Annotated in this window: 48 protein-coding genes (1 of these 48 running past the window's edge); 23 read left to right on the top strand and 25 right to left on the bottom strand. The window is 26.3% G+C overall.

What is annotated here, in order from left to right:
- From UUR8_RS00280 to UUR8_RS00235, 11 genes are all read right to left on the bottom strand, one after another.
- Nucleotides 1-401: the start of a putative immunoglobulin-blocking virulence protein gene (locus tag UUR8_RS00280; RefSeq protein ID WP_004025851.1), read on the bottom strand. Its footprint begins 1,975 nt before the window's first position; 401 of the gene's 2,376 nt are visible here — the first part of the coding sequence; the start codon lies at nucleotides 399-401; the stop codon falls past the left edge of the window.
- A gap of 36 nt (nucleotides 402-437) precedes the next feature.
- Nucleotides 438-2,942 (bottom strand): Ig-specific serine endopeptidase MIP, encoded by a 2,505-nt coding sequence (gene mip, locus UUR8_RS00275; RefSeq protein ID WP_004026166.1) that lies wholly within the window; start codon nucleotides 2,940-2,942, stop codon nucleotides 438-440.
- 30 nt (nucleotides 2,943-2,972) lie between these two features.
- Nucleotides 2,973-5,321 carry a putative immunoglobulin-blocking virulence protein gene (locus tag UUR8_RS00270; protein WP_004026071.1) on the bottom strand — a complete coding sequence of 783 codons (2,349 nt, stop codon included), beginning with the start codon at nucleotides 5,319-5,321 and terminating at the stop codon, nucleotides 2,973-2,975.
- A 22-nt stretch (nucleotides 5,322-5,343) separates the two neighbouring features.
- On the bottom strand, nucleotides 5,344-7,863 hold the full coding sequence (gene mip, locus UUR8_RS00265; protein ID WP_004025974.1) for an Ig-specific serine endopeptidase MIP: 2,520 nt from the start codon (nucleotides 7,861-7,863) through the stop codon (nucleotides 5,344-5,346).
- 165 nt (nucleotides 7,864-8,028) lie between these two features.
- On the bottom strand, nucleotides 8,029-8,442 hold the full coding sequence (locus tag UUR8_RS00260; protein ID WP_004027515.1) for a PQ-loop repeat-containing protein: 414 nt from the start codon (nucleotides 8,440-8,442) through the stop codon (nucleotides 8,029-8,031).
- Nucleotides 8,442-8,804 (bottom strand): SemiSWEET family sugar transporter, encoded by a 363-nt coding sequence (locus tag UUR8_RS00255; protein ID WP_004025823.1) that lies wholly within the window; start codon nucleotides 8,802-8,804, stop codon nucleotides 8,442-8,444. Before UUR8_RS00255 ends, UUR8_RS00260 begins: the two co-directional genes overlap by 1 nt.
- Nucleotides 8,805-8,826: 22 nt before the next feature.
- A complete protein-coding gene (gene rsmG / locus UUR8_RS00250; RefSeq protein ID WP_004025991.1) occupies nucleotides 8,827-9,537 on the bottom strand; it encodes a 16S rRNA (guanine(527)-N(7))-methyltransferase RsmG in 711 nt (236 codons plus the stop codon).
- Nucleotides 9,530-11,374, bottom strand: coding sequence for a tRNA uridine-5-carboxymethylaminomethyl(34) synthesis enzyme MnmG (gene mnmG, locus UUR8_RS00245; protein ID WP_004025657.1), 1,845 nt, complete (start codon nucleotides 11,372-11,374; stop codon nucleotides 9,530-9,532). The genes rsmG and mnmG overlap by 8 nt, the downstream gene beginning before the upstream one ends.
- A gap of 75 nt (nucleotides 11,375-11,449) precedes the next feature.
- Nucleotides 11,450-12,250 carry an ATP-binding protein gene (locus UUR8_RS03915; protein WP_232500117.1) on the bottom strand — a complete coding sequence of 267 codons (801 nt, stop codon included), beginning with the start codon at nucleotides 12,248-12,250 and terminating at the stop codon, nucleotides 11,450-11,452.
- Nucleotides 12,192-12,842, bottom strand: coding sequence for an AlbA family DNA-binding domain-containing protein (locus UUR8_RS03910; protein WP_456300592.1), 651 nt, complete (start codon nucleotides 12,840-12,842; stop codon nucleotides 12,192-12,194). Before UUR8_RS03910 ends, UUR8_RS03915 begins: the two co-directional genes overlap by 59 nt.
- Before the next feature lie 93 nt (nucleotides 12,843-12,935).
- The gene (locus UUR8_RS00235) at nucleotides 12,936-14,012 is read right to left on the bottom strand and encodes a restriction endonuclease subunit S (protein ID WP_004025660.1); all 1,077 of its coding nucleotides are present in this window, start codon (nucleotides 14,010-14,012) and stop codon (nucleotides 12,936-12,938) included.
- Nucleotides 14,013-14,105: 93 nt separating this feature from the next.
- On the opposite strand from UUR8_RS00235, the gene UUR8_RS00230 reads away from it, so the two are divergent.
- From UUR8_RS00230 to UUR8_RS00210, 5 genes are all read left to right on the top strand, one after another.
- Nucleotides 14,106-15,245, top strand: coding sequence for a restriction endonuclease subunit S (locus UUR8_RS00230; RefSeq protein WP_004025984.1), 1,140 nt, complete (start codon nucleotides 14,106-14,108; stop codon nucleotides 15,243-15,245).
- A gap of 106 nt (nucleotides 15,246-15,351) precedes the next feature.
- Nucleotides 15,352-18,420 (top strand): type I restriction endonuclease subunit R, encoded by a 3,069-nt coding sequence (locus UUR8_RS00225; RefSeq protein ID WP_004025666.1) that lies wholly within the window; start codon nucleotides 15,352-15,354, stop codon nucleotides 18,418-18,420.
- A 3-nt stretch (nucleotides 18,421-18,423) separates the two neighbouring features.
- Nucleotides 18,424-19,956 (top strand): type I restriction-modification system subunit M, encoded by a 1,533-nt coding sequence (locus UUR8_RS00220; RefSeq protein WP_004025869.1) that lies wholly within the window; start codon nucleotides 18,424-18,426, stop codon nucleotides 19,954-19,956.
- 141 nt (nucleotides 19,957-20,097) lie between these two features.
- Nucleotides 20,098-20,571, top strand: coding sequence for a Panacea domain-containing protein (locus UUR8_RS00215; RefSeq protein ID WP_004025978.1), 474 nt, complete (start codon nucleotides 20,098-20,100; stop codon nucleotides 20,569-20,571).
- A gap of 7 nt (nucleotides 20,572-20,578) precedes the next feature.
- Nucleotides 20,579-21,121 (top strand): hypothetical protein, encoded by a 543-nt coding sequence (locus UUR8_RS00210; protein WP_004026073.1) that lies wholly within the window; start codon nucleotides 20,579-20,581, stop codon nucleotides 21,119-21,121.
- Between the two features lie 52 nt (nucleotides 21,122-21,173).
- Here the strand turns inward: UUR8_RS00210 and UUR8_RS00205 are convergent, their stop codons facing one another.
- From UUR8_RS00205 to UUR8_RS00190, 3 genes are all read right to left on the bottom strand, one after another.
- The gene (locus UUR8_RS00205) at nucleotides 21,174-22,109 is read right to left on the bottom strand and encodes a hypothetical protein (RefSeq protein ID WP_026057048.1); all 936 of its coding nucleotides are present in this window, start codon (nucleotides 22,107-22,109) and stop codon (nucleotides 21,174-21,176) included.
- Complete coding sequence (locus UUR8_RS00200; protein WP_372242277.1) at nucleotides 22,057-22,671, bottom strand: putative cysteine peptidase; 615 nt, start codon at nucleotides 22,669-22,671, stop codon at nucleotides 22,057-22,059. The genes UUR8_RS00205 and UUR8_RS00200 overlap by 53 nt, the downstream gene beginning before the upstream one ends.
- Before the next feature lie 674 nt (nucleotides 22,672-23,345).
- Entirely contained in the window at nucleotides 23,346-25,589 is a 2,244-nt protein-coding gene (locus UUR8_RS00190; RefSeq protein ID WP_004026210.1) for an MAG2960 family serine endopeptidase lipoprotein, read from the bottom strand.
- Nucleotides 25,590-25,696: 107 nt separating this feature from the next.
- Between UUR8_RS00190 and UUR8_RS00185 the strand changes: the two genes are divergently transcribed.
- The 18 genes from UUR8_RS00185 (at nucleotide 25,697) to UUR8_RS00100 (ending at nucleotide 48,547) form a co-directional block, all read left to right on the top strand.
- A complete protein-coding gene (locus tag UUR8_RS00185) occupies nucleotides 25,697-27,817 on the top strand; it encodes a Tex-like N-terminal domain-containing protein (protein WP_004026133.1) in 2,121 nt (706 codons plus the stop codon).
- Nucleotides 27,818-27,822: 5 nt separating this feature from the next.
- Nucleotides 27,823-28,569 (top strand): hypothetical protein, encoded by a 747-nt coding sequence (locus UUR8_RS00180; protein WP_004025647.1) that lies wholly within the window; start codon nucleotides 27,823-27,825, stop codon nucleotides 28,567-28,569.
- Between the two features lie 14 nt (nucleotides 28,570-28,583).
- Nucleotides 28,584-29,558 (top strand): hypothetical protein, encoded by a 975-nt coding sequence (locus UUR8_RS00175; protein ID WP_004025508.1) that lies wholly within the window; start codon nucleotides 28,584-28,586, stop codon nucleotides 29,556-29,558.
- Nucleotides 29,559-29,655: 97 nt separating this feature from the next.
- Nucleotides 29,656-30,711 carry a 30S ribosomal protein S2 gene (rpsB, locus tag UUR8_RS00170; protein ID WP_004025788.1) on the top strand — a complete coding sequence of 352 codons (1,056 nt, stop codon included), beginning with the start codon at nucleotides 29,656-29,658 and terminating at the stop codon, nucleotides 30,709-30,711.
- A gap of 172 nt (nucleotides 30,712-30,883) precedes the next feature.
- Nucleotides 30,884-31,987 (top strand): FecCD family ABC transporter permease, encoded by a 1,104-nt coding sequence (locus tag UUR8_RS00165; RefSeq protein ID WP_004026052.1) that lies wholly within the window; start codon nucleotides 30,884-30,886, stop codon nucleotides 31,985-31,987.
- Nucleotides 31,988-32,032: 45 nt separating this feature from the next.
- Nucleotides 32,033-33,433 (top strand): hypothetical protein, encoded by a 1,401-nt coding sequence (locus UUR8_RS00160; RefSeq protein WP_004026171.1) that lies wholly within the window; start codon nucleotides 32,033-32,035, stop codon nucleotides 33,431-33,433.
- A 100-nt stretch (nucleotides 33,434-33,533) separates the two neighbouring features.
- Nucleotides 33,534-34,475, top strand: a complete 942-nt coding sequence (locus UUR8_RS00155) for an iron ABC transporter permease (RefSeq protein WP_004025917.1) — start codon at nucleotides 33,534-33,536, stop codon at nucleotides 34,473-34,475.
- The gene (locus UUR8_RS00150) at nucleotides 34,476-35,498 is read left to right on the top strand and encodes an iron ABC transporter permease (protein WP_004026025.1); all 1,023 of its coding nucleotides are present in this window, start codon (nucleotides 34,476-34,478) and stop codon (nucleotides 35,496-35,498) included.
- Between the two features lie 104 nt (nucleotides 35,499-35,602).
- On the top strand, nucleotides 35,603-36,466 hold the full coding sequence (locus tag UUR8_RS00145; protein WP_004025756.1) for an alpha/beta fold hydrolase: 864 nt from the start codon (nucleotides 35,603-35,605) through the stop codon (nucleotides 36,464-36,466).
- Complete coding sequence (gene tmk, locus UUR8_RS00140) at nucleotides 36,447-37,139, top strand: dTMP kinase (protein WP_004026755.1); 693 nt, start codon at nucleotides 36,447-36,449, stop codon at nucleotides 37,137-37,139. Before UUR8_RS00145 ends, tmk begins: the two co-directional genes overlap by 20 nt.
- The gene (locus tag UUR8_RS00135; protein WP_004025506.1) at nucleotides 37,139-37,933 is read left to right on the top strand and encodes a DNA polymerase III subunit delta; all 795 of its coding nucleotides are present in this window, start codon (nucleotides 37,139-37,141) and stop codon (nucleotides 37,931-37,933) included. The genes tmk and UUR8_RS00135 overlap by 1 nt, the downstream gene beginning before the upstream one ends.
- Before the next feature lie 2 nt (nucleotides 37,934-37,935).
- The gene (gene mnmE / locus UUR8_RS00130) at nucleotides 37,936-39,252 is read left to right on the top strand and encodes a tRNA uridine-5-carboxymethylaminomethyl(34) synthesis GTPase MnmE (protein WP_004025607.1); all 1,317 of its coding nucleotides are present in this window, start codon (nucleotides 37,936-37,938) and stop codon (nucleotides 39,250-39,252) included.
- A 1-nt stretch (nucleotide 39,253) separates the two neighbouring features.
- Nucleotides 39,254-40,051 carry a TatD family hydrolase gene (locus UUR8_RS00125; protein WP_004026216.1) on the top strand — a complete coding sequence of 266 codons (798 nt, stop codon included), beginning with the start codon at nucleotides 39,254-39,256 and terminating at the stop codon, nucleotides 40,049-40,051.
- A 167-nt stretch (nucleotides 40,052-40,218) separates the two neighbouring features.
- A complete protein-coding gene (locus tag UUR8_RS00120; RefSeq protein ID WP_004025959.1) occupies nucleotides 40,219-41,799 on the top strand; it encodes a BMP family ABC transporter substrate-binding protein in 1,581 nt (526 codons plus the stop codon).
- 55 nt (nucleotides 41,800-41,854) lie between these two features.
- Entirely contained in the window at nucleotides 41,855-43,462 is a 1,608-nt protein-coding gene (locus tag UUR8_RS00115) for an ABC transporter ATP-binding protein (protein WP_004025989.1), read from the top strand.
- 2 nt (nucleotides 43,463-43,464) lie between these two features.
- On the top strand, nucleotides 43,465-45,675 hold the full coding sequence (locus tag UUR8_RS00110) for an ABC transporter permease (RefSeq protein WP_004025765.1): 2,211 nt from the start codon (nucleotides 43,465-43,467) through the stop codon (nucleotides 45,673-45,675).
- Nucleotides 45,675-46,604: an ABC transporter permease gene (locus UUR8_RS00105; protein ID WP_004025845.1), complete on the top strand. Its 930-nt coding sequence runs from the start codon at nucleotides 45,675-45,677 to the stop codon at nucleotides 46,602-46,604. The genes UUR8_RS00110 and UUR8_RS00105 overlap by 1 nt, the downstream gene beginning before the upstream one ends.
- 392 nt (nucleotides 46,605-46,996) lie before the next feature.
- Nucleotides 46,997-48,547 (top strand): BMP family ABC transporter substrate-binding protein, encoded by a 1,551-nt coding sequence (locus tag UUR8_RS00100; protein ID WP_004026003.1) that lies wholly within the window; start codon nucleotides 46,997-46,999, stop codon nucleotides 48,545-48,547.
- Nucleotides 48,548-48,771: 224 nt separating this feature from the next.
- Here the strand turns inward: UUR8_RS00100 and rplL are convergent, their stop codons facing one another.
- From rplL to UUR8_RS00045, 11 genes are all read right to left on the bottom strand, one after another.
- Nucleotides 48,772-49,137: a 50S ribosomal protein L7/L12 gene (gene rplL / locus UUR8_RS00095; protein ID WP_004025906.1), complete on the bottom strand. Its 366-nt coding sequence runs from the start codon at nucleotides 49,135-49,137 to the stop codon at nucleotides 48,772-48,774.
- Between the two features lie 24 nt (nucleotides 49,138-49,161).
- The gene (rplJ, locus tag UUR8_RS00090) at nucleotides 49,162-49,662 is read right to left on the bottom strand and encodes a 50S ribosomal protein L10 (RefSeq protein ID WP_004025606.1); all 501 of its coding nucleotides are present in this window, start codon (nucleotides 49,660-49,662) and stop codon (nucleotides 49,162-49,164) included.
- A 156-nt stretch (nucleotides 49,663-49,818) separates the two neighbouring features.
- Nucleotides 49,819-51,441 carry a magnesium transporter gene (gene mgtE / locus UUR8_RS00085; RefSeq protein ID WP_004026121.1) on the bottom strand — a complete coding sequence of 541 codons (1,623 nt, stop codon included), beginning with the start codon at nucleotides 51,439-51,441 and terminating at the stop codon, nucleotides 49,819-49,821.
- Nucleotides 51,442-51,586: 145 nt separating this feature from the next.
- A complete protein-coding gene (locus UUR8_RS00080; protein ID WP_004025777.1) occupies nucleotides 51,587-52,063 on the bottom strand; it encodes a PQ-loop repeat-containing protein in 477 nt (158 codons plus the stop codon).
- Between the two features lie 2 nt (nucleotides 52,064-52,065).
- Nucleotides 52,066-52,626, bottom strand: a complete 561-nt coding sequence (locus UUR8_RS00075; protein ID WP_004025526.1) for a PQ-loop domain-containing transporter — start codon at nucleotides 52,624-52,626, stop codon at nucleotides 52,066-52,068.
- A gap of 124 nt (nucleotides 52,627-52,750) precedes the next feature.
- Nucleotides 52,751-53,212 carry an RpiB/LacA/LacB family sugar-phosphate isomerase gene (locus UUR8_RS00070; protein ID WP_004025697.1) on the bottom strand — a complete coding sequence of 154 codons (462 nt, stop codon included), beginning with the start codon at nucleotides 53,210-53,212 and terminating at the stop codon, nucleotides 52,751-52,753.
- 4 nt (nucleotides 53,213-53,216) lie between these two features.
- Nucleotides 53,217-53,777 (bottom strand): L-threonylcarbamoyladenylate synthase, encoded by a 561-nt coding sequence (locus UUR8_RS00065; protein ID WP_004025805.1) that lies wholly within the window; start codon nucleotides 53,775-53,777, stop codon nucleotides 53,217-53,219.
- On the bottom strand, nucleotides 53,764-54,636 hold the full coding sequence (locus UUR8_RS00060) for a HemK/PrmC family methyltransferase (RefSeq protein ID WP_004025883.1): 873 nt from the start codon (nucleotides 54,634-54,636) through the stop codon (nucleotides 53,764-53,766). The genes UUR8_RS00065 and UUR8_RS00060 overlap by 14 nt, the downstream gene beginning before the upstream one ends.
- Nucleotides 54,636-55,715, bottom strand: coding sequence for a peptide chain release factor 1 (gene prfA, locus UUR8_RS00055; RefSeq protein ID WP_004026000.1), 1,080 nt, complete (start codon nucleotides 55,713-55,715; stop codon nucleotides 54,636-54,638). The genes UUR8_RS00060 and prfA overlap by 1 nt, the downstream gene beginning before the upstream one ends.
- Before the next feature lie 141 nt (nucleotides 55,716-55,856).
- The gene (gene rpmE, locus UUR8_RS00050) at nucleotides 55,857-56,144 is read right to left on the bottom strand and encodes a 50S ribosomal protein L31 (protein WP_004025943.1); all 288 of its coding nucleotides are present in this window, start codon (nucleotides 56,142-56,144) and stop codon (nucleotides 55,857-55,859) included.
- A gap of 137 nt (nucleotides 56,145-56,281) precedes the next feature.
- Nucleotides 56,282-57,655 (bottom strand): DnaA ATPase domain-containing protein, encoded by a 1,374-nt coding sequence (locus UUR8_RS00045; RefSeq protein WP_004026018.1) that lies wholly within the window; start codon nucleotides 57,653-57,655, stop codon nucleotides 56,282-56,284.
- Between the last annotated feature and the right edge of the window lie 16 nt (nucleotides 57,656-57,671).

The raw sequence follows: 57,671 nt of genomic DNA, 5'->3' as shown, positions 1-57,671 counted from the left end.
GGTTGAGGAATAGGCTGAGGTTTTGGTTTAGGAATTGGTTCTGGTTTAATTTCAGGCTTTTTAAGCTCTTCTGGTTTAATCTCTGGTTTTTTTAACTCTTCTTTTTTTGGAGGTGTTGGGATGGGATCTGGAAATGGTGTTGGTTGTGGTTCTGGTTTTGGCTGAGGTTTTGGTTTGGGAATTTCTTTTAAGTTATTATCTTTAATTGATGGTCTTGCTTTTTGGTAATCTAAATTGTCTTTATTAATAAAATTTTCTTTTTGATCAACAGAAGCAATACCAAAACTTGAGGGACTTTTTTGACTTGTACCATAAAAAATTCCTCCTAATAAGATTGAACTAACAGCAACTGCACCAATTGTAATCGTTAATAATTTTGTTTTACGTTTAATAAATTTCATATACCAACAATCCTTTCAATTAAAGATAATTTATTTTTAATTATTATTAAATTTGAATCCATCAGGAATCTTATCGAATCCATCAGGAAATAATGCTGTTTTAATATTGTTATTTTGATATATATCCTTCATCGCTTCTCGGTATGATTTCTTTTCGGTTTGATCTTTTCCACCGCCATAAATTAAATCATATTGTGGTAAATTATAATTTCCATATAATCCTTGATAATCATAACCTTCAGATCGAAAAGCAGCAGCTAGACCTGTTTTTGATGAATCATATTTAGCATGATAGATAGCAACCAATTCATTTTTTTGATTGCGTACACTTGTTCCAGAAGCACCACCTGCTGGTGCAAAATGTTTGGGTAAATACTCTAGTCCCATATTAATATATTTTTTATTATCACTAGATGTGTATAAATTATTCCCAATTTGGGGAACTGCAATAAATGCGTCAACTATTCCAGGTTTTTGAATAAAACTACGAAATCCAATTGCATAAGATAAATAATTACCTCGTTCAGTACGTTCTGGCGGAAAAGCAGGCTGTCCACCTTCTTGTTGAGTTAAATTATTAAAAAATCGGTAATCAGAATTTGTTCATAAACTAAAATTATCGCGAGTACGGTATTTTAATTGGTCATCATCAACATAAGCTTTAAAGAAGAAATCTTCTGTTGAATTAGGTCAACCTAATGCAAATAATTCATCGTATTTTTTAAATCATGTTTTAGCGTCTTCTTGTCTATATTTTAAAGGAACATCAATTTTAGAATAATCACTTAAATATGATTTAGATAAGAATTTAATCTGGTTATTTTCATTATTAGCATAATTACTTGTAATGACTTTAGCCAACTCTTGAGGATTGTAATTATTATATTTTGTTACTAACCCATTATTTTCACCTAAAAAATTTTTTCAAACATTAACTAATTCTAATTTTTCAAAATCTAATTCAAAAACAGCAAAATCTGTAAAATTACCAACATCTTTATATTTTTCTTTTTGTGAATTAATCAAATATTCAGCCGGTTTTGTTTTTAAAAAATCACGTCCATCAAAAATTTTTTTAAGTCCATGGTTTAAAAGATTTTTGCCATGTTCTTTACTTCGAAAACCAAAATTATAAATATTCTCATCTAAATTACTTAATCTAAAAGTAGTTTTAATTTGTGCAGAATCCATTAATCGCATTAAATTAATCGATGAAGTATTTTCATTTATCGCATCTGCAACATGTAAATTTGTAGCAAAATATCATTTTGTAGGATATTTATTATCACTTGTTTTTTGATAATCTAAAATTCATGTTGTACCTGCAGTTTTATTATAAGTATTGTTCTTGTGCGGATCGTTATTTAAAATTCCTAAACTAAATGTTTGCATTGCTTCTTGTCGATATTTTTCATTTGGCAATGTTCGTGGTAAACCACCAATTTGTCATTGGTTACGTCCAATTGCGTCAACTCATGACGGCCCTTTTGGTGTATCTTTACCTGCTAATGCTAAACCACTGATTTTGCCATCACTTTCATAAACAGGTAATGTAAAACCTTTATAAGCAGCAGATTCATAAGAATCTTGACCCACGTTTTTTGCTTTTTCATCAAAATGTTTAATATCACTAACAGTTGCATTTAAATCAGGGCGCAACTCTTTTCAATTTTTATCATTATTTTGGCGTTTTAAAATTTGAAGATATCCTTCATTATCAATTTCATAACGTTGCAATTGAGTTTTTGAAAAATAATCGTCTTGATTTTTAGGTTTTAAACGTTCTGTACCAATTCCAGGAATTGTTCCATTTTCATCAACACCATAGGGATTAGATTTAAAGCCAGAAACCTCTAAAAGTTTATAGTAAACTTGATTATTTTTTTTATCAGTTAACATTAATGATAATTTTAAAGTACCATTTTTATTTGCCGAACCAAAATCACCATCAGGATATAAAAAATTAATAATTTTAATATCTAATTCATTTTGATATTTGTGTTGTTGAATTTCAATACCTTGATAATAATTTTTATAAATTTGTGATGGTAATAATTGGTCATAATTTTGATTAGGAAAAGCTACTAGTTTAAAATCAAATGTATCTTTTAACCTAATATTATCAACAATTTTTCTAAAATCTTCATTTGCTTGACTTAAATCATTAACGATTTTATCTTTTTCAAAAATAGATTTAAAACCTTTGATTTTATAAGTATACTCTTGAATTTCATTTCCCCTTTTTAAAGTGTATTTAACAATTAATACACTTTGATCTTTAGGATTAACACAAAGATCTTTAATACTAAAAATGACATCACTTGGTAAATTTAGAGGTTTTTTAATTTCATCTTTTTGTACACTTGATGCTTGAGCATTAGCTTTATTATTAGAATACTCTAATTTTAAATTTGAAGCAATATTATCTAAAGATGATGATTTTTTAACTTTACTTTTATTTGTACATGAAGCAATAATAATAGGAGTTAAGATTGTAATTGGTAATATTAAAGCGAGAGTAATTAACTTATTTTTTTTCATATATTTTTATCCAAAATTTTTAAATAAAGATTAAATATCTATTAGTCCGGCATCAGTTGTTGATTCAATACTATATCCCGCATTTCTTAATTGATTTGCAAGTGCTGAGTTGGTATTATTTACAACAATTGTCCGTTGTAAACTTTCAGCAAAATTAAACATTGCTGATAAGTTACTAATTCCATTTGCTGACAATTCTTGATCACCATCAATTTGGATTTTAGTTGTACCAGAACCATTGCTAAAAGTAATTTTACTTTTTTCACCAGGTTCACCACTTACAATATGTTCGTTAAATCCGGCTTCATTTAAGTCTTCGATAGACATTTTATAAGTTGTGCTGTTATTGTAAAAATTAATTCTTCGTAATTTACGATCTTTATTATTTGATGTTTTTTGTTCATCTTTAAATATTAAACCTCGTAATGAGCGAATTTGAGGGACACGACTAAAATCTAAGCCTTGTGGATAACTGTTACCTGATTCTTTGTGATCAGGATCTAAACCAGGCCCAAAACTACCTTGAAAAATCGGTTCATTATTTCTCGTTCAATAAACCATTCGTAAACCGTCATTAATTTGTTTTAATTTTGATTTAATGTCAGATGCATTGTCATTATAATCACTTTCATCAAAAGCTAAAGTATCAAAAGTAATACGAGTAGCGATATCTGCACCTTGTTTATAATTAAATGAAACATTATAATCGTTTGAATTAATTCATTCAACATTTCGTAAGGCATTAGGATTAATTGATCAATCATCTAACAATGAATTTCCTAGTGTGAATAAACCTAATTCTTTAATTTTTTTATCCTTCAGTGCGATTAATGAAGAGGTATTATGCGAACCAGCGGAGAAAAATAATTCTAATAAAGGCAATTGATTTGGTAATGTTTTTAGAATATCAACAAATTTTTGACTTGAATCTGATTTCCCCATATTATGAATTCTATACCCTGTGATATTGATATTTTTTTCTTTTAAAGTTTGAATTAATTTTTTTGTTTTTTCATAACCTTGTGGATTATCAGCATCAATATCAACAACATATCCTTCATTTAAACGACCATCTTCAGTTTTTTCACGAGTTAATTTATTAACTGTAATTCCATCACCATCGCTAACGCCATATTGATGGAATTCTTGGGTTACATTTGTTTTCTTTCAACCAGGATAATTACCTTCAACTAAATTCCCAGGAGTACGTCCATATCAACTTTTATAACCAAAAACACGCCGATTTCAATTATCATTTTCCATTCGACTTGTTACCGAATTATAACCTTTGGCAGGTGAATATGCGTGAGAACTAATTTTTCCATCTTTATCAACATATGCATTATCAGGATCAGGAGTATAACCCTCTTTTAAATAAGCTTCTGATTCATTTGATAATTGTGTAAATTTTGTTAAATCTAGATGTTGATAAAGTCATGCATATTTATGGTCTTTTGAAACAAATTTAGACTTCATTTCAGGATATTCTTTTTTACCTTGTTCAGTTAAAAAATTAACAACATTTTCAGATTCAAATAATCTTGAAAAACGATATCAAACTTTTGCATAATAACCGCTTTTATCGTTTTTTACATATTTTTCTATTTCCTCTGGTTTAAGAGTTAATAAATCATTAATTAAATGTTTGTAATCTCAACGTCCTAAATTTCCTTGGACCAATTTACCTGTTGCTTTTCGCAATTCATCGGTAACCTTTACGTTTTTAATTTTACCAACACTATCATTAATGTATGGATTAGGGTTAACCAGATTATTTTGTTTATCATATTCAGCAATATCACGAGGGGGAGGGACTTCAACTTCAGCTTCCACTCTTACACCATTAATTTCTATAATTCGTGAATTACTATTGTTTGGAACTTGTTGTGGCTGTGGTTGCGGATCTGGTTCTGGTTTTGGTTCTTCTTTTGGAGGTGGTGGGCTGGGTGGTAATAATTCTTCTTTTGGTTTAGTTTCAACAGGAGGTGTTGGTTGAGGAATAGGCTGAGGTTTTGGTTCAGGTTTAATTTCAGGCTTTTTAGGTTCTTCTGGTTTAATCTCTGGTTTTTTTAGTTCTTCTTTTTTTGGAGGTGTTGGGATGGGATCTGGAAATGGCGTTGGTTGTGGTTTAGGTTTTGGCTGAGGTTTTGGTTTGGGAATTTCTTTTAAGTTATTATCTTTAATTGATGGTCTTGCTTTTTGGTAATCTAAATTGTCTTTATTAATAAAATTTTCTTTTTGATCAATAGAAGCAATACCAAAACTTGAGGGACTTTTTTGACTTGTACCATAAAAAATTCCTCCTAATAAGATTGAACTAACAGCAACTGCACCAATTGTAATCGTTAATAATTTTGTTTTACGTTTAATAAATTTCATTTTATTATTTAAAACCTAACCTTTATTTACTTTGATTGTTATTAAATTTAAACTTTTCATCATATTGGTCAAAGCCATTTGGAAACAATGCTGTTTTAATATTGTTATTTTGATATATATCCTTCATCGCTTCTCGGTATGATTTCTTTTCGGTTTGATCTTTTCCACCGCCATAAATTAAATCATATTGTGGTAAATTATAATTTCCATATAATCCTTGATAATCATAACCTTCAGATCGAAAAGCAGTTGCTAACCCGGTGCTAGCAAATTCATTACTTACATGATAAATTCCTACAATTTCATTGTTTTGGTTTCGCACACTTGAACCAGAAGCGCCTCCTGCTGGCGCATAATGTCTAGGCATATATTCCAAACCCATATTAATATATTTTTTGCCATCAAGAGATTTATATAAATCATTACCAGTATGAGGAGCAGAAATAAAAGCATCTAAAACACCAGGTTTATCGATAAAACTACGGTAACCAATCGCATAAGATAAGTAATTACCACGTTCAGTTCGTTCTGTTGGGAAAGCAGGTTGACCACCTTCTTGCTCTGTTAGTTTACCAAAAAAACGATAATCAGAATTTGTTCATAAACTGAAATTATCTGTTGTACGATATTTAGTTTGATCATCATCCACATAACGTTCAAAAAAACCATCTCTAGTTGAATTAGGTCATCCAAGAGCAAATAATTCATCGTATTTTTTAAATCATGTTTTAGCGTCTTCTTGTTTATATTTTAAAGGAACATCAATTTTAGAATAATCATTTAAATATGATTTAGGTAAGAATTTAATTTGTTTATCACTATGATTTGCATAATCACTTGTAATAATTTTTGCAAGATCTTGTGCAGAAGAATGATCATATTTAGTAATTACACCACCATTTGAGTTAAGTTGATTGTTTCAAACACTAAGTAATTTTAATTGTTCAAAATCTAATTCAAAAACTGCAAAATCAACAAAACTGCCTGCATCTTTGTATTTTTCTTTTTGTTGTTCTGTTAAGTACTCTGTAGGTTTAGTTTTTAAGAAATCTCGACCATCATATATTTTTTTAAGACCATGATTTAATAAAAATTCATTATTTTTACTTGCAAGGCCAAAACGATAAATATTTTCATCTAAATTACTTAAACGTAAAGTTGTTTTAGTTTTAACGCTATCCATTAATTTCATTAAATCAATAGAAGTTGTTTTGTCTGTAATAGTATCTGCAACATGTAAATTAGTTGCAAAATATCATTTTGTAGGATATTTATCATCATTTGTTTTTTGATAATCTAAGATTCATGTTGTTCCTGAAGACTTATCTCAAGTATCTTTTTTTCCATCTTTTAAAGTTAAAGAACTAATCCCTAATGTTTGTAAAGCTTCATCACGATATTTTTCGTTTGGTAAAGTTCGTGGTAAACCAGTGGTTTTTCATTCATCACGACCTCTTGTATCAACTCATGAACGAGCTTGGCCATAACTACTTTCATTAATTGATAAACCTTTAAAATCACCATTTTTATCATACACTGGGAGTGTAAAACCTTTATAAGCAGCAGACGCATAAGCATCTTGACTTACACCTTTAGCTTTTTCATCAAATTCTTTAATTTTTTGTTCATTATCACCAAGTTCAGGACGCACTTGTTGTCAAGTTTTACCCATATGTTGGCCTTTTAAACCATTTAAATAAGCTTGATTATCAATTTCATATCTTTCTAATTGAGTTTTATTAAAATAATTATTTTCATCAACTTTAGGTTTAACAAGATCAGCACCACCACCTGGAATTGAACCATTCTCATCTAAACCCATTGCATTAGTTTTAAAACCATACGCAATTATTGATTTAATGAAAACTTGTTTTGTTTTTTTATCAGTTACTAATAGTGACATTTTTAAATTACCTTCACGATTAGCAGAACCAAAATTTCTGTTTGGATAACTAACATCTATAACTTCAATACCTAAACGATCTTGGTTAGTATTAATTCTAGTTTCTACACCTTGTGCAAAATTGTTAATAATTTGTGAGGGTAATAATTTATCGTATTCACCAAAATTTGAGTTAAAAAGGCCTTTTAGTTTAAAATCGAACGTATCTTTTAATTTAATGTTATTAAAAATTGTTTTAAAATCATCATGCATGTCTTTTAGATTAGAGATATTTTGATCTTTACGAATTTTTTTAAATCCATTAATTTCTTTTTTAAATTCTTTAGTTATGTTTCCCTTTTTAAGGGTGTATTTAACTATTAATGTACTTTCATCATCTGCTTTAGGACTAATTTCTTTAATGCTAAAAACAACACCAGACGGCAAATTTAAAGGCTTTATTTCTTCCTTTATTGCTGCTGATGTTTCTATATCTTTGTTTTGTGGATATTCTAATTGTAAATTACTATTTATAGTAGTTAATTCATCTTGTTTATGATCTACTTCTTTTTCTTTTTTTGTTGTACTACATGCTGTAGCCATGATCGCGACAATAGGAATAGGCGATAAACTTAAAGTGATTAATTTTAACTTTTTCATAAATTTTTCCTAACTAATAATGCTTTTTGCATCATTGAATATGAAGTGTAAATACTCAAATTTATAGTCAACTTGAATGTTTTTTAATTATAAAGCAAAAAAAAAAAAAGAACAATTTTTCAAAAAATAAAATAAATATTTATGTAAATTTATTGTGTAAATTATTTATTTTTTTATCGATACTTTTTCCTTTAATTTTTGAGCATAAGCAAAAATAATATATTCACTCTCATTCATTTTATGGATTTTGGCTTTATAAACATTATTGATTTTTATAAAAGCAATAATTAAATTTAATAACATATTAATACCATGACATATTAAAACAGGAAGTGTAAGCGCGTATAAAGATAAACCATAATCCTGATTATGAATATAAACGATAATTGTTAGAATAGCACTTAAACTAAAACATAAACGTGCAATAAAACAAATAATAAACATACTAATTGTTAATGCAGCAGTATTTTTAGTTTTAATGGTTAAAAGTGTTTGTGGTAAGAAAGCAAACAATAAAATTAGGCTAGCACTTAATCCAATACTTATTTGAATTATTAATTCAATACTAATTGGAGACACTATAAATTATTTAAGACATATTTTTCATAATATGTCTTTTCATCCATTAAATATAATTTAGCTTTTTTAATGTTTTTAACTTTATAAATTAAAATAACTAGACCTAAAATTCCTACTATGGTGTTTGCAAGACATAATGGTAAAGCAGTAGGAATGCCATTATGTTTGTTAAAAATCATTACTAATATACTATATATTACAAATAGAAAACAAGCGATGTTTAAAGAAATTAAAAATGTTAATGAAATTCCATCTGTTCGTTTTGTTTTGATAACTTTAATTACTTGGGGAATATATCCTATTACTAGAAAAATAGACCCAAAAATGCCAATTACTAAAATAATAACTGGTAATGAACTCATAATATAACTCCTTTATAAATAATTAGAGTGGTTTTTTAAGAATTAGATTTCAAGGACGAGGGAATTGTAGTGGAGTGATTTGTTTTTTTAAATAAACACCAACTAAATGATGATAATCATTTTCTCAAAAATCTTTTAAAGCGATTCTTTCTAAATACAAAGTTTTTATAATATTTTTTGCTTTTAGTTCTTCTTCATAAAATTTTATTGATTTTGGTTGAATTAAATAACCATTAACTTTAACAAATGCGGCTGAAATTTCTAAAATTTTATCTAATGATGCAACAGCTCTTGAAGTTGCAACATCAAAAGATTCACGCATCGATTGTGTTAAATCTTCAGCACGCATATTTCAAATTAAGACATCATTTAAACCTAATTCTTGAGTTAATATTTTAAGAAATTCACATCGTTTTTGATTAGCTTCTAATAATGTTAGATTTAAATTTTTAAAAATAATCTTTAAAACAACCCCTGGAATTCCAGAACCAGAACCAATATCAATTAATTTAAGATTAGTATTTTGTGTAAAAAAATCTAGTTCTTTATAAGGTGCAAGCGAATCTAAAAAGAAATTTTGGTAAATCTTATCATCACTATCAAGTCTTGTCAAATTAAAAATTTGATTATATTTTTGAATGATTGTTTTATATTTTTCAAAACTTATAAAAGTTTGTTCATCAACTCAAGGAAAATATCTAGTTAAAACATTAAAAAAATCTTTTCTAGTCATTTTTAATTCTTTCTAAATAATATTTAATCATTGCAATGTCTGTTAAATTAACCCCGCTAATCCGACTTGCCTGTTCAAGATCAAGAGGTTTAATCTTATTTAATTTATCAATTGTTTCTAAAGAAATATTTGGCACTTCTTTATAATCAACAATTCCATGAAGTTTAATATTATTTAACCGTTTTAATTGTTTTAAGTTTTCTTCTTGGTTTTTGATATAACCTTCAAATTTAACTTGAATTTGTACCTTATTGATAATTTGTTCATCTTCAATTTTTATTGGGCAATAAATTAATAAATCATTTAATTTAACTTCAGGACGCTTTAAATAATCAATTAAGTAACTATTTGTCTTTAAAGTCGTAAACTTTAAATCATCAATTTGTCCTACAGTTGTTGTTTTTAATCAATTTAAAACTTCATTAATTTGTTTTAAATTATTTAAGTATTGATCATATACTTCTGGTTTTAATAAACCAATTTCAAAACCAATTTTCATTAATCGATCATCAGCATTATCATTTCTTAAAGCTAAACGATGTTCAGCACGGCTTGTTAGTAAACGATATGGTTCAACAACACCTTTAGTAACAATATCATCGATCATCACACCAATATAAGCTTGGTCACGACCTAAAACAATTGGTTCTTTATTTTTATGTTTTTGACTAACATTAATTGCAGCCATTAATCCTTGGGCCGCTGCTTCTTCATAGCCACTAGTTCCATTAATTTGTCCAGCAAAAAATAAATTATTAACTAATTTTGATTCTAAACTAGGATATAGTTGGGTTGGATCAATAGCATCATATTCAATAGCATAAGCATATTTTAAGATTTCACAATCTTCTAATCCAGGTAAACTACGAATCATTTTTTCTTGAACATCAATTGGCATTGAAGTTGAAAAACCACCCAAGTACATTGAATCTAATTCATATGATTCTGGTTCAACAAAAATTTGGTGGCGCGGTTTTTCACTAAATTTAACAATTTTATCTTCAATTGAAGGGCAATAACGTGGCCCAATTCCAGAAATCATACCCCCATACATTGCTGATTTATTTAAATTTTCTCGAATAATTTGGTGAGTTTGTTCGTTTGTATAAATAATATGACAAGGAAGTTGTTTGTCATAAGGTTTATAAACAGGGTGATAGTGACTAAAAGCAATTTTTTGATTTGTACCAGGTTCAAGAACCATATTTGTAAAATCAATCGAATCTTTTTTAATTCTTGCAGGGGTCCCTGTTTTTAAACGAATTAACTCAAATCCTAATTTCACTAATACATCACTTAAAAATTTAGCATTTTTTGTACCATCTGCTCCTTCATCAACACAAACCGAACCACGATGAGTAATTGATTTTAAATAAGTTCCTGTTGTAATAATTACATAATCAGCTTGGATGATTTTTTGATCACTTAAAATAACACCTTTAACAATGTTATTTTCTACTAATAGATCACTAACCTCAGCAATGATTAAATCTAAATTTTTTTGTTGTTTAATTTGCTGCTTAAATCATCGTTGGTAAGCAATTTTATCAATTTGTGCACGAATCGCTCAAACACCAGGTCCTTTTGATGAATTTAAGATTTTCATTTGCATTGTTGTAGCATCAGCTGCTTTACCTTGAATACCACCAAGGGCATCAATTTCACGCGTAACAATTCCTTTAGCCGGCCCTCCTATTGAAGGATTGCATGGCATCATCCCAATCCCTTTTTCATCTAATGTAATTAATGCTGTTTGTAAATTAAGATTAGAAGTTGCAAAAGCTGCTTCTAATCCTGCGTGTCCAGCACCAATGACAATTACATCATATTTTTTCACGTTTAACCACCTAAACTATTACTAACTAAGAATTATAACAAGATTAAAGAAGAGAAATTTTTTTAACAACGTGATTTATTGATTAGTTTTAATTTTTCATTCACCATTTTTTGATGATCCCACAAATTCAACATATCCATCATGTACTAATTTAGCTAGATCACGTTCAATAGTATTAATTGAAACAAAAAATACTTTCGTTAATTCATAAGCTGTTGTTTTTGGATTTTGTTGGATAAATTCTATGATTTTTTGACGTCTTTGGCTAGGGGATATTTTTTGATTTTCATTTTTTGATATATTTTGCTCTTGATAATTTAAATTTTTTAAAACAACAAAGAAAGCAGATTCAGTTGAACGAAACTCCGGTTTTAAATCTTCTCGATAATTTTCTTTAGATGCATAAATTTCTAAAATATTTTTTAAACCAGAACCTCTTCTTTCCATTAAATTCATTCGTGCAAATAAATCAGCTAAAATAGGATTACGGCGAATTGATCATACATTATAAGGGTCGATATTTTGGACAAAATTCCCATCAAACATACCACCAGGAGAATATACTTCTAATCTATCATCATACATGTCAATATGTACTTCACTACCAATAATTGAATAATTTCGATGAATTAAAGCATTAACTATTACTTCTTGCACTGCTTTTATAGGATATTCAGGATATTGAATACGATATAAAACTCCTTTTCTTCACATGTTTTTACTATTTCTTTTAATAAAATTTATACTTGAATTTAAAAGAAATAGTAAATTCCCTTCAAATTCTGCATCATCTAATGCTTCAATTAAACCGTTTGTTTTAGTCTTTCCATTTCAACGAGTACAAAAAAACTCGTGATTGATAAACTTGATATCCATCAGCAAATAAAGCTCCAGCATTTGTTAAGTAATTATTGTTATCAATCAATTCAAAGGATTTTAAAAATTTATCTTCTCATAAATTTTCTGTATGTTTTTGATATTCGTTTTTTAACATTAAAAAACTAACATCTTTTAGTAATTTATTCGAAACTAATGAATCATAGGTGCGATTTTGACTTCTTAAACATCAATTTAATAAATCATTGCGTGAAGCAATTACACTTTGATTACCAACTCTTTTATATGGAGTTTTTGAACCATTATCAACTAGAAAATATGGTGGATTTCTTCCTGGAAAGATTGTTAGTATTAGAATAATTTTGTTTTCGTATTCATTAATTTCAATATCAAATTCTGGAATATTATCAATTTTTGTTTTAATAGTTTCACTAATAAATTCAGAATCATTTAAATAATTTTCTAATCCTAAAATATCATTGTTTTCATTTACACCAAATATTAATTTGCCACCTTGACCATTAGCAAACGCACAAACGCTTTTTAGTCATGATTTTATTTTCTTCTTTTCTAATTTTTCTTTCTTATCATAAAAATTAGTTTCGCCTAAATATTGTTTTAAATTCAACACCAAAATCTCCTTGTATTATTTACAAGTCATTATACTACTAATATTGTTATTAAAATTTTGGATTAAGTACTAAATTATTGTGACTAATAAAATTTAAACTATTAGTTTTTTAGTAATTTTTAATAAAGAATCATTTAAAATTTTTTCAATTTTATTAGCTTTTGTAGACAAATTTAATAATGGTTCAACAATTTTAGAAAATTTTTCTTGAATTTCTATATTTGGTAGATTAATTTTAATTTCTTTTAGCGAATATTCTCGTACAGCAGGTCTAGAAGAACCAACTTGCGACTTAAGTTTATTTACTTCTTGTTCTTTTTTAAGAATGTAATAAACAAATTTATTGCTAAATTTAAAATCAATATCATTGTTTTTTATTAATATAAAGCAAACGTTTGTTATAGAAAACCTTCCATTTTGTAAAAATACAGTTCCAGCATAAGCCCCATCAGCACTTATTGTAATAAATTCACCATCATACATGTAGGAATTAATGTAACCAAACACTCCATTATTTTTTGTGTTTGATGAAATGACAGGATATGATCCTATATTGCTTTCTATATATTTAGAATTAATTATTTGCCCTCTATTTATTGTGAATAGATCTCCTAAAATATATTTTTTAAAATTTGAATCTTCTAAATTAGAATATAAGAAATCAAAATATTTATTAACTAATGATTCTATTTTAAATTTTATATTTTTAATATTGTTTATAACTTTTTCTATTGGTTCAATAATCGAAATTATTGCATTTTGCTCTTCTATTGGTGGTAAGTTAATTTCTAAATTCAAAACATCATCATTACTTAGTCTTAATCTAGTAGTTCCTTTACATAAAGATTTTATCTTAGTGTTTTCGTGTTTTTTTAGTCAATAAAAAATAAACTTATTATTTGATATTTTATTATCAATATTACTCAATACTAGTACATCAGAATTAGCAGAAAATTTGTCTTTTTGATAAAAAACACAACCTGCGTTACCATTCATAGAAATGGTTATGTGTCCACCCTCATACATATAAGAATTAATATAACCAAACACTCCATTATTTTGAGCGCTTGCAGATATTAATGGATATGAACCAGGATTTATTTTAAATTCATTAGACGTAATAGTGCTTCCTCTTTTAGCATAAATTATGTCTTTCAATTTAATTGACATTATTGAACCTCTATATTTAGTTAACTAAATAAATTCTAACAAATTAAAACCACAATATATTTGAACTTATATTATTTAACATTTTGTTCAATAATGTCAATTAATGCTAAGTTGTCTTCAGTATTTGAAATAATAACAACAGGAAAGCAAAAGAATACATTTAATATAAATTTAGAAGGTTTATATCCATTAATTTCAGCTAGTACGGCAAACAATGGTATTATGGGATATGTTGATAATTATTTATATGATGGACAAAATATAACTATTTCTAGAGTAGGTAATGCGGGCACAACTTTTTATCATGAAGGTAAAATTTCATTGACTGATAATTGTTTTATATTATCTAAAATTAACAAAAAAATTGCTAAAGTTAAATATGTTTTCTATTTATTAAAATTAAATGAAGACAAAAAAATTAGAAGTATTTCGCATGGAACAACTAGAAAAATAATAAATAAAACTGATTTAGATAATTTAATTATTTATCTACCCTCAATAGAAATTCAAAATGCAATAATTTCGATTATTGAACCACATGAAAAGTTGTTTGTAAAATACTCTAATTTAGTTGATATATCAAGTGTAGAAAATGCTAAAAAAGATGTCGATAACTTAATTTCGATTATTGAACCATTAGATATTTTAGAAAATAAAATTAACAAATTAAAAACTGTGCTTAAAAAATTGTTAATAAATATTTATGACAAAAATTGCAATTCACATGTAAATTTGTTTGAAAACAATAAGATTTACACTAATAAATATTTAAATCAAAACTTGTATTGTGACACATCATGCATAGGCGAGCTAGAAATTAACTTTTCAAAAATGATTAATATAAGTTTAGAAGACAAACCTAGTCGTGCTGATCTATCTATTAAAAACAATTCAATTATTTTTTCTAAATTATTAGGTGAAAACAAAGTGTATTGCTTTTTAAATAATGAAAATATTGTTTTTTCAACAGGTTTTTTTAATATTAAAAGTAATGATGAAAACAATGATGATCTTTTAAGTTTTTTATTATCAAGTGATTTTAAAAATCAAAAATCAATGTTAGCCAATGGAACAACTATGATTGGCATTAATAATAGCGATCTAACAAAAGTACGTTGTAAAGCACCTTTTTTAAATTCTAATATTTATTTCACTTTTTTTAACAAACTTAATGAAATTGAAAATAAAATAACCTTAGCAAGAAATAAAATCGTTAATTTATTAATAAAGTAAATTAATATTTAATAGTTGAAATAAGTATTTATGACGCTTATTTTTTAAAGTTGTTATAATAAAACTAATTATCTAGATAACATAAATTAAAGAAAGATTATAAACAATGTCTGATTCAAATATTTCTTATGATGAAAAATATTTAGAAGAACAAGTTATTGAAAAAATTAAAGCATTAGATTATGAATATATTGATCCAAGAAGTTTCTTAGAACAACGTGATTCAAAACAAGAAATTATTGATTGAAAAAAATTAGATGAAGCAATTAGACGAATTAATAAAAAAATCGAAGATTATGAAGTCAACGATATCATTAATAAAATTCAAAACGAATTAAATAATGCTAACTTATTAGATCGTAACAAAAAATTACTTAGTTTTATGGTTCATGGTATTTCAATTTGAAATCAAAAAGAAGAAATTAATAAAACAAGAAAAATTATTGATTTAGATAGAATCAATAATAATGATTTTGTTGTTACCAATCAATTAATTGTGCGTTCAACCCATCCTGAATGAGAAAATCAAATTCCTGATATTGTTATTTATATTAATGGACTACCAGTTGTTATTATTGAACTAAAAACAATGAAATCATCAAATGATATCTTATTAGAAGCTGGCGCTCAAATCCAACGTTATGTTGATTTTATTCAAGATATTTTTTCTTTTAATTTATTTTCAATTATTTCTAACGGGGCAATTTCAAAAATTGGTACTTTTCCTAAAAAAGATGATGATTTTGAAATTTGAAGAAATGAACAGTTTTCTTCAGATATTTTTGATACGATTAAATTTTTATTAGCACCAAAAAACTTATTTGATCTATTGCGTAATTTTATCTTTTTTACTAACAAAGGTAATAAAATATTTCCTAAATATTACCAATATTTTGGCATTAGAAAAGGGATTAGTAGTATTCAAAAAGCATGAGATGAAAACCAACAAAAAGCAGGAATTATTTGACATACTCAAGGTTCTGGTAAATCATTATCAATGGTGATGTTGGTTAGTAATTTAAAAAAATGTTTAGATTTAAAACGTTTAACAGCTTTAGTTATTACTGATCGTAAAGATTTAGATGGTCAACTTTTTAATACATTTAGTATTTGTGAAGATTATTTACACCAAACTCCTTATCAAATATCAAGTTGTGAGGATTTAAAAAAATCATTGCAAGATGTTAAACAAGATGGTGTTTATTTTTCAACAATTCAAAAATTTAATGATGAAATTGAATTAAGCGATCGTAAAGATATTTTAATCATTAGCGATGAAGCTCATCGTTCACATAATAATTACTTAGCAATTGATGAAAACAATGAAGAAAATAATAGTAATAAACCATATTCTTACTTATTAAGAAAAGCCTTTCCTAATGCAATATTTATTGGATTTACTGGAACGCCAATTGAGAATAAAGATGTTAGTACATCAGAAATTTTTGGTGATGTAATTCATAAATATACACTATCTCAAGCTACAGAGGATAAATCAATTGTTCCTATCAATTATGAAAATGCTCAAGTTGAATTTAAATTAGATGAAGAAAAACTAAAATTAATTGATGAGCAAAACGAAAAAGAAAATCAAGAAATTAAAAATAATCATAAAAAAGATGCTAATGATATTATTGTCAAAAAAGATATTAAAAAAATTGAAGAAATCTTACAAATTCTTCAATCTGATGAACGAATTAAAATCATTGTTAAACATTTTATTAAACACTATGAAGCACGAAGAGGCGTTTTAAAAGATAAAGCAATGTTTGTAGCCATGAATCGATTATGTGCTGAAAAGTATTATCATGAAATATTAAGAAATAGACCTGATTGAGTTAATAAAATCAAGTTAGTTATTACACCTAATAAAAAAGACTCACCAGAATTAACAAAAATTATTGGATCAGAACAAGATCGTAAGAATGTGATTAATCAATTTAAAGATCCAAATTCTGAAATTAAAATTCTAATTGTTGTTGATATGTTATTAACAGGTTATGATGTACCATCGCTTGATGTAATTTATTTTGATCGTGTTTTAAAGATGCATAATTTAATGCAAGCTATGGCACGTGTTAATCGAAAATATATTGATAAAGATAATCCTAACATTAAAAAAGAAGCGGGACTTGTAGTTGACTATATTGGAATTTTTAAAAGAATTCAAGAAGCATTAAAATTTTATTGAGATGGCAATCAAACAAAAAATAAATTTAAATTTGAAGAAAAATATCAAAATGTTGATGATATCTTAGCAAATTATAATGATGCTTTAAAAAATGTTTATGATAAATATTTTAGTGATTTAAATGTGGCAAAATTAATCGATGAAAAAAATTATTTAGCTTTAGTAGACGAAGTTTTCAACAAGTCATTAACTGCCGAATTTATTCATGATGTTAAAAACATTAGAGTTGCTTATAAAATGGTTATTTCAACACTTAGTGAAGAAATTATTGAACGTTCAAATTTATTATTTGCAACGGCTGCATATATTAAAAACACGAATGATGGTAATGTTGATTATGATGAATACAACAAGGCTTTACGTGAATCACTAAAAGATTCAGTTGCTTTTTTTGATATTAAAGAACCCGAACACAAACAAATTCATAAACTAGTTGATATTGAAAGCTTTGTTTCAAATATCAAAAAGAATGAAGATATGGGAAATCAACAAAAGAAACAAATGTTATTTAATCGTTTTTTAAATAAAATTAAAAATAGTGTAAATATTTCAATTATTGCTAAAACAAAACTATCACAAAAACTTGAAATGGTTTTCGAACGCTTTAAAATGGATAGTTTATCATATGAAGAATTTATTCAATATATTTTTAACGAATTTGGTGATGATTTAATCAATGATGAGATTGAAAATAATGAAGAAAAATTCTATGTAAAAATGTTTGTTGATGCAGTTCGTTTAAACGAGGATCAATCGGATGAAGAAATTGAATCTATTGCTTATGAGATTTATGATGCAATCACAATGCAAGGAAAGCGTTTAATTGAAAAAAGTTGATTACATAGTGAGGCTAATCGTAAGGATGTACGTCGTATTATAAAAGAAGTATTGATATTTAAAAATTATCCACCTGAAAATCGTGAAAAAACATCATATGATATAGTTGAACAAATTGAAGAAATATTAGATAATAGAGGAAATTAACATATGGAAAATAATAAACAAACAAAAATCAATATCGATGATATTGCTAATGATTTATGAGCATCATGTGATGAGTTAAGAGGTAATATTTCATCAGAACAATACATGCATATTATTATTGGAATCATTTTTTTAAAAACTATTTCTGATAAATACAATTATGCGATTAATGCTTTAAAAGATAAATACAAAGACAAATTTAATGATTCTATAAAAAACGACAGCGATTTAATTAGTGAATTTTTTCCATTAGGTTTAATTGTTCCAGATGAAGCACATTGAAACTATATTTCAGGGTTTACAACTGATAGTTCAATTGGTGAAAAGATTGATCAAGCATTTCTTAAAATTGAAAATCAAAACCCAAGACTAAAGGGATTATTTAATAAACAATACAATAGTCCAGAATTAGATAAAACACGTTTAGGAAATGTGGTACGTAAATTCAATGATTATGATTTTTCACAATTCAATGAGGATTTAGTAGGAAGAATTTATGAATATTTTTTAGGAGAATTCTTTCGTAAACAAGGTCAAAAAGGTGGAGAATTCTACACACCAAAAACAGTTGTAGAATTATTAATTGATATTTTAGATCCAAATGATAATATTAAAATGTATGATCCTGCTTGTGGAACAGGGGGTATGTTTGTTCAAGCGCGTAATTACTTACATGAACAAAACAAAGATTATAATAAATTAGTTATTTATGGCCAAGAATACCAATCACAAACCTGAAAATTAGCTAAAATTAATCTTTTATTAAATGGTTTTAATGAAAATGATATTCATTTAGGACGTGGATCAGAAGATACTTTTAAAGAAGATTTACATAAAGGTCAAAAGTTTGATATTATTGTTGCTAACCCACCTTTTAACTTAAAAAAATGATATCGTGAAGAATTATTAAACGATGAACGTTTTAGCTGAGGAATGCCACCAGAAAATAATGCAAACTATGCTTGATTATTACATATTATTTCTAAATTAAATTCACGTGGTAAAGCTGGTGTAATTTTAGCTAATGGTTCATTATCTTCATCTAATAAAGAAGAATCATTATTACGTAAAAAAATGATTGAAGAAAACATTGTTGATGCAATCATTAGTTTGCCAGATAAATTATTTTATACAACACAAATTTCTGCATCAATTTGATTCTTTAATAAAAATAAAGAAAATGAAAATGTTTTATTTATTGAAGCAAGCAAAATGGGCGAGTTAAAAACTAAAAAATTACGTTTTTTAACTAAAGATGACATTTCAAAAATTAAGAATGTTTATGATAAACATGAACAAGGTGAAGATGTTAATGTTGTAGGATTTGCTAAAACTTGTACAATTGATGAAATTATTGAAAATGATTATTCACTAGTTCCTGGACGTTATGTAGGTTTTGAACAAGAAGTGATTGATCATGAACAATTAAATCACGAAATCAAAGGATTACAAGAAGAATTATCAGTTTTATTTGATGAACTTGAAGATTTAATTCCTCAAGCCAAAGAATCAATTAAAAAGGTATTAGAAAAATAGGTTAAAAAGTTGTCTTTTTTAAAATAAAAGGCAACTTTTTAATTCATAATTTATCAAAATTAAAAGTACATTAAAATGTCTTATTTTTTAAATTATGTTAATATCTAAATATAATATTTATTAAGGAAAGAGGTGCATGAAATGAAAGAAATAACACCATTAATTGTTGCTAATTGATTTTTAACAAAAGAATCAATGACTCTCAAAAAAGTTCAAAAATTAGTGTATTATGCATATTCATGATACCTAACTTTAATGAATGAAAAAGTTGATGATTTAAAAAATAAATTATTTGATGAAAAAATCAAAGCTTGAGTTCATGGACCAGCTATTCCTATGCTTTATAATGAATTCAAAGAATATAAATATAATAGTATTCCTAAAATAAATGATTTTAATGAACAAGAATATTTTAATTTAGATACTATTGATATATTGAATCAAGTTTGAGATGAATATGGTCATTATAGTGCTAATCAATTAGAAAGTATTACACATCAAGAAGACCCATGAATTAAAGCTCGCAAAGGGTTTGAACCACTAGATAGTTGTAATGCAGTAATAAGCGATAAAGAAATATTTAGTTATTATATAAAACAAATGAAGAATAATTAAATTATTAATGTCTAAGAAAATAAATAACGATAAAACTCCTCGTAATAAAGTTAAAAATAACAATGTTTCAAAAGATAATGATGACATTGTTATTTCTTTGCGTTATGAAAATTGAGTTAAAGGGGAACGAGTAAATAGTTTAACGACTTATACTAAGGATGAAAACCAATTTTTAAAAAATATTATTTATATTCTTAACACATTGTTTCCCTATGTTTATAAAAATTGAAAAAATAAAGGAATTAACGATCATTGCCATCCTATTAAACAAAATGATGAAAAATCAAGAAATGTATTTAGTAAATATATTAAATTAATTAAAAAACTCCATCCTAATTTATTGAAAAATGATAATGAAGAATTAGAACTTTATCAACTAGGCCTTGGAAGGTCAATTAGAGTAATATGTTCAAGAATTGATAATACTTTATTTCCCTTACTTATTGACCATCATCATTTAGGATATGAAAGTCAATCTTATAATGATAAAGATACTAAAAAATATGATTATTGTCCTTTAAGAAAATATAATAAAAATCAAGATAACTAATTATTAATCTACTTTGTTTTGTAAAGTAGATTTTTAAATATTATCACTACTTTTAACTTAACTTAAAAAGATACTTAGACTCAAAATGATCTTGATAACTATTTGAACTAATAGTAATTGATTTTCAACTAACTTTTTTAATTAAGATTATTAAAATGATAAATGAACAAAAATAAGGTAAATAAGCAATAAAGTTATTTTCATAAATAGTATTTTTTAGATTGTAATTAAAACTACTTATTCACTGAAAATTATCATTAATAATTTCTGGATATAATAATGCACAACTAAAAGTTGTTCAATAAGTTAACATGCCATTATAAAAGTTTGTATGTTCTAAAAAAGTAAATGAAGTTCCAATAATCATTAATATAAAATTAATGAATAAATATAATGATAAAACTTTTATCATACTTCTTTTATCATGAATAAATTTTGCTATAAATACTGTTAATAAGATATAAAATCCATAACGTAATAAATAAATGTAACTATATTCTAAAATTTTAATTTCATCAATTCTTATTGGTATAAGTAAATTATGAATACGTTTAATGTAATAGTAATTTTGATTAATAAAAACAATCATTAAATTAATAAATAGTGTTAATGAAAGTATTGCAACAACACTAAAAATTACAGTAAGAATCGCATTATTTTTAATTGATTTTATTTCATTAAAATTTTCATATTGTACTAATTTTTTACGAAAACGATAAATGCTTACGCAAAAAATACAAGATAGTATAATTGCTAAAATTTTATTAATTAATGAAAACCGTAAGAAGAAAGCTAAAGCGATTGGTGAGTGATATCATTCTGATGCATTTCCGTTTATTTTAGCAACAATGGCCATGATAATCAAATATAAACAAAAACAAGTTATTAAAATAAAAGCAAACAAAAAAGTTTTAATTAATTGTCATAAAACATTATTATGGGTAAATGTTTCCCTTTTGTAATGAATTGTAGATTTCTGTCATTTCATTTCCATCGTAGTATTGTCCTTTATAATTAAAAACTTTTTTTAAATTTGGTTTAATATTTTTCTTTGGTTTTAAGGTATAAAATAATTTTAATATAGAACCAGAAGCAGCTAGCTTTCAATAATTTACAAGTGTTATAGCTCTCGAATCACCTCAAAGTCAATTAATTAATAACATTTGAGTTGATTCATCATAACCATAAACAACAAATGCATGCATAGTTTTTGTGGTGCTAACAATAACTGGATTATTATCATTAATATTTTTGATAGTTTCTCAATAATAAGAACCTAATTTATATTCCACTTCATAATTATTTTTTGCATCTTTATTTTCTAAAAATTTTTGAACGGGATAATCATAATATCTTGGGAGAGCTAAATTAGGCCAACGTCAATTTATATCTCATAATTTATACACCAAAGAATTTTCTTCATAATTAACCAATTGGTCTTTAAATGTTGGCGAACTTTCCTCTACTGTTTCACCTTCATTTATATTAAAATATCTATTAAATTCTTCGTCTGTAAAAATACCAGATGATTTAAATAATTCATTATATAAAAGAAGATTAGCTAATGCTATGTATTCACATAAACCTACTACTTCAGAACCGCTGCTACTTTTGAAAAAGTTATTATTAAAAAACCACTATCTGCGTAACCTACTCTTTTATAATTATTTCTAGAAGCTCATCATCATGATTCTTTTAATAAATTACTAATATTTGGTATAGATGAAAGAGTATCCTCATCTGAATTAGGTACAAATGATTCTCTAGATTTTCATTTATTTTCAATGTTTTTTCCTACTTCATAAGTTCATCTTGATACTATTCCTTTATTATTATAAGATTCTGTAATTTGGATAATATTTTTAGAATTTAAATCATAAATCAAGAAGTGTTTTTCAAATTGTAAATAAATATATTTGTTATTTTCTTTATCTTTTATGTATTCATAAAATTTAAATTGTTCTTTATTTTTAAAAAATTTATTTAAAATTTCACTAGATTTTTTTATTGCATTTTACAAAATATCATCATTTTTATCGATGGTAGTAGCATTACACAATAAAAGCGACAAAGGAGCTATTGTTAAAATTCCAGATAATATAGCTATTTTTTTAATTTTCATGTTACCTCACAGATTTTATTATCTAACTTTGTAAATAATAACATAAATTAAAAAAGTACCATTCAATTTTATTTACATAAAATAATATATAAATTTTATAAATTAAGAACTAACTTTAGGGTTCAGTTTATAAGTGTAAATATTTTCAGCTTTTAATTTTTTTATTACCGCAGCTCTTACATCAATATCACCACTTAAATCTTGAGATTGAGCAACAAATAAATTACCAATCATTGAATCATTTGGTGCACCATAAGCACGCGAATTTAAAGAAGCAAAATGAATACCAACTAAATTAAAGTTAGAATCAATAATCATTGAACCAGATGAACCAGAACCCAAATCACCTATTTCATCAGAGGTAATAACTCGTGTTCCAACATTAAATAATTTATTTAAATAACCTTCGCCAATCTTTTGATAACCATCAATATTATTAATTTGCTTTGGACCATAATAATCTAAAATTGATTCATTTTTAATTTCACGATCAAATGCTTGAATTAGTGAACCATAAGATTTAGAACCGCGTCATGAAACAATCGCTGAACTATTAAAATTACGATCACCTGGATATCCACCACTAAACAATTGCAGTTGTGGTAAGTATTTTTTAGAATTACCTAAACCGATATATCAGTTAGCTTCATCTTTTGTATTTAAAACTTTATAATAGTTTGGTAATTTTTCTTTAATATCTTCAATATCAAAAACCATTGGTACTAAAGCAAAATCTAGTGTACCATTCTTAATTGATTTAATACCTTCTTGGTTAACTTGGTATCAAGTTTTTAATTCTTCATTAATTTTTATACCATTAGCACTTAATTGTGGAAGATATCATGCACGATTAACAAAATTTTGACTTGTAATATTATAAACTTTAGCTAGATTTGAAAAACTAATCCCACTTAATGAATTATATTTATTGCTTACAGGTGATTTTAAAGGAGCAGTGCCTCATAGCAAGTATTGATAACGATCCTTATCTTCATAAATGTTTGATGATATTAATCCTGCATTATTTTCTAAATAATTAGCATATTCTTGTTTACTAAATCAACGTGATTTAGTCTTATTATCTTTTGAAATTGCTAAATTTGATCAACTCATAACGTGGTTATTCGTTGCTACAAGTAATTTAATTTTGTTTTTAGGTAAACTATCATCAACAATACGATCAACAATTCAACCAGTTCCAGAATTTAATTCAACATTTTTACCATCTTTTGTTGTTAATAAATTTAGTGAAATAGTACGATCAAAAATATATTGGAAATAATCTTCATTTTTTAACAATTGTGAATTTTTTTGATTAAAATTAGCACTTAAATAAACTGTTTGTTTTGTTTTTTGGTTATAAATTTCTAAAATAAATTCTAATTTTGCATATCGATCAATAATTCGATAGTAAATATCTTTAACAACAACATTATTAATGGGTTCATTTTTAGTAATTGTTAAAAATTTAGGATATTCTTCTTTTTTAATTAAATTAACTAGTTGAGCAAAATTTGTAGGAAGTTTGCCAAAAGGATTAATTTGAATTAGTTTTTTAATTAATTCCACATTAATACTATAACTATTGTTTGTTTGTTCATCAGTATAGGATGTAACTGTTTTTGTTTCTTTAACTAAAATTTGGGGAGAATTAATTTGATAAATATTTTGTTCATCATAACGAACTTTAAAAGCATTTTCTAATCTTTTTTGAACATCATCACCAAACTCTGAATAACCAATTTTATTCATATAAAGTTTAGAATCAGCAATATTAGCTTCATTTTGATTAAAATAAACTTTTGCACGTAATAATTGTTCTTGGTAGTATGGATTATTATAAATTAAGTTATAAGGATCATTTGATAATTTTAAAATATCATCAATACTATAAACAGCAGGAGTTTTATACTTTAATTCTTGTAAATAACTATTTTGTTTATTTGTTAAAAAAACAGCTTGAGTACTAATTAAATAACTTTGTTTAGTAGCTTTAATTAAAACATTAATACTTAGAGTTCCATCATTATCATTACCAGCTCAATTAATAATTTCATAATCATTTTTTTCTAAGATTTTTTCTTCAATTTTTTGATCTTCTTTAATTAAATTAAAAACAAAGATAAAATACGCATTTATTTGTTCTTTATTAATATTTGAAGCTAACATTTGTTTTGTTTTATAAGGATTAATATTAACAACTTCTACACTACTTTTTGGTGTTTTGACAGGATTATTTGGTGTACTTGAATTGGTTTGAGCACAACTAGCTATAATTGTTGGAATTATAATAATTGGGGAAATAATAGTTATAACTTTTAGAAAACGCTTTGCTTTTAGATTCATAAAATTTCTCCAATTATCTTTTATTTAGAATTATAAGGCATTTGAATTAACATAACTAATTTTGACTATCAAAAGTTTATAATTTATTAACTTTAGGAAGGTTTAATATGATTGATTTAATTATTAAAACACTAGTTCAAAAATTAAAAATTGAAGCAAAATATATAACAAATGTTTTGGATTTGTTAGCTGATAATAATACTATCGCTTTTATTGCTCGATATCGTAAGCATTTAACTAATAATATGGATGAATTTCAAATTCAAGCAATTGCTCATGAATATGAATATCTTACAAAATTAAATAAGCGTAAAGAAGCAATTATTAAAAATTTAGAACAAAAAGGTTTATTAACTGATGACTTATTAGAATCAATTAATAATTGCCAACGCCTTGTTGATCTTGAAAATCTTTATGAACCTTATGCTTCAAATAAGAAAACAAAAGCATCAATGGCGATTGAAAAAGGACTAGAACCATTAGCATTATTAATCTTAAAAAATAATCCTAATTGTAATATTAAAGAAGTTGCCAAACAATATTTAAATGAACAAGTTTTAAGTGTTGATGAAGCTATTGCTGGAGCTTGTGATATTATTGCCCAAAAAGTTGCTAATGATGCAACTTTAAGACAAATGCTTTATGAAACAATTAGCAAACACGCTAAATTGATTACAAAAATTAATAAAATAGCAAATGACCCAACCGAAAACTTTGCTTTATATTATGAGTTTAGTTGCCCAATTAAATATTTAAAAGCATATCAACTAATGGCTATTGATCGAGCCAATGAATTAAAAATCATTACATTTAAACTTGATTTTAAAAAAGAATTTCTTATTGATTTTGCTATCAATAAATATACTAGAAAAAATAAAAGTGACAGTTATGATTACATTAAATTAGCTGTTAATGATGGCTTTGATCGTTTATTAATTCCTTCAGTTTCAAATGCTGTTTATAAAGAAAAATTAGATGAAGCTCACCAACAATCAGCACAGATTTTTAGTGATAATTTACAGCAATTATTATTGCAAAAACCTTTAAAAGACCACGTTGTTTTAGGATTTGATCCAGGCTATGCACACGGTTGTAAATTAGCAGTTGTTGATAAAAATAATCAATTATTACACACTGATATTATTTATCCTCACAAACCTCAAGAATTAATTGAACAAGCCAAAAATACGTTAATATCTTTGATTAATAAATATCAAATTAATACAATAGCAATTGGCAATGGAACAGCATCAAATGAAAGTGTCATTTTTATTAGTGATCTAATTAAAGAATTTAAATTAAATATTAATTATTGTGTAATTAGTGAAGATGGCGCTTCAATTTATTCAGCATCATTAATTGCAATCGAAGAATTCCCTAATTTAAGTGTTGAAAAACGTTCAGCAATTAGTATTGCACGAAGAATTATTGATCCTTTAGGTGAGTTAATAAAAATTGACCCAAAAAGTATTGGTGTAGGTCAATACCAACACGATATTAACAAAAACATTCTTGAACAAAAAGTTGATTTTTGTATTGATTATTGCGTTAATCAAGTTGGTGTTGATGTTAATACTGCTTCTATACCTTTATTATCTAAAGTATCAGGTTTAAATAAAAGAAGTGCTAAAAAGATTTTTGAATATGTTAAAGAACATCAATCTATTAAAAGCCGTGAACAATTAAAAACTATTCCTTATGTTACTGATAAAGTTTTTGAACAAGCAGCAGGATTTTTAAGAATTAATAATAGCTTAAATTTTTTAGATAAAACAAGCATTCATCCAGAATCATATGCAATTGTTAACCAATTATGTGAATATATTAAATTACCAATTAATGATTTGATAAACAATCATCAAGTTTTAAATCAACTAAATCCAAACGATTTAACCAATGTTTTAAAAACAGATGTTTATACTATTGAAAATATTATTAATAATTTAAAAAATCCTTTACAAGATGTTCGTGATGATTATGATATTCCTATTTTACGTTCACAAATGGTTGATATTAATGATTTAAAAGTAGGAATGTTAGTTCAAGGAACAATTCGTAACCAAACCCAATTTGGTAGTTTTGTTGATATTGGTTTAAAAAATGACGCATTATTACATATTTCACACTATAGTGAACAAGATAATTTGCATGTTAATAAAAATATTAATGCTTATATTGATAAAATAGATACAATTGCTCAAAAAATTTCATTAAAGTTAAGACCATAGAAATTATGAAAACAAAGTTTAAAAAAATAATTATTCTTTTTTTAGGATTGCCAGTTTTAGCAATTCCTTTTATTGTTAGTGCTTGCTCACAACTTAAGATTAACCAAGATGTTATTTTAACTTATCGTCCAACTGTTTCATTAGCAAAAGAATTTACTAATGATAACAATACAATTGATGATGTTTTAAAAAAGGTCAAAATTAATAAAGATGACACAAATAATTTATTAGTTTATGATCTATCAAAAAGTCCTAAAAATGTTCAATACAAAATTGTTGATATTAAAAAAGATTCAGAACAAATTCTTAAAGTTACAATTAATGCTAAAATTCAAAAATATAAACAATCAATTAATTATGATTTTTATTTTCAACCATTTTTAACTCCTAAAGAAAAAGAAGATAAAACAATTTTCCAACAAAATTTAAATATTATTAAAAGTGCTTGAGATTATGATCAAAAACAAAAGACTGGTTTTTTTGATCTTAAAATAAAAACAGAATATCAAAAAAAGAGTTTAGTAGAAATTAAAACTTTAGGTGAAAAAGCTTTTGATTTTGGTAAAGATTTAAATCCACAATTAAAAGTAGATCCAAAATTTAAAGACATTAATATTAAAATTATTGATATTAACTATTTTGAGCCATTAAATGAAAAACAACGCGAATTAGTTATAGAAATAGTTATTACTAAAGGCGAAAATGAACAACAAGCTCAATTATTTAAAAAGATTAAAGTTAATTTAAATTAAAAGGTAAAAAAACAGTGAATAAGAAAATTAAAACACTTATTGTTAGTAGTAGTTTAAGTATTGGATTATTAAGTTTAGTAGCAACAAATATTGCTGCATGTAGTTCATCAATAAAATCAAAACAAGAGTACGAAATTTATCCAACTATTAAAGGTTATGAACAACGTGACTTTTCAAAAATTTTAGCTTCTGAGTTTATTAAAATTATTAAAACTAATATTCAATTTTCATCAACTAATAAAGATGTTAAATATGAGTTGTATGATGCTCGTTTGAATGAGTTAGATGAAGATGTAATTGATTTAATTATTCGTTATGAATTAAAGGGTCAAACACACACTTATAAAAAAGTATTAAAAGGTTTTAAAAATGCTAAACAATATCGTTTATTTTTAGAAAATAAAAAGTATTTAGAAGATGAAAAAAACCGTGATGCTCTTTATTTAACACCAACAGTTAATTCAAGTATTGATATTAGCAAAACTACAATAGCTGAAGCCTTAAAATGACAACTTAGCTATTTAAGTATTAATAATGGTAATCGAGACTTAAAATATGAAATTTTAAAGATTACTAAAAGTGAAGTTGCTAATTCTATTAATGTTGAAATTAGAATTAGTAAAGGAAATGGCGAAAATTTAGCAAGCATTACTTATAGTAGAACACTTAATGGTTTTATCTCTGATGAAGATAAAAAAGTTTACTTAGCTAATTTAGAAGAAATTAAACAAGCTAAAAATCAAATTGAACCTCAATTACTTGATGAAAAAACAAAACAAAAAACAGTTAAGGAAGTTATTGAAAATTACAAGACATTGTTCAAATTACCAACCCAAACTGGTTTTATTTATGAAATTCAAAGTGTTGAGACAGATGTTAATAATAAAACAGCAGTAGTTTTTAATATCATCGTTAAAAAGGGTGAAAATAGCCAACAAGCAACTTTAAGATATACTAAAGTGATTACAGGGTTTGTCGAAAATAAATAATTTATTTAGATAACATGTTTTTGGTATAATTTACAAGTTATTTTATTTTTGTGATTTAATAACAAACAAATTTTTAAAATTACGAAAGGTGGATTCCATGTCTCAAATGGAAAATTCGACGAAAAAAGTTGAATCGGTAGCTGATGTTGAAGTAGTTGCTACTGAAAATGCAAAAGTAGAACAAAAACCTACATCACCGGCTGACGCAATTCAGCTTAAAGTCAATGCAAATTCAACTATAAAAAATCTTAAAACTTTAGTTTCAATTGTGAAATTAACTGAATCAGGGGCTCATATTGGATTAAATCCTAAAAAATGAAACCCTAAAATGGCTAACTATATTCACGCTAAACGTTCAAACAACCACGTTATTGATATTCTAAAAACAATTTTATTTTTAGATCGTGCATATAAATTCTTACAAGAAGTTGCTCAAAATGGTGGAACTGTAATGTTTGTTGGAACACGTGGTCGTGTTGTTAAAGAATTAATTAAAGTAGAAGCAGAACGTACTAATTCGTTCTATGTAACTCAAAGATGATTAGGAGGAACTTTAACAAACTTCGCTAACATCTCACGTTCATTAAAGAAATTTAATAGTAATCTAGCTTTATTAGAAAGCGAAGAAATTAATAAATATTCTAAGAAAGAACAAATCGCTATTAACAAAGAAACTGCTAAATTAGAAAAATTCTATGGTGGAATTAAAACAATGAAACAACGTCCAGATGTTTTAATTTTAGTAGATCCAGTTAATGATGTTAATGCTATTAAAGAAGCACGTAAATTAAACATTCCAGTAATTGCTTTAGCAAATACAAATGCTGATCCACAATTAATTGATTACATTATTCCAGTAAATAATTATTCAGTTAAATCAATCACTTTAATCTTAGGTGTATTAGCAGATGCAATCGCTGAATTACGTGGCGAACCAACAAAAATTGTTGGCCGTCCAGATAGCGAAATTGTTTTACCTGAAACAAAATCAAGTTGAAGACAAAACAATTATGACCCAAGCAAACGTGGTTATAATCCAAAATATGTAAACCACAAGTCTACATTTAATAAATTCAACAACAAAAAACCAGCTGAAGCAACTAGCCAAGCAAAAACAAACGAAAAAATTGTTATCAAAGCTGAAACTAACTAATTTAATGTTTTAAGATATGAAAAACACAGTCATAAATTGATTGTGTTTTTTTATTCCTATTATTTTAAAAATTAAATAATTTATATTAAAAAATAAACAAAGACCATTTTTAGAAAATGTTTAATTTGTTATATTTATTAGATTAAAAACTAGAGAATTAACTATTAAATTAATGCACAATTATACTTTTCGTTTTAAATTATTTAAACAAATTCAAAATCAAACAACTAAAAAGTTAAAACCATTAATTTTATTAGTAGCTGCAATTATTTTAATTGCTACTATTTTTAGTATTTGAATATGAAACATTTCATATGCTAATTTTTATGATCAAACATTAAATAAATATGTTTACTTTTCTTTAAATGAATCACTAAAACTAATTTTTAGTGGCCAATTTTTAGATTCATCAAATATTAAATATTTAAACTTACAAGCCACATTTTGAGCAAGCATTGCTTCAATTTTATCTGGGATTAGTTTAGCTATAGCTGGTTGTGTAACACAAGCATTAACAAGAAATCCATTAGCGGATTCAAGTACATTAGGAATTGTACAATCAAGTGTTTTTATGATTGTAATTGCTTTTTCACACAATATTATTTCTTTTGGTGGCCTTTTTGGATTTGCGATTGTTGGGGGAATTATTGCAAGCATTATTTTATTAATTCTAGTTTTTGCTACAAGAAATAAATTATCATATGTCAAAATTACTTTAGCAGGATTAGCAATAGGCGTTTTTTTTAATACAATTGCTTATTTTGTTCGTATTCAAAGTGCTAAGGGTTCAAGTATTAACTTTAAATATGTATTAGGGGGAAGTGAAAACATTTATCCAACCCATATTGATCCTTTTTTAACATTATGAGTTAGTGCAGTTTTAATTTTAATTGGTGTGATTATTGCTTACGTTTTATCCCATAAATTAACCTTATTAGAAATTGGTGATGAAAAAGCTAAAAATTTAGGATCATCAATTATTATTGTTAAAATACTAGCTATTGTATCTACAATTTTTTTAATTTCGCCAACTATTTTATTAGTTGGTAATATTGCTTTTGTTGGTTTATTTGCACCTCATATTGTTCGTAAAGTTTTTGGAATTAGAGATTATCGTTATGTTATGCCCTTATCAGGATTGTTTGGAGCAATGATTACTTCTTTGGGTTTGATATTATATCGCGAAACAATTTATATTAATTCATCAATATGAATGAGTTTTATTGGAGCTCCTGTTTTAGCTTATTTAGGATGAAAACATTGAAACAGAGCCTAATTTTTTATTATTATTATTTAGATAAATATTAATTATGGTTTAAAAATGAAGATTAGTTTCAAATGTAAATTGATTAGTGTAATTTCAATAATTGGGTTAAGTATTATTTTTGCAACACTAACATCATGTGCAAATTTAAAACAACCAAGACTATATAATTCTAATTGATTAGTAGAAAATGCGAATTGAAAACGTAATAATTTCTTTCGTAATCCTTACAAAATTCATTTAGAATTTGCTCGTCAATTAGATGATGTTTTAAATTTTAATGAATTAAAAAAACGTTTACCAAAACCAATGCAAAACGTTAAATCATTTACTGAATGAAGTCAAAAAATTACCCAATTAATAAAAGATGATGTTAATAATGTTGCAATGCTTGAAGGTATTCAAAAAATGCGCAAACGAAAAGCAACAGTTTTAGTTTTAGAAAATCGCGATGAGTTAGTTAACAATAAAGAAAATTACAACAAATTTTCTATTTTAACCCCTCCTGATTTACCTTTAATTTATTCAAACCCCTTTACAGAAGTTCCAGGATTAGGACTAAATTTTCCAGAACCAATTAATGAAGATGTTAAAGATGTGATTGATCGTTATCAATCAATTGGTCATAGTGCCTTAAGAACTAATCCACTTGAATCAGTTCTTAAACAAATATCATCATTTTACAAAACTGCTGATTATGTTTTTTATATGTACGACTCTAATTTATTTACAAGTAACAAATATAAAAATAATTATCGAAATCGTCATCAATTATTTAAAAAAATTACTTCTCATAAAGATTTTTATCCCCATAAGCTTTTACGTAATCGTTATTCAAAAATTATTTTTATTGATCGTTCATTATTTTGATGAGGCTCTTTTGCGATGGTTGGTCAATCATTAATTATTAAAGAATTGTTAAGAATTTTTGCGAGCAAAGAATTCTCTAAAATCAAGTGAAATTATAAACCCTTTGATAAGAGTGAATTAATTAATTTATTTGATCATAAACCAAGTATACAAGAACGTAATTCAATAATTAAATCACATTATATAAATGAAAATACAACATTAGATTATGGCTATAAAATTGTTGGTACATGAGCTGATAGTATTGATCATTTAATTTCATTTGGTCTAAAACCAGATGCTATTGTTGATTATGCAAGTTTTAACAATATTAGTTTAAAAACACAAGGCTTTTCAAATTATTTAAAAAAATTTGTGGATTATGACAAATTAGAAAAAACTTATAAAACACCAAATGATAGTGAAAAATCAGAATTTATTAATAAAGATTTTGCTATTTATGCAGGTGCAGCTTATTTACTTAATTCAATTAATAAATTAATTGTGATTAAAAATGCTGGGTCTTGAGCAATTGGTACAACTCAAGGAATTAATGATCCTAAAACCCAATTTAAAACAAGAATCAACATCGCCAAATCTAATTTATAATTTATAATGATATATTATGCAGTTAAAACCAAAATTTGAGAATAGACTTAATTTTAAGAGATATTTCATTTACAAATGAAGCATTTTTGGTGTTTTAATTTTGCTAACTTCATTTATTTTTTTGTTCAACATTATCTACACAAATAAAACATTTATTTGACAATCTTTTTATTTTCAAAAAGCCTCTTCTGAGGAAGTTTTTTTATTATTTTTTTATTCGCCAATTATTTTATTAGTTTGTGGAGCTGGATTAGTTTGTAGTGGCTTTAGTTTGCAATCAACAACGCGTAATGGTTTAGCTGGACCATCAACATTAGGAATTTTCCCCTTAGCAGCTTTGGGAAGTATTTTAAGCCAGTTAATTACTAAAAGTTTTTCTAATATTTTCATTGGCTATGCTTTTGGTATTGTTTTTAGTTTAATTGCTTTAGGTATTAATTTTTTATTTATTAAAATGACACCACATAAAAAAACATTTAAACCAATTTTGTTTGGTTTTTCATTAGGAGCGATTATTACAGCAATTAATGTTTTAATTGCTAATTTTCACTCTTCTATTGTTGCTTCGCCTATTCAATTATTAGGTAGTGTTGGCGTTTATAGTTCGATTGAACGCTTTTACATTGGTGTTCCAATAGTGTTTATAAGTACGATTGTTTTGTTATGTTATGCAAAAAAGATTCAGATTTTATATACTAGTCATTATTTAGCTAAATCATTAGGAATTAATATTAATAGAATGTATTGAATTACTTCAATTTGTTCAATTTTTATTGCTATTTCAACGACTTTTTTAATTGGTGGCCTTTCTTTAATTGCGATTGTTATGCCCCATTTATCACGTTTATTATTTAAAAGAACTAATTATTTATTTCAAATGATTGCTGCCATCTTTTTAACTTGTATTTTATTACAACTATTAGGATTAGTTGTTGAATTCTTTTCAAAATTTAATATTGTATTTTTAGTTGCTACAGTACTTGCAATTCCCATGATTGTTTTATTAAAATGAGAATTAGGGTGGAAAGTGAATAAAAATTAAATGCGTATCAAAACAAGATTTCAACAATTTTTAAAATATCAATTTGAACAAAAAACGTTTTTTAGATTCAAAAAAAACAAAGTATTTTTACCATTTGTTTTATTAATTTTAACTATTAGTTTAATGTTAATTGCTGTAGCAGGCGCTTCACGTTTTGTTAATGTTTTTAGTTATTTAATTGATTGAAAAATTATTTCGCAATTATTAATTTCAGGAATTGCTTTAGGAATTAGTGGTTATATCATTCAAAGATTAACAAAAAATCGATTAGCAGATAGTTCGCTATTGGGAATGGGGAACATTAACTTAGTTATTTTAACTGTTCTTTTTTTAATATTTGATTTTAGTCAGTTGCAAGTTCAAAGACGAATCGAATATATTTTGCCATTTATTTATTTAATTGGATCATTAATTATTTGTTTTTTCATTCATTTTTTATGTAATTCATCTGGGGGATATATTTTTAAAAGAATTATTATCTCAGGGATTGTTATTAATTTAATTACTATTGTTATCGCTCAATCATTACGAATTTTAATGAGTAAAGAATCAAGCATGTATCTAAAAATAATTTTATTAGGTAATATTGAATCACGAACTGATTTTTGTTTTTATTTTTGTCTTGCAATGCTTATTATTAGCATTATTTGACTAATGGCAAATTCAACTAAACTTAAAATTATGGTAACAAACCAACAATTATCTGAGCAATTAGGAATCAATAGCAAATCTTTAACACTACAAACGTTTGTTTGTATTAGTTTATTAGTATCAACAAGTTATAGTTTAAGTGGTAATGTTATTTTCGTTGGAATTGTCGCAGCCAACGTGGCGTTTAATTATGCTAAAAACAAAATTTGTAATGGCATTATTAATGCTGGATTAATGGGTGGTATCGTCTTATTAGTTAGTTATATTTTTGTTGTTTTAATCTTAAAATTATCAGCTGATCAAGTTATTTTATTAGTGCCAATTATTTCTGGACCATATTTTCTATATAAAGTTATTTTATTAAAAAATTAAATTTATGGCTTTATATAAATAAAGATGGATTTTTATAATAAAATATTAACTATTAAATGAAATCTTCAATTTTTATTTAAAAATAGAAAAAGAAAGTAATAATTATGGAATTAATTAAGACTAATACACTTAATTTTTATTTTGAGCCTGCTAAAAGCGAACTAAAAAAAGGTTCAATTGTTTTTATACATGGACTTGATGCATCACCACATTATTTCTTTTTAATTAATCAAAGTTTATTAGAATATGATTGTTACTTTGTGGGATTACCTGCTCATGGACTAACACCTGTTAATAGCAAAAAAGAATTAAATATTCCTGCTTTTGCAGAGTTATTTATTAATTGAATTAATGAAATTGATTTAAAAGAGTTTTATTTATTAGGACATTCATTAGGAGCAGGTGTTGCTAGCTTAGTAGGGTTTATTGTTCCTCAACGAGTACAAAAACTGATTCTTGTTTGTCCATATCATTATCAATATTTAAATCCTTTTTTAAATAAAAAGTTATTTAATGCGTGAGTTTTATTTCCCAATCCTTTTTTAAAATTTAAAACCGATGTTATTTTAAAAAAACTATATATTGATTATCGTAACAATTATAAAACTTTACCAGAAACACGATGAGATTCGATTTCAAGAGAATATCCCCGTGTTGCACGCGATATTTCGCTTTTATGTTTATCATTGTTAAATATTAAGTTTAATCGTGAATTAAAAATGGCTCAGCGCAATTTAATTATGCCAACTTTAGTTATGGTATCAAAACAAGATGAATTAATTGATTATCGATTAGCACTTAAGGTGTTTAGAAATAATTCCCAAATTAGCACTTATATTTTTAATAATTCAGGTCACATCCCTTTTATTGAAGAACCTAAATTATTCACTAATATATTATTAAGTTTTTTAGAAGATAGATTTATAGAACAAGAAGAAAGTGAAAGCAATGATGTTAACGAAAAATAGTAATGAACTAAAATCGCCAAAAAAAGGCTTATTTATTGTTTTTGAAGGGATTGATGGAGCTGGAAAAACATCAATTTTAAAACAATTACTAGATGTTTTAAAAGAACCTAAATTAGTTAATAAAATTTTTTTAACACGTGAACCCGGCGGAAAAAACAACACTGCAGCAGAATTAATTCGTGACTTTTTTTTAAAAAATCTAGAAGCATTTGATCCTTTAACACTAGCTTATTTATATGCAAGTAGTCGTGCAGAACATGTTAAAAAAACAATTAATCCAAATTTAGAAAAAGGACATATTGTTATTTCAGATCGTTTTGTTCATTCATCATATATTTATCAAGGGATTGTTCAAAACCAAAGTTTAGAAGTTATTCATCATGTTAATCAACAAGCGATTGGTAATTTAGAAATTGATTATATTTTTTATTTTGATGTAAGTGTTAATAATGCATTAAATCGTATGAAGAATCGTTTTGATAATACAAACGCATTTGATTCACAAAATAAACAATTTTATGAAAAATTATTAAAACAATATCCAAGTGTTTTTAATGCATACAATCAACCTAAAAAAATTATTTTTATTGATGCTAATAAAAGTGAAAACGAAGTTTTGTGTGAGGTTAAAGAACGATTATTAGAAATTTTTAAAGAACATAAATATATTTAATGAAATATAGTTTTGCCAATTTATTGATTCAATCACCCAAAACCTCATTAACATTAGGTGTTGAACAAATCATGCTAGCGTTTATTAATGAAAAAAATCATGAGCAACAAGCACATTACATTAATAAAGTTAAAAATAATCAGTATTTTGATTTAAAAATTTACGATAGTTTATCTATGAAAAAAAGTGATGTAATTGATTTACAAAACGCTTTTTTATACGATGGAATAGAAGATATTAATTTAAAATTTTATCTTATTAAAAACATTGATTTAGCTTCAAAATATGTCTTAAATGCTTTATTAAAATTCATTGAAGAACCACCTAAAAACACTATTGCTATTTTTAGTACAAAAAATTTAAATCAAGTTTTAAAAACAATCAAGAGCCGTTGCCAACTTTTTTATTTACCAGCTAATTATGATTTATATCACCAATTAATTAAACAAATTAATCAACCAATTAGTGCAACTGAGTGTGATTTAATATTTGATGATTTAGATGAACTTAAAACTTTGTTAGAAAATAATGAAATTAATGAAGTTTTAGCATACCATGCTAAATTAAATGATATAAAAAGCTTTGAAACATTAAATGATTTAAAAGAAACATTTAAAAACTTATCTATTTTACAAATTCACTATTTACTAAAATTAATCTTTATTAAAATTAATAATATAAATAGTAAACAAGCGATTTTAGATTTAATGCGAGCAAATTTAAAAATCAATATTAACAAAAATAGTTTATTTACAATTATTTATACAATTATTATTGAAAATAGAGGTGATTAATAATGTCAACGATTGTCGCTTTAGCAACAGCTCCTATGAATTGTGCTATTCATATTATTCGAATTAGTGGTCCACAAGCTTTTGAAATGATTAATAAAATTTCCACAACAAAAATCAAAAAAGAAACTTTTAAAATTTGGTACACAACACTAAAAGATAATGATCAAGTTTTGGATGAAGTTTTAGTGAATACTTTTGTTGGACCTAAAACATTCACTGGTGAAGATTTAGTTGAAATTAATTGTCATGGTGGAGTAATTGTTGCTAATTTAATTATTAAAATATTAATTAAGTATGGTTGTCAGCCAGCTCAAAGGGGTGAATTTTCACGTCGTGCTTTATTAAATAAAAAGATGGATCTATCAAAAATTGAAGCTATTAATAATTTAGTTAATGCGAAAAATGAATTAAGCGTTAAAGGTGTTATTGGGGCTTTATTAGGACGTGTTTCACAATCAATTAGTGATTTTAAACATGAATTATTTATGATAATTGGTCAAATCGAAGTTAATATTGATTATCCTGAATATGATGATGTTGAACAAGTTGATGCAATTAATTTAAAACAACGTTTGTTAGTGCTAAACGAAAAGATTAAAAAGATTATTGATCAATCAAAAAAATTCTTACCAATTAATAAAGGGATTAAAGTATTAATAATTGGTAAACCAAATGTCGGTAAATCAACTTTGTTAAATGCTTTATGTAATGAACAAAAAGCTATTGTCACAGATATTCCTGGAACAACACGTGATGTGATTGAATCATCAATTAATATCGATAATATTACTTTAAATATCTTAGACACTGCTGGTATTCATTCAACAAATGATTTTGTTGAAAACTTAGGGATCAATAAAGCTAAAGAATTAATTAATAAAGTTGATTTAGTTTTATATTTAGTGCCAGCAAACAATCAACAAGATTTAGAATTATATGATTTAATTAAAGATCAAAAACACTTATTAGTTTATACAAAAAAAGATTTAATTGATCAATATAGTGATGATCAAATCTATATTAATGCAAAAGATAATGATATTCAAGCATTAATTGATAAAATCAAAGAACTTTTTTATGTTCAAGAATTTGATAATGCAAACATTGATGTTTTACAATCACAACGTCAAATAGGTATTTTAGAAAACGTTAATTATCTAATTGATAATGCAATTACTAATTTAGAAAAAGGGGACACAGTTGATTTAGTTGTTGCTGATTTAGAATTTTGTAATTTACGTTTAAATGAACTATTAGGAATAGGTAGTGAATACGATTTCTTAGATGATTTATTTAAAAATTTTTGCGTAGGTAAATAGTATGTTAGAAAAAATAAAAATTATTGACACTCACACACATCCCAATATTGAACCACTAATTGATGAATTTGATGATATTATTGCTGAATGCTATAAACAAGGTGTTGGGTTAAATATTGTTGGTGTTGATTTAAAAAGTTCGCAAATTGCGATCGAACAGGCTAAAAAATTTGCATTTTTAACTTGTAGTGTTGCCATTCATCCAAATGACTTACATAATATAGAAGAAGATTTTGTCGCTTTAGAAAAATTAGTAAAAGAAAATGTTGATTACATAAGTTGTATTGGTGAATGTGGATTAGATTATTATCATGAACAAGAATATGACCATGATTTTCAAAAATATTGATTTAAAAAACATATTGAATTAGCAAAAAAATATCATAAACCACTAATGTTACATATTCGTAATGCACATGATGATGCAATTGCTATTTTAAAAGAATTAGATGTTAAAGATGCCATCATACATTGTTTTACAGATAAGAAAAAATATGCAGAACAATATATTAAAATGGGTTATTATCTTTCATATCCTGGCGTAATTACTTTTAAACCAACAAAAAACAATCAAATAGATGAGTTACATGAAGCAATTAAAATAACGCCACTTGATAAAATTTTAGTTGAAACAGATGCCCCTTATTTAACGCCTACTCCTAAACGTGGCCAAATTAACTATCCTTATTATGTACTATATACATCTGCATTTATTGCTAATTTATTAGGAATTACCTACGAAAAAATGCAAAATATTCTCTTGCAAAATGCCTTAAGAATTTTAAATTTTAAAAAATAAAAGAGCACTTTTAAATAAAAAAGGTGCTTTTTTACACAAAAAAGTAAAAATTAAGAGCTTAACTTATATATACAAGTTTATTTTTTGTATAATCTTACTACACAATCTAAAAAATTGTGTTGTTTAGTTATTTTATATATTTTTAACAAAGGACAAAAGCAAAATTTATGAAAAAAAGTAAAATAAATAAAAAAATTTTATTTGCTTCATTTGCTGGAGTAGCTACACTAGCTTCAGTTGCAGCAATTGCTGCATCATGCAATGATAGTAATAAAAACAATGGAGGAACAAGTCAAGATGGAAATTATGTTTCTAAATTGGTTTTAGAAAACTTCTATTCAAAACCAGCTGGAGACATAGGTGATAATCCAGGATATCATAGAACATATAACTCATTATACGATGATGGCGCTCGTATGTTAGGTTTAATATCGTTTAGTCATTCAGGCCCAATTGCTGAATATTTTAAATCACCTAATGCTAAAAAAGATTTAAGTGCTGTTTTAATTGATGATAAATTTAGTGGAAATGAAGGTAAAGACCGTATTGCGTCTGTATCATATCGTGTTGATCAAGCTGCATTTTTAACAGGAATTGCTGCTGCATATTATTTAAATGCTAACCAAGAAACCTTTGGAAAAGATGGAAAATTAACTTGAGGTGGATATGTTGGATTGCACTTTACATCAACATCAACTTTCATTCAAGGATTTAAATTCGGTGTTCAATGAGCAAATGAAAAATTAAAAGATAAAAATATTAATCAAGAAGACGCTAATGGAACTGAGAAAAAATGAATGAATGTTGAACAAGTATTTGCTAACAAATATGTTGCTGGATCATTTAAACCAGATGAAGAAGGTGCAACAAACATCATTAACGATTTAATTACAAAAAAAGCTGATGTTATTTTACCTGTTGCTGGTCCACAAACAAATATTGCAACCTCAATTGTTTCGAACGCAACAGACCCAAGTGTAATTATTGGTGTTGATACTGCTCAAGAGTTAGATGATGTAACAAATCGTAAAAGAATTACAAATAAAACAGTTAATGATGGAAAAACAATTTTATTTTCAATTGTTAAACGTGTTGACTTAGCGATGAAAGGTGCAATTGAAAATGCTTCAAAGGGCGCACAACTAACTGATGATATTACTAAAGATGCTTATAAATTAGGAACACATACTGAAGCAAGTTTAGACAAGAGTACATATGTTGATGATACACCACTTGTTGAATTGTCAAATGCAGGGCGCGTTTATTTAGAACAAGCAGCAAAATTAGCGGGTTTGAAGGCGATTACATACGCTCAAATTGTGGATGCTATTCAAAATGAAGATTTATTTAAACTTCTTTCACAAAAAGGAACTACAACATTAGAAAATGTTGCTACAAAAACAAACGATGGTTGAACTTTAAAAAATGAATATAGCAATAAACCATTTGCTGAATTACAAAAATTACTTGGCGGAGAAGTTTATATTAACGAATTAGATAAAAAATTATACCCTTATTCACTAACAGGTTCTTCATATTTAGAAGAAGATAAAACAAAACGAAGTGCATCACAAGAATTTAAAAAAGCTTGAGATGCTGCTACAACTCCAGAAGCTAAAGAAAAATTAGCAAAAGTTGTCTTAGGTCAAAACAATGCAGTTATAAAAGATAAATCTTTCTCAGAATCTGCATATAATGGATTAGCAGCATTCTACAAATCTAAAAAAATTATTATTCCAAAAATTTAATTTTTTAAAGAATATATAATTAAAACAAAATACATGATTTATAGAAAGTGAAAATATGGAAATTAAGACAAATCAATGTCCTTATGCCATAGAAATGCACGAGATTACAAAAACTTTCCTTAATGGGACAGTTATTGCTAACAAAGATGTTAATCTTTTTGTTAAAAAAAATGAAATCCATGCTATTATTGGTGAAAATGGAGCAGGTAAATCAACCTTAATGTCAATTTTATTTGGAATTTATAAACAAGATTCTGGATCAATCAAAATTAATGGCCGAATTGTCAACTTTAATTCAGCGAAAGATGCTTCAAAAACTGGTATTGGAATGGTACACCAACATTTTAAATTAATTGATACACTAAGTGTTTTAGATAATGTAATTTTAGGTTCTGAGGGTACAGTACAATTAGGTATGATCAGACGTAAAAAAATTGCTAAAGAACTTAAAAAAATCATTCAAGAATATGGATTAAATATCAATTTAAAAAGCAAAATTTCAAAAATTACAGTTGGTCAACAACAAAAAACAGAAATTTTAAAATTATTATATCGTGACATTGATATTTTAATTTTTGATGAACCAACCGCTGTTTTAAGTGAAGATGAGATTCAAGCATTTTTACAAATGTTAAAAGATTTTAAAGCAGCAGGAAAAACAATTATTGTCATTACTCATAAACTAAACGAAATTAAAGAAGTTGCTGATTCTGCAACAGTTATTCGTCGTGGTCATTATATTGATAGTTTTGATGTAAAAGAAAAAACAGTAGCTGAGATGGCTGAACTAATGGTTGGTCGTAAATTAGTTGAAATTAAAAATGTTGGTCCAATTACAAGTGATGAAAAAGTTTTTGAAGTTAAAAATTTAGATATTCAGTCAATTGTTAAAAAACAAAAAGATATTACAAAAGTGAAATCATCACCCACTGGTGATGATGTTTCATTGTTAGCCGCTAATAAAAATAATTTAATCAATTTTAGCATTCGTAAAGGTGAAATTTTTGCCATTGCTGGTGTTGAAGGTAATGGTCAAAGTGAATTAGCACAAATAATCTCAGGATTACTAAAAGGTAATAAGGAAGCAAAAATTATACTTGATAATCAAGAAATTGAACATGCAAGCATTAAAAAACGTTATCGACTAGGATTATCACATGTTCCAGAAGATCGTCACAAACACGGACTAGTATTAGATGACACAATTGCTATGAATACGATTTTACAACAAGTAGATGACAAACCATATAGTAGTTTAGGATTTTTTAATAATAGTGAAATTTCAAAACATGCAATTAATATTATTAAGAAGTATGATGTTCGTGGTACAACACGAGGTACATCAGACGCACGTGGATTATCTGGTGGTAACCAACAAAAATTAATTATTGGTCGTGAGTTTGAACGATCACATAAATTAATTTTATTAGTTCAACCAACAAGAGGTTTAGATTTAGGTGCGATCGAATTTATTCATGAACAAACATTAGAAGAAAAACGCAAAGGAAACGCTATTTTATTAATTTCTTATGAATTAGACGAAATTTTATCACTTGCTGATACAATTGCTGTAATCCATAATGGTTATTTTATTAGCGTTGGTGATCGTTTTGTAATGACAAGACAAAAAATTGGTGAATTAATGGCAGGTGAAAAAATATAAGTATGCTAAAATTTAAAACAGTTTTGACCTGTGATAACCTTTTTAAAGGTCAAGAACGAAAAACAATCACTAAAAAATTCTTATCAACAGTTTTTGCTATTTTTGTAGCTATAGTTGTCTCTGCTATTTTGGTTGGGATATTAGGATATGATATACGCGATTTCTTTATAAGATTATTTACTAAGTGAGTAGGTTCGCCAGATATTTATTTGACAAAAGTAGCAATTTTAGGGATTGCCGCACTATCATTCATTTTTGCTTTTAAAGCAGGATTATTTAATATTGGAATTTCTGGACAAATGTTAGGTTCAGGACTAATTATGTTATTAGTTGTTAAAAATATGCAAATTGCTAATATTAATATGCCCAATGTCTTGGGACAATTTTTCTTATTAATTATTGCAATGTTAGCAGGGGCAATGTTTGCAGTTTTTATAGGAATTTTAAAAGTATTTTTAAAAATTAATGAAGTTGTTAGTTCAATTTTATTAAATTGAATTATGTTCTATATTACACGTTATGTTGTATTTACAGCGCAAGGTAAAATGTATAATCCAACACCAGATCAAGTTGGATCAAGATCAATTCCTTTTGCAGATAATTATTCCTTATTTCATTTAGCATCTGGATACGGCTATTTATTTGCCTTGCTAATATTTATTTCGTTGGCTATTATCATTTGAATAATTTTAAAATATACAGTTTTTGGCCATAAAGTTTTATCTGTTGGTAAATCATTTGATGCCGCAAAATATGCTGGATATAGAACAAAGATTATTTCGTTAGCTACATTTGCAATTTCTGGCGCATTAGCAGGCGCATTAGCAATGGTTAATTATACTTCGACAACAACAAATGCAATTGTTATCAGTCAAGCATCTGATGCTTTACCCACACAAGGATATGATGGAATTGCAATGGGTTTGATCTCATTAACACATCCGTTAGCAACAATTCCTGTGTCTTTCTTAATGGGTTTATTACAACAATCAGCCGATAACTTAGGAGGAAGCTTTCCACAAGATTTATCTGGAATTATTATCTCATTTGTAATGTTAGGGGCTGCAATGTTCATCTTATTTGAACGAATTAGTCCTGTTTATTGAATTTATCATCTAATCTATACTTATAAAGGTAAAGATTATTATCGTGATTATGAAAATAAAAATAATAATACCATTTCTGAATACAAAGCAATTTATATAGAAATTAATAAGAAACGAAATCAATATTTACAAGAATTAAAAGAATTGCGTAAAGAATTAGATAAATTTAAGAATCAAAAACAATATAATGGAGTTAATGAACAATATCAATACACTGTTAACTACATTAAAACAACGTACAATAATTGATTAAAAGTTGAATATAGTAAATATTTAGAACAAATGAAAAATAATGTAATGCAACTTAAAAAACACTTAATTATTGAAAGAGCAACACTTGTTTATTATCCAGAAATTAATACAACAAGAAAAGTTAAAAACAAACTAAAACATTTTGAAAATATAAGTGCTAAAAAATTAAGTCGTATTAAAGATAAAATTCATAATGAAGATTTCTTAATTAAAAATTTAGTTGCTAAGGAAATTGGTAAATACGCTCAATCAAAATCATTTGATTATAATAAATTAAAGTATTTACTACAACAATATGAAAACAATGATTCAATTTTAACAATTGATTTGATTGATGAATTATCATTGATTCTAAAAGATGAACAAGTGCAAGTGATGTTTAATGAATTTAAACAAGCAAGTAATGAGAATAATTTAGAACATATTAGTAGTTTAAAAAATGAAATTATGTCATATATCAATTCTTTATTAGATTCTCGATTAGAACAACTATCATCGATTCTAAAATCAAAAAATTTAGTTCATGATGAACAAATGGATGCCATTATTTCATTATTAAATCCAAACGATAAAATCTTTAACAAAATTATTGTATCACGCAATAAACATTTAGAAAATTATGCTAAAGAAATTATAAAATTAGAAACAAAAACCACTTCACAAAGTGATGAAATTGAAAAAAATACAAAGCAACATTCAACATCATACTTAACAAAATATTATCAAAAAACTAAACAACACATTAATAAAATTAAGTTAGATCAAAAACAAAAATTATTATTAGAAGATTGATTAACAACAGCTTATCAAAAAGCAATTACAAATCAACAAAATATGAAAGAGGTGATTAGTTAATGCCTTCTTTATCATTAATTAACGATGCCTCTATTTATGCTGCTATTTTAATTTTAGGTGCATTAAGTGGTTTCTTTTGTGAACGCGTTGGGATTGCTAATATTTCAATTAATGGCCAAATGATTATTGGTGCATTAGTGTTTACTTTATTCTCAACAATTATTTACAAATATATGGGAACAAAAACAGAAACAGAGTATACATTTATTGTCTGTTTAATTATTGCTGGAATACTAACCATTCCAACCTCGTTATTATTTGGTTTCTTAACCATAAAATTAAAGACTAATCAAGTTATTGCTGGGACAGCAATTAACTTATTAGCTTCAGGAGTAGCGACTTTTGTGACTTATCCTTTGGGTGATAAAATCGCTAACAAAACAAGTCTATCCTCTGATTATTTAGGTTTAATGAAAATTGGAGATGGAATTAATACAATTTATATTGGAAGTATTTTAATTTTAATCGCTGTTGTATTAATCACAATTGGTTTAATTATCATGATGAAAAAAACACCATTTGGTTTAAGATTGTATGCGATTGGTGAAAACCCAAATGCAGCTGATGCTCAAGGTATTAATGTTTATAAATACCAATGAATTGCCGTTTCTATTTCAGGATTTATTGCTGGAATTGGTGGTGGACTATATATGTATGCCTCACGTTCGCCATTTGGTGGAGAAGTTGGAGGAATTGGGTTCTTAGCGTTAGCTATTTTAATTGCTGGGGCTTGAAGAATTCCATTAATTGTTGTTGTTTCAATTGCCTTTGCAGTGATTACAAAAACATTCTCACAAATTGATAAGATACCACAAGAAATTGGTAAATTAATTCCTTATGTAATTACTTTAATTGCTCTAATTTCGTTTAGCAAATATAGTGTGGCGCCCAAAAATGTGGGAATTCCATTCGATAAAAGCAAAAGATAATATTAAAATGTGCTCACTCAAGCACATTTTTTTATTTTAAAAAACACAAATTAAGGGCTTTATTTTTAAAATTTTCTAATATTAAAAATTTATTTTTTTGTGATGAAGTAATCACCAAATAAAAATTATTTTATAATGATTTATTTTACTTAATTAAACTAAAAGCAATTAAAATAAAGGGTTTTATACGATTTTATTTTTATTAAATAAATTATTTATAAAATTTTGTTTGTGACGAGATAAGAAAAAAGTCATTTTTGTTTTAATATTTTTTCAAAATCATTTTTAAAAATTATCCCTTTTTAGGGTAATATTATTAGCGACAAATGAATAGAAAATTGTTCATTTAGTTAATTAAGGTTAAATTTATGAATATTAAAAAAAGGAGTAAAATGAAAAAGTTAAACAAAAAAAAATTATTTTTATCGCTTGGTAGTGTTTTTGCTTTAAGTTCAGTTGTTGCTATAACAGCATCATGCTCACAAAAATCAACATTAAACTACAGTCAGTTTTATTGAACTTCACCAACAAGTGATGACGATAATGGTTTCCAAACAAAATATAAAAGTATGGCCAATGATGGCAAACGCGCTTTATTAATGCCAGGGTTTCAACATCCAGAAAAATTACAAAATGCTTTAGCAAATGATAAATTTGATGCTAATTCAATTGCTCTAATTTTAGATGCAGTTTACAACAATGATAACAAAGCTGAATTCTACAAAGGCGCTGATCGTGTTGCTGATGTTTATTTTAAAGTAGATGAAGCCGCTTTTTTAGGTGGTATTGCCGCTGCCTATATGTTAAATTCAAATCAATCAGTTTTTGGCAAGGATAACAAACTAACTTGAGGCGGATATGTTGCTTTAAATGCTAAAAACACAACTAATTATTTAGCAGGTTTTGATTTAGGTGTTAAATGAGCTAATGAAAAATTAAAAGGCAAAAGCGTTAAACAAGAGGGGACACAAGAAACAAAAACTTGAATTGAAGTTGAACAAGTTTATGCTTCTGAAAGTAGTGCAGGTGGTTTCCAACCAGAAAATGATAACGCTAAAAAAATTATTCGAGAATTAATTACTAAAGGCGTTGATTTAATTTTACCAGTAGCTATTACTCAAGTTGGTGTTGCCGTAACTGAAGCAATCGCAACTGCTTCACATAACGTAGGTGTTATTGGTGTTGACGTAGAAGTTGAAAACGATGAAGCAATTAATAAGAAAACAGATAAATTTATCAACACAAATTTAAGCGGTAATAAAAATGGTGTAGTACGTTTTTCAATTACAAAACGTTTAGATGTTGCAACAGTAAAATTATTAGAAAACGCAATAAGTGGTCAATCACTATCTAAAGGAAAAGACAAAATTATTATTGGAAGTGAAATTGATCCAAGAGATAAATACAAATTAGGTGTTAATACTGTTGGTAACTTATCTGATGGGGTTGTTGGTATTTCGCCATCTGCTTATCATTATGTAATTGATGCTTTTAATTTAGCACAAGCAAATGAAAGTGATAAAATAAGTACATATGATCAATTAGTTAATAAAATTACTAATGATGAATTATTTAAAACACTTGATAAAAAACCACTTGTTGAAGGTTATTTAGATGTTAAAAAAGAAACAGATAATGATGCTGCTTTATTAGAAAACAAAACAATTGATCCAAGAGTAAATGGTGGAACACTTTATAAATCAGCTAAAGGTACATACTATTTCTATCCTGTTGCTAAATCAACATACATTTCCAATTCTTCTTCAAATAAATTCAAAGAATTATGAGATGGTGCTAAAACAAACGAAGAAAAACAATCGTTAATTGGCTTAATTCTATCTTATGCAGGCGCTAAAGTAAAAGATGGCGGATATTCTGAAGCTACTTATAATGGTTTAAAAGAATTCTACGCAAAACATGGTATTAAAATCCCAACATTATAATTTTATTTATTGATAATAAAATAAAACATTAAATATTGCAATTATTTGAGATTAAAACTTAAATAAAAATCAATGCTTAATGTTTTTTTTATTTCTATTTTATTTAAATTATTTAGTGATGAACATAAGTTATTAGATATATAAAGATAATTTAATTTATTAGAATAAAAAAATGGCTAATAAAAGCCATTTTATAAACTATTATTTAATTTATTAAAAGAAGATTAAACAAGTTGTACTTTTGCACCAAGTTCATCAAATTTCTTTTTGATTTCGTTAGCTTCTTCTGTTTTAACGTCTTCTTTAATTACGCTACCTGCAGTTTCAGCAGCAGTTTTAGCTTCCATTAAACCTAATCCTGTAATTTCACGAATTAATTTAATTACACCAACTTTATTAGCACCAGCTTCAACTAATTTAATAGTTACTTCAGTTGGAGCTTCAGCAGCTGCTGGAGCAGCAGCAACTGCAACTGGAGCAGCAGCTGAAACACCAAATTCAGTTTCGATAGCTTTAACTAAATCGTTTAATTCTAGCATTGACATTTCTTTAATCGCAGCAATAAATTGTTCAATTGTTAATTTTGACATATTAAATTCTCCAATAATATTTTCTTATTCGCCTTTTTGCTCAGCTACAGCTTTTAAACCATATAACACATTACGTAATGGAGCTGTAAAGCAAGAAAGTAGCATTGAGTATAGACCTTCACGGCCAGGGATTGCAGCAAGTTGATCAATTTTGTGAGTATCTGCAAATTTGTTTTCAAGATATGCACCTTTAATTTTCACAAAATCAAATTCTTTAGCCACGTCATTTACTGCTTTAATCGCAGCAATTTCATCGTCCATTGCAACAGCAATTGCATTAGGTCCTGTTAATCGATCTTCAAATCCAGTAACACCAGCTTTTTCAAAAGCGCGTGCTGTAATATTATTTTTTAAAACAAATAATTTAGAATTTGATGAATGTAAAACATTTCTTAATGCTAGGATGTTAGCAGCAGTTAATCCATGATATTCAAAAACAATAAATGATTTTGAATTTTTTAGTATATCTGCCATATGGTCGACTTCTTGTTGTTTGAAAACAACACTTGGTCTAACATTTGCCATATTTATACCTCTTATTTAAAATATGTGTTTGCAACATGCAATTTCGTTTAATATAAACCTCGGTAACAAATTAAGTTTAAGTAATAAACAGTTACTTTCTTGGGCATATTGCTTTTATATTATAACATTTTTAGAAGTCGTAATTTTAACAAAAAATTAAGCAAGATGATTTAAATAATTTGAATTATTTAATAAAAAATTTTGTTTAGGTAATAAAGAGTTAATATTTTTAACAGCATGAATACTTTCGCGCATATTATTTAATTCTTCAACCTTAACTTTATCAACAATAATTAATAAGAATAGAATGCCAAAACCAAATAAGATAATTGTTGTTACCATATCAAGTAAAGTTGATAAAATTGGTGTTGACATAATTGTTGGATCAATTTTTAATTTTGTTGCTAAAAGTGGCAAGATTCCACCAAGTAATTTAGAAATTACAATAGCAAAAAATAAAGCAACTGATGAACCAGCCGAAACAATAGCGCCAACAATCATTTGACTATGTGGATTATTAGTGATATTATTGTATAAAACATTATATTGTTGTAAATCAGGTTTGATGATTGCAAAATATATAATTAAACGAGCAAAATTAATAACTGCTAAAACTAAACCAATTAAAGCACCAACTAAAAATTCTTTAGCGAGCACTTTATTATATTCTTTTGTTGTAATTTCACCAATCGATAAAGCACGAATAACAGAAGCAGCGGCTTGTGAACCAGCATTTCCGCTTGTTCCTGTCATTGCTGGGATGATTGGAACAATAACTAGTGTTGATAATCCTGCTGTCACTAATTGTCCAACATTTTGGAATTTATCAATTAAAAAACCAGTACATGTTGCTGAAATCATTAAAACAGCTAATCATAATAAACGTGATTTAAATAAAACAAAAACACTTGATTTAATATAAGGAAAATCTAATTCACTAATCCCGTACATTTTATAAATATCGGTTGTTGTTTCAGTATTAATCACTGGTAGAATATCGTTATCGCTAATATAACCAATTAATTGATCATTTTTATCAACAACAGCTAATTGTTCGATTTGGTATTTTCTAAATATATCTAAAACAGCGTCAATGTCTTCATCACTACGGACATAGAAAACATCTTCTTGAACAACGCTAGAAATTTTTAAATCAAATGAATCCGCAAAAAGCAATGAATGAATTGTTACATAACCTTTTAAACGGTTATAATCATCAACGACATAAATAATATTGCTTTGCTCAAAGTCGTTATACATTCGTTTGATTTCAATTAATGCTTCTTTAACTGAAATACTTTGGTTAATTGTAAAAAAATCAGAGTTAACAATTGAACCAGCCTCATCTTCATCAAATTCTGATAATTGTTTAATGGCAGCTCTTTGTTGACTATCTAATGAAAGTAAGATTTTTTTAGTATGCATTGGAAAATCATTTTTTAAAATAGTGACATCATCATTATAAAGTTCAAACAAGATAATTCTTAGTTGTTGTAAACTTGCATCATCAATGATTTTTGATTTTAATTCAGTATTTAAATATTTAAAAATTTCACCACAAATTCCATCTTTTGTTGCTACTAATACAAATAAGATGATTTGTGTATCATCAATTGCTTCAAGGCTTTCAACAATTTTATCAATCCGTTTTGATTTTAATAATTTTTTAAGACCTGCGATATCTTTATGTTCATAAGCCTTTAAAATATTTTGTGATAAAAAATTCTGATTAATATTTGTGTTGTTATTTAAATTTGATGTATTTTGTTTATTTTTCACAACAAACCACCTCCACAAATAAAACGTATAACTTAAATTATAATAAACATTAACTTAGTTTTATAGATAATCAAGCATAAATAAACAATAAAAAAAGAAAAAAGAGTTTTTAGACCCTTTTTTCTTTCTTTTTACAAACTTTTAACTATCTTTTAGGTAATTTTTTAACAATTGGGTAGTGTAAGTTGCAGTATTCTAATTCAGTCATACCTGCAGCTTTAGCTTTTGATTTATTAACGATTTTTAGAGCAAATACGATTATACTTGCGATGCAAGATAATGTTTCACTTAAAGCAACAAGAATAAATCCACCAGGGTTTGTAGAAACACCTAATCAAGCGAACACGGCTAATAATGCTAAACCAGCAATTGAAATAATTCACATACCAATAGCTAAGTTTTCAGTTCTTTTTGAAACTAATACTTTAATAACGGCTGGTAAGTAAGCACCGAAAACTAAGATAGCCCCAATAACTTGGAAGAAAATACCTCATGGGTGTGTTGGGAAACCATATGCATCTTGATAATCTGGTGCAATTCCAAGATAAGGAGCTTGATCAGTAACGATCGCACCATTACCAACTTCTCACACACTGTTTTGTAATAATGAAGTGAAACTCATAACTAGTTAGCTCCTTTCACTTTTAGGAATGGTTTAATTTGTTTTTCGTAATATTCTTCTTCATTCATTCCCATATTTTTAGCTTTAATCATGTTATTAACTTTATAGAATAATACGATGAATGAAGTTACTGAACATAGTGCTTCACCCATAATTAAGAAGATACCACACACTAAGTATCCTGCAACTCATTCTTCTCTATTATAGATGAAATTACCATTTTGAATATCTCTTAAGAATGTTAATGAGTTTGGATGAACTGTAACAAGTCCAATACCATATAAAGTTAGGAACGCTGTAGCAATACCATTAAATAAGAATAATAATAAACTTAATGATGCTGTATCTCTTTCACGTAAAGTCTTGATTGTTTGAGGTAATACACTTAAAGCAATAACGATTGTACCTATAACACTAAAAACAGAAATAGCAATACTAATTCCTGATGCAGTATATGCTTCAGGAACTAATTGACTAACTAAGTTTGAAGTATTTTCTGCAGCAGCACTTGGAGCTGTTGAAAATAGTGAAGAGCTAGATACATTACTTAAAATATTTGACATAATATAATCTTTCTTTCATATTAATATTTTTATTGCACTTTTATATTACTACAAAACAACTAAAAAATATCAAAAAAATGAATACAACTCATTGATTTTTATCAATAAATCGCATTCGTATTAATTATTTTTGATTTTTTTCATATTCTGTGATTATATCTAAGCGTTTTTGATGGCGCTCACCCATGAATTTACTTTCTAAAAAATCATCAATCATCTTAATGATTTGTTCTAAACTATTTTCACGTGCTCCAATGGTAATTACATTAGCATTATTATGCTCTTTAGCTAATTTCGCACTACTTTCGTTATATATTAAAGCAACACGTGCACCTTTAACTTTGCTTGCAGCCATATTCATGCCAATTCCTGTGCCACACAATAAAATTCCTAAACTATCATTTTTAGCATCATTAACAACATCATTAGCAACTTTTAGAGCATATGGACTATAGTTAACAGAGCCTAATTCGACTTGGGCTCCTTCATCAATAATTTCATAACCTTTTTGTTTTAAATGAGCAATAATTTGATCTTTAATTTCATAAGCAGCATGATCATTACCAAAATAAATTTTTTTAATCATAAAATTACTCCTTTTCTTTTGTGTTATTATATTTTAATTCTTTAATAAACATATCAACCATTTCAATATTAGCACCACGACGAACATATTCTCATTTGTCAATATCAACAATGGTTGATGGCACACCAATTTGTTGCTGAGCTTCAACATAAATTAGTTTACTATTTGCACCAAATTTAAAAATTGCTTCATTATGATTTTTAACTGGTTCTTCGCCAGAAATATTAGCACTACTACAATATAGTGGTCCTAATTTTTGAATTAATTTTAATATATGAGGACTATTAGGCATGCGATATGAAACACCATTTTTAATTACAGTAACTGATCCTGGTCAAAAAAGATCTAAAAATTGTTCTTGTTCTACAGTTAAATCACCAAGTAATTTGTAATCAGCAACAAAACGTACAATTTTCTTGTTTCGATCACGTCGTTTAATTTCATAAATAACATCTTGGTTTTTAGCTAATAAACCAATAATGGTATCAGTGGGAATTAGAACACATTTATTTGCTACTAAAGCATCATAAATGGCATTTAAATTAGTTATTCTATAAATTTTCATACTTAATATTACTTATTACTAAAATTCTATATAAATTATTATAATCATTTATAAAGTAGTAGAAAATAGGAAATTCATTTTTTTTTAGAACATTTTCTAAGATTGTTTTTTGATCATATCCTATTTCAAAAACAATCGTGAATTTTTTATTACAAATTAATGAAATATTATTTATTATAAATAAATAAAAACTAATTCCATCTTTATGTTCAAAATCAACTAATGCATTAAGGGGATCATAATCTAAAACTTGTTTATCTAATTGATAATCACTTTTAATATATGGTGGATTACAAATAATTAAATCAAAACGTTTTTTTGTGTGTAAAAAGTATTTTTGCATGCTTTTATGAAGATAATTTATTCCTTCTATATTATGATATTGTGCGTTTTTTTTACTATTACTAATAGCATCAAGAGAAATATCTAATAATGAAACATCTAAATTATTAAAGTTCATTTTTACACTTAATCCTAAAACACCACTACCACAACAAACATCAATAACACTTTTAATTTGATGCTTTGATTGTTTAATAATTTTATTAATAACATCCACTAATAATTCAGTTTCGACACGAAAAGCAAAGACGTTTTCATCAACATAAAAACGTCTTCCACAAAAATAACCATAGCCCAAAATTCGTTCTAATGGTTTTTCATTAATAAATTCATTTAATAATTCAAAATATTTACACTCTAAACTAAGATCTACTAGTTTTAAACGATTGTTTGAAAAACTATAAAAGTCTTTAACTTCATCGTCTAATCCATATAATAGTTCAAAAGCAACTTGAGTGTTGCGTTGGTTTTTTTGAAGTAATAATTGTGCTTGATAAACTAATTGATGATATGTCATTAAATACCTAAATTAGCCATTAAATTTGTTTGTTCATCAGCAATTAATGCGTCGATGATTTCATCCAATTCACCCATCATAATTTGATCTAATTTATTTAATGTTAGACTAATTCGATGGTCAGTAACACGGTTTTGGGGATAGTTATAAGTACGAATCTTTTCAGAACGATCACCTGTACCAACTTGATTTTTTCGTAAATTAGCAAATTCAGCGTTTTGTTGTTCTTGAGCTGCTTCTCATAGTTTGGCTCGTAACATTTTCATTGCTGTTTCACGATTTTCGATTTGTGATTTACCTTCTTGACAGGCAGCGACAACTCCAGTTGGAATATGTGTAATTCTTACAGCTGATTCAGTTCTATTAACATGTTGTCCACCAGCCCCACTCGCACGATAAGTATCAATTCTTAAATCTGATGGATTAATTACAACATCAACTTCATCTTGTTCAGGAAGTACAGCAACAGTAATAGTTGATGTATGTACACGCCCTTTAGATTCAGTTGCTGGAACTCGTTGTACACGGTGTACTCCTGATTCAAATTTCATTCGTGAATAAACTTCCTCACCTGAAATCATAAAAGAAATGAAACTAAAACCAACAGCGTTTGGTGTCATTTCAATAATTTTCATTTTTCAATTATTACTTTCAGTATATGCACGATATGTATCAAATAAATTACCTACAAAAATTGAAGATTCATCCCCACCAGCTGCAGGACGCATTTCAACAATAACGTTTTTATCATCGTTAGGATCAGTTGGTAATAACATGATTTTTAGTTCATTTTCAATTACTGGAATACTTGCTTTAGCATCATCTAAATCCATTTGAGCTAATTCAACTAATTCTAAATCTTTTTCAGTATTTAATAATTCTTCAGCAACTATACCAGCATCGATTTTTTGTTTATATTTTGCAAATGCTTCAGCAATTTTGGTAGTCTTCTTTAATTGAATATTAATTTCTTTAATTTTTTTGAAATCTGATGTAATTGTTTCTAATTCTTGTTTTAAGGTTTTGTTTTTAACAGCAACTCTTTCAATGGCTTCATAAAGTTTTTTATTATATTCCATAAGTTCCTCAATTTTTTAATGTGTAATAAAAAAATAAAATAAAATAACAGGTAATCGAAATTGCCTGTTATTTAATTTACTAATTTTTAATTATACAAAAACAATTAAACAATCTTGGCAATTTAATGACAAGAGCATTTACTATAATTCGTTTAAACTTTTTCTTGGTTCAGATTTTCCTTGTACTTTTTTCTTTTCTGGTTTTTTATTAATGTTATTTAAACCAGCTTCGAAACGATTATTTAATTTTTCAGCACGACCACGTAATGTTGTAGTTGCATTTTGCTTACCAATAAAGAATGTGTGGCAATTTGAACAAACTTCAATTGCAACTTCTGTATTTTTTGCAGCAGAATTAATTACAAATTCTTTTTTGCATGTTACACAATTATAAACACATGGTTTACTTACTGGGTGAATATCTTTCATAATTTTCTTCCTTTATCATAATATAGTTAAATAATAAAAATTAGTAATTTTATGTTTTGAATTTGAAAAACACGAAAATACACTATATATAAATATATAATATTTTAATGATTTTTGTTTACTTTTCTTTATTAAAATTAAAATTTATCAATAATTAAATTAATTTGTAGTGCTTCTTGACTATTTTTATCAGCTAAAATTTTTTCAACTTTATTAACACTATGGCTAATTGTCGTATGTTCACGACCACTTAATAATTTACCAATTTCAGTTAATGTTAAATTTAATTTATTTTTTAAAACATAACAAACAATATCACGGGCTCATACAATACTATTTTTTCTTGTAGTAGATTTAATTAAATCTACTTTTAGATTCAATTCTTTAGCAATAATTTCAATTACTTGTTCAGGTTTTAATTGTTGTTTAACAATGATATTTGAAGGGATATCATTTTCTACTGAACATTCAATTATAAAATCTTTTGTAATTACTAAGTTTTCATTAAGATCATTATCAGCTCAAAAACAAATTTGTTTTAAATTACCAATCATTTGGCGAATATCAGTGTGAAAACCTTCTGCAATATATTCTTTAGCTTCATCAGTAATTTGATATTTTTTTTTGAATTCAAATCAATTGTTAATAATTTTAATAGCTTCATTTTTATCAGGTTGTGAAATTTTACATTGTAACCCTGACGCTAAACGCGAAATGATTCGATCATGAAAACCATTAAGTTCATTCGGAGTACGATCTGATGTTAAAATGATTTTTCCGCCATTTAATTTTATATCATTGAAAATATTAAAGAATAATTCAGCAGCCGAATCACGTGATTGAATGTTTTGAATATCTTCAAAGATTAATAAATTAGCTGAAGCAATTTCTTTTTTAAATTCTTCAACATGACTTGTTCCTTTTGCTGAAGCAGAACAAAACTTTCGAAAGAAATCTTGTCCTTCATAATAGTAAATTTTTAAATTAGGATTACTATTAGCAAATTGATTACCAGCAGCTGCTACAATATGGGTTTTACCAATCCCAACTTTACCAAACAAAAACAAAGGATTGCACATTGAACTGTTTTCATAATTAGTTGATAATAAACTCTCAATCGCTTTAACTGCTTTACGATTAAAATCACTAATTACTAAATTATTGAAGTTATAACGCATAATTTCATCGCTAAAGTTAAAACGATTTTTAATAACAGTTTCTTTTACTAAAAAATTACTATTAATTAATACTTTTTCATTTTCGACAATAAATTGAAAATTAACAATATTTTCCTTTTTAAATTCTTCACTTAAATATTTTGAAATGATGTTAATAAAATTACCATTTATAATAGTTTTTTCAAAGGCACTAGCAACAATGATATATAAAACACCATCATAAACCTTGTGAACTTTAGCTTTTTCAAGAATTTCATAGGCTTGATCAGAAATAAGATCATAAGGAATTTTTTTGATTGCTGAATCATACAAAGTTTGATAATTATTAGACATTAATAACTCCCTATAG

This window comes from Ureaplasma urealyticum serovar 8 str. ATCC 27618 (assembly GCF_000169535.1).
GTDB lineage: Bacteria > Bacillota_I > Bacilli_A > Mycoplasmatales > Mycoplasmoidaceae > Ureaplasma > Ureaplasma urealyticum.
The sequence above is the reverse complement of the archived record's forward strand: the minus strand, read 5'-3'. Positions and strand labels throughout refer to the sequence as shown.